The following is a 57,671-nucleotide window of genomic DNA, read 5'->3' on the forward strand; positions in this document are numbered from 1 at the left end:
TCAATTTAAAAGTTTGATGCTCAATGAATTAAACTTCGTAATGAATTACGTGTTCACTCGTTGAGACTTGGTATTCATTTAGTGTCCGAGGACATTAAGAATCCATGTCACTTTGAGTGCCCACACAGATTGTCTGATAAATTGTTAAAGAGCAGTTGCGACGCGCTTCAGCGCTCTGTCGCGAGGTGGCGTATATTACGCTTTCCTCTTTCAGAGTCAACCCGTTATTTCAGGATTTTTTCTCTTCAACCGACCGGGTAGTCTGTGAAGTGATTCACATCCGCCGTGTCGATGGAGGCGCATTATAGGGAGCCGCCGAGGAATGACAAGCGGAAAAATGCATTTTTATTTCAACCGCTCACCTTTTCACCAAAACGTCTATTTTTGGTGCTTTTTAATCTCTTTTGGCAGATCTGCCAGACTAGTTATCACCCAGTCAGCTGCATTTTCTGCTTCTGGGGTGACTGGTTTACCGGTCCGCACTAATACTTTGGTTCCCACACCTGCCGCCGCCGCTGCCTGCATATCCTCCAGTTTATCGCCCACCATAAAAGACGCGGCCATATCAATGTGCAGGAATTCCTGTGCAGAGATAAACATGCCCGGGTGTGGCTTACGGCAATCACATGTCTGACGATACGCTTCTACTGTTCCCTGTGGATGATGCGGACAATAATAGATGCCATCAAGATCGACGCCACGATCGGCCAGAGACCAGTCCATCCATTCCGTCAGCGTCTCGAACTGCGCTTCGGTGAATTTACCCCGGGCGATACCGGACTGATTAGTTACCACCACCAGCGCATAGCCCATCTCTTTCAGCTGGCGCATGGCATCTATTACGCCCTCGATAAATTCGAACTCATCAATCTCATGGACGTAACCGTGATCCACATTAATTGTGCCGTCACGATCGAGAAAAATTGCGGGTACAGATTTTGCCACCGGTTTGCTCCTGAAAAAGGCTTGTTCAGCTAGTATCTCATGAATCGCAGCGCAATAAAGTGCTCATCGCACAGAGGTGGATTGATTTAGACGTCTGGATGCCTTAACATCCATTTTGTTTACGGTCATTCCCCGTATCTGGCAGAAGAAAATGCCACGGCTAACTTACATACGATAAAAATAATCTAATGATTAAACTTTCCAATATCACCAAAGTGTTCCAGCAGGGGAACCGAACCATTCAGGCGCTGAACAACGTCAGCCTGCATGTGCCTGCTGGTCAGATTTATGGCGTCATTGGCGCATCGGGTGCGGGTAAAAGTACGCTGATCCGGTGTGTTAACCTGCTTGAGCGCCCGACCCAGGGCAGCGTAGAAGTTGGCGGCCAGGAGCTTACCGCTCTCTCAGAAAAAGAACTCACCAAAGCGCGTCGCCAGATTGGCATGATTTTCCAGCACTTTAACCTGCTGGCCTCACGCACGGTTTTTGGAAACGTGGCGTTGCCGCTGGAGCTGGATAACACACCAAAAGAAGAGGTTACCCGACGCGTCACCGAACTGCTGGATCTGGTTGGGCTGGGTGATAAGCATGACAGCTACCCGGCCAACCTCTCAGGCGGGCAAAAGCAGCGTGTAGCAATCGCTCGCGCGCTGGCAAGCAACCCAAAAGTGCTGCTGTGTGATGAAGCCACCAGCGCGTTAGATCCGGCCACCACGCGTTCTATCCTGGAACTGCTGAAAGACATTAACCGTCGTCTGGGCCTGACTATCCTCCTTATTACGCACGAAATGGACGTGGTGAAGCGTATCTGTGACTGCGTCGCCGTCATCAGCAACGGTGAGCTGATTGAGCAGGACACGGTCAGCGAAGTCTTCTCGCACCCGAAAACGCCTCTGGCTCAGCAGTTCATTCAGTCCACACTGCATCTGGATATTCCGGAAGATTATCTGGAACGTTTAAAAACAGACGCAACGCCTGACAGCGTCCCGATGCTGCGCATGGAGTTCACGGGCCAGTCCGTTGACGCACCGCTGCTGTCCGAAACCGCGCGTCGCTTTAACGTGAATAACAACATTATTAGCGCGCAGATGGACTACGCCGGTGGCGTGAAGTTCGGCATTATGCTGACGGAAATGCACGGCACACAGGAAGAAACCCAGGCGGCAATTGCCTGGCTGCAAGAACATCACGTAAAAGTAGAGGTGCTGGGTTATGTCTGAGCCGATGATGTGGCTACTGGTTCGCGGCGTTTGGGAAACGCTGGCAATGACCTTCGTATCGGGCTTTTTTGGTTTTGTGATTGGGCTGCCGGTCGGCGTACTGCTGTACGTCACGCGCCCGGGTCAAATTATTGAAAACGCGAAGCTGTATCGCACGCTCTCTGCGCTGGTGAACATTTTCCGTTCTATACCGTTTATTATCCTGCTGGTGTGGATGATTCCGTTTACACGCGTTATTGTCGGGACGTCGATTGGTTTGCAGGCGGCAATTGTCCCGCTAACCGTAGGCGCCGCGCCGTTTATCGCCCGTATGGTGGAAAACGCCCTGCTGGAAATCCCAACAGGCCTGATTGAAGCTTCCCGCGCTATGGGTGCGACGCCAATGCAGATCGTTCGCAAAGTTCTGCTGCCTGAGGCGCTGCCTGGGCTGGTGAATGCAGCAACCATCACGCTTATCACCCTGGTCGGTTATTCCGCGATGGGTGGCGCCGTGGGTGCTGGCGGTTTAGGGCAGATTGGATATCAGTACGGCTATATTGGCTATAACGCTACCGTAATGAATACCGTTCTGGTATTGCTGGTTGTGCTGGTTTACTTAATCCAATTCTCTGGCGATCGTATCGTCCGGGCTGTTACGCATAAATAACGTTACAAACAACACAAACTCGACGAGTTAAGGATATAACATGGCGTTTAAATTTAAGACCTTTGCAGCAGTAGGCGCACTGATTGGTTCGCTGGCAGTGGTGGGTTGCGGTCAGGACGAAAAAGATCCGAACCACATCAAAGTAGGCGTTATCGTCGGTGCAGAGCAGCAGGTTGCTGAGGCCGCGCAGAAAATCGCGAAAGAAAAATATGGCCTGGACGTTGAGCTGGTGACCTTCAACGATTACGTTCTGCCGAACGAAGCGCTGAGCAAAGGCGACATTGACGCTAACGCCTTCCAGCATAAACCGTACCTGGATCAACAGATCAAAGATCGCGGCTACAAGCTGGTTGCTGTCGGTAACACCTTCGTTTACCCGATTGCCGGTTATTCCAAGAAAATTAAATCTCTGGATGAACTCCAGCCGGGTTCACAGGTTGCCGTCCCTAACGACCCAACCAACCTTGGCCGTTCGCTGCTTCTGCTCCAGAAAGTGGGCCTGATTAAACTGAAAGAAGGTGTTGGCCTGTTGCCGACCGTTCTGGACGTGACCGAAAACCCGAAAAATCTGAAAATTGTTGAGCTGGAAGCCCCTCAGCTGCCACGTTCTCTGGACGATGCACAGATCGCGCTGGCCGTTATCAACACCACTTACGCCAGCCAGATCGGTTTGACCCCTGCGAAAGATGGCATCTTTGTTGAAGACAAAGATTCCCCGTACGTCAACCTGATCGTGACTCGCGAAGACAACAAGGACGCGGAAAACGTGAAGAAATTCCTGCAGGCATATCAGTCTGAAGAAGTTTACCAGGAAGCCAATAAGGTGTTTAACGGCGGCGCGGTTAAAGGCTGGTAATCTCACCTCAGTGTAATATCATCAAGACGGGCATTTGCCCGTCTTGTCATTTGTGCGGTCAACTGCTTCAATATCTGACGTTTTGATTATCCACTGAGGAACTATTATGCGTGCTTTACCGATCTGTCTTTTAGCACTGATGCTGAGCGGCTGTTCTATGCTAAGCAGATCTCCTGTTGAACCCGTTCAAAGCACTGCAACCCCGCCAAAAGCGGAGCCAGCAAAACCGAAAGCGCCTCGCGCTGCGCCGGTACGTATTATTACTAAAGCCGACGAGCTGGTCGGTAAGCCATTCCGTGAACTGGGCGAAGTGAGCGGCGAATCCTGCCAGGCAACGAATCAGGACTCCCCTCCAAATATCCCAACAGCCCGCAAGCGTATGCAAATCAACGCGTCGAAAATGAAAGCCAACGCGGTGCTGCTGCACAGTTGCGAGGTCACCAGTGGTACGCCGGGCTGCTACCGTCAGGCGGTATGTATCGGTTCTGCGCTTAACATCACGGCGAAATGAGTTCATTTCAGTTCGAGCCGATAGGCGTTATCCGCTCCCCTTATAAAGAAAAGTTCGCCGTGCCGCGTCAGCCGGGACTGGTCCTTAACGGCGGCGGCGAGCTGCATCTTGTCGCGCCGTATAATCAGGCCGATGCAGTGCGCGGGCTTGAGGCATTCAGCCATTTATGGGTGGTGTTTGTGTTTCACCAGACCATGGAAGGCGGCTGGCGTCCTACCGTGCGTCCTCCTCGTCTGGGCGGAAATGCCAGAATGGGAGTTTTTGCCACCCGCTCAACGTTCCGACCGAATCCAGTCGGGATGTCGCTGGTCGAACTGAAAGGGATACGCTGTCAGAAAGATCGGGTGATCCTGGAGTTAGGTAGCCTTGACCTGGTTGATGGCACGCCGGTCATCGATATTAAACCTTACCTGCCCTTCGCCGAAGCGCTGCCGGATGCCCGTGCAAGCTATGCTCAGGACGCCCCACAGGCAGAGATGCCGGTTTACTTCACATCTGAAATAACGACGCAAATCAGCCAGCTGGAAAAGCGCTATCCTCGTCTGCGTGACTTTATCGTCGAAGTCCTGGCGCAGGACCCTCGTCCCGCCTACCGCAAAGAGGAAGACGCAGGAAAAACGTACGCCGTCTGGCTGCTGGACTTTAACGTGCGCTGGCGCGTAACTGATGCAGGTTTTGAAGTGTTTGCCCTGGAACCCAGGTAATTTTGTTCTCCTCTCTTTTGGCATCTTTGCCACACTGGTAAACTAAACCACTTTTTTTGTGTCAGGCTGGTGTTTCAGCCTGTTCCAATCGTCGAAATGGAACCGTAACAACATGCGTACTAGCCAATATCTGCTCTCCACTCTGAAGGAGACACCTGCCGACGCCGAGGTGATCAGCCACCAGCTGATGCTGCGCGCCGGGATGATCCGCAAGCTGGCCTCCGGGTTATACACCTGGCTGCCGACCGGCGTGCGCGTCCTGAAAAAAGTCGAAAACATCGTGCGTGAAGAGATGAACAACGCCGGTGCTATCGAGGTGTTAATGCCGGTCGTTCAGCCCTCTGAACTGTGGCAGGAGAGCGGTCGCTGGGAGCAGTACGGTCCTGAACTGCTGCGTATTGCCGATCGTGGCGATCGTCCATTCGTCCTCGGCCCAACGCATGAAGAAGTGATCACCGATCTGATCCGTAACGAGCTGAGCTCTTACAAACAGCTGCCGCTGAACTTCTTCCAGATCCAGACCAAGTTCCGTGACGAAGTGCGCCCACGCTTTGGCGTGATGCGCTCTCGCGAATTCCTGATGAAAGATGCCTACTCTTTCCATACTTCTCAGGAATCACTGCAAGAGACCTACGACAAAATGTACGTGGCCTACAGCAAAATCTTCTCCCGCATGGGGCTGGATTTCCGTGCTGTACAGGCTGATACCGGTTCAATCGGCGGTAGCGCCTCTCATGAATTCCAGGTTCTGGCGCAGAGCGGCGAAGACGATGTAATTTTCTCTGACTCCTCTGATTACGCCGCCAACATTGAGTTCGCAGAAGCGCTGGCACCAATAGAACCACGCGGCGCGGCAACGCAAGAGATGACGCTGGTTGATACGCCAAACGCGAAAACCATCGCCGAGCTGGTTGAACAGTTTAATCTGCCGATCGAAAAAACGGTCAAAACCCTGCTGGTGAAATCGGCTGAAGGCAGCGCTTACCCGCTGGTAGCCCTGCTGGTCCGTGGCGATCACGAGCTGAACGAAGTGAAAGCCGAGAAGCTGCCGCAGGTTGCCAGCCCGCTGACCTTCGCGACGGAAGCCGAAATCCGCGCCGTGGTGAACGCAGGCCCAGGTTCTCTGGGTCCGGTGAATATGCCTGTTCCTGTAGTGATTGACCGCACCGTTGCGGCGATGAGCGACTTCGCTGCAGGGGCAAACATCGACGGTAAACACTACTTCGGCATCAACTGGGATCGTGACGTGGCGACGCCGGAAGTGGCTGACATCCGTAACGTGGTCGCAGGCGATCCAAGCCCGGACGGCAAGGGTACCCTGATGATTAAACGCGGTATCGAAGTAGGCCACATCTTCCAGCTGGGCGATAAGTACTCGCGCGCAATGAACGCTGCCGTTCAGGGCGAAGATGGTCGTAACCAGGTTCTGACCATGGGCTGCTACGGCATTGGGGTAACGCGCGTTGTTGCGGCCGCTATCGAGCAGAACTATGACGAACGCGGAATCGTCTGGCCGGATAACATCGCGCCGTTCCAGGTGGCGATCCTGCCAATGAACATGCACAAGTCTTACCGCGTGCAGGAGCTGGCAGAGAAACTCTACGCTGAGCTGAGCGCGAAAGGTATCGACGTGCTGATGGATGACCGTAAAGAGCGTCCTGGCGTGATGTTTGCTGATATGGAACTGATCGGTATTCCACACACCGTCGTCATCGGCGACCGTAACCTCGACAGCGACGAGATTGAATACAAGTACCGTCGCAACGGCGAAAAACAGATGCTCAAGACGGGCGACATTCTTGATTACCTGGTGAAAGCCATCAAAGGCTAAGAAACAAAAAAACCCCGCCAGTGCGGGGTTTTTTAATGGCTATAACTTATTTGCTTTCGCAGTCTTTACCCGCAGCAAACTTCGCGTCTTTATCTGCCACCAGCGTTTTCACCAGCTCACCGCTATCGGGGTTTGGCTCCAGCGTAAAATGCCCTTCAACCGTCAGCAACACTGGTTTGCTGTCGTTACCGCGCGCGACGGCATAGTCACGCTCCAGCTGGGCATTGTTCGCCACGCTGACTTTCTTCCCGGTTGCACAGTCAGTGAAGATTGCCGCATCCGCCATGTAGAAATACATCCCTCGCATCGCCATTGGGGTTGCAGGCAGGGTCGCTTTTACCGGGGCCAGCGTATAGTTGAACTGGGATTCAATCGGATTGCCTTCGCGATCGAGCATCTCCATCCCCTCGCCTTTGGCGCGGAAATACGTTTTATCGCCCGTGGTATCAGTCAATACCAGCTTTTCAGCCGTACGCGCCCATGTTCCGTATGTTGCAAAAGAAGACGGCTCTTTCGCCCCCTGATAGCGCTGGTTCATCACCCAGGTGCCATCTTTTTGCAGGAACAGAGAGGTTTCGATGCCTTCACAATCTGCACATGGCAATACGCCGCGCCAGCTCTGCTGCATCGGCTTCAATTCTTCGTTTTGCGTTGGCTGTAGTACCTGTGTTTCTGAACGGTTGTTACAGCCAAAAAGCGCGAACAGGCTTGTCACGGCCAGCGCTGATAATAATGCTTTTTTCACAATACATTCCTTATGAAAAAGTGTGTCCCTTTCGTCACATTACGGGTGACGGACTTTGCCACGCAGTGACTTTACGGTGGATTTCTGCGCCTTCGATGACAACCGACGTTCTTTCGATGCCCGCGTTGGACGTGTTGCCCGGCGACTTTTTTGTACAGCCGTCAGCTCTTTTATGACCGCCGCCAGTCTGGAAAGTGCCGCTTCCCGGTTCATTTCCTGGCTGCGATATTCCTGCGCTTTAATCACAATCACACCTTCACTGGTGATCAGATGATGGCTGGCGGCGAGCAGGCTTTCTTTATAATACTCTGGCAGGCTGGAGGCCCGGATGTCAAAGCGCAAATGGATAGCCGTTGAGGCCTTGTTAACGTGCTGCCCCCCTGCGCCCTGAGCACGGATGGCGGTGATCTCCAGCTCGTGATCAGGGATGCTGACGTTTCGGGACAACTCAATCATGATACGGGCTGCCAGGCCGTGAGATGAATTTCCAGATTATTCTGAGAATCGGAAAGCCAGATGGCGCCGTCCTGAATCGTTGCCTGAAGCGCCATTGTCCGGCTGGCGAACGCGCTCAGCTGTGCCAGTTGTTCATCATCCAGATACCAGACGGTAAGATTTTTGAACTGCGCACATTTATTTTTGTTTTGCTGCCACCAAATCTCCGCCGCGCGCTGGTTATAGGCAAACAACGCCACTTCAGCTGACTGGGTGCACGCCTTTTTGATCCGGCGTTCATCCGGCAGGCCAAGCTCAATCCATAAATCGATACCCAGATGATCGTTGCGCAGCCAGGCTTCCGGTTCATCTTCCGCGCTTAAACCACGGGTAAATTGCAGACGCTCGTCGGCATACTTAATCCACGCCAGCAGGCGCAGCATCATGCGCTCCTGGGTTTCAGAAGGGTGACGCGCCAGCGTCAATGACGCATCCAGAAACTGGTTACGGTCAAGATCCGCCACATTGACCACAGCTTTATAAATTGTCGCTTTCAGCGCCATGAGAGAACTCCTTTCGAATCAGGCGTACATTGTAGCGAAAACCGCAGCAAAAGGCTGTTACGAGGTGGTGGCACCCCGTTATCAAGGCGCTGATATTGCTTAAATGAGTATGGTATAGTCACCTTGCTAAACCGAGTTTAACTTCGTAGGCTTAATGATATCTCACAGTAAGTCAGTACGCTGGCAGGAGGTGATGTGAATAATTATTGTGAGTTGATTCGCAGACGGTATGCGGAAATTGCCAGCGGAGATCTGGGGTACATCCCGGATGCGTTGGGCTGTGTATTGAACGTGCTGAATGAAGTGGCCTCTGATGAGAGCCTTTCTGAATCGGTCAGGGAAAAAGCAGCGTATGCTGCGGCGAATTTACTGGTGAGCGATTATGTCGATGAATGATATCTATCAACCCATCAATTGTGATGACTATGACAACCTCGAACTCGCCTGCCAGCATCATTTAATACTGACGCTGGAGCTAAAAGATGGCGAAGTGCTAAAGGCAAAGGCCAGCGATCTGGTTTCCCGTAAAAATGTGGAATACCTGGTTGTGGAAGATGCAGGTGCAACGCGTGAGTTACGCCTCGACAAAATTGCCAGTTTCAGCCATCCGGAAATCGGCACCGTCGTGGTGAGCGAATCCTGATAACCAACGGGCAGCCAGGCTGCCCGTTACGCTTTCCATTGAAAATTGACACCCGCTTCAGCCCACCCTTCCTGGGTAATAAACACACCTGCCGCCGCGATGAGCGTGTCGCCGTAAAACAGAAGCGGCGTGGTATCACGTCGCCAGGGCGGAACGTTCTGTTCCTGCCAGATTTTCTTCAGTTTACGCCCGCCGTTACGCCCAACGATATGCAGCATGCCGCTGGCCCTGAAGCGTATGGTGACGTTCTCGTCCGGCTCAGGTAGACGCACATTGCCCGAATGGCTTAACGCAACGACACCGGCATTCAACGGTAGCGTTAATGCTTTTTCCGGCGACGGCCAGTCAAGCACAACGTCAGCCAGCGACGGCACAGATTTCACCCACCAGAGTTGCTCTTTATAGCGCCTGACGTCATAACCATTCAGGTGTATACACGGTGCGGCATCTTCCCGCGCCTGTGCAACTTCTTCCCAGATACGGTTGAGCATCGCCCGGGACGGCATAACCGCACGGTGGGAAGCCAGCCAGCGACGAATCAGAGCAGCCCGACGCACGGGGTTCATCACTTTCAACGGCGCAATGTTCAGGGCACCGTCAGCGGTAGTCAGCGTATTCAGCTCCCCGCTCAGCAACTCATCCAGCAAGCTTTCCTGTTCAGCACAAAGCATGGCACTTCTGGCCAGCGCTTCGGAAAAATGGGCCCAGCGCTCACTCAGCAGCGGTAAGACGCGCAGGCGCAGGAAGTTACGGTCGTAACTGTCGTCCTGATTGCTTTCGTCTTCAATCCAGCGCAGATGATGTTGCTGCGCCCAGGCTTCCAGTGATGCACGCGTCTCACCCAGTAGCGGGCGGATGAGCTCTGTTTCAGCAAAATCAGCACGCTCAGGCATGGCGGATAAACCCGCAGGCCCGCTGCCCCGCTTGAGCGCCAGTAAAAACGTCTCGCACTGGTCGTCCAGATGCTGCGCGGTGACCAACGTTTCTCCAGGCTGTAACGCGCCGGAAAACGCGGCGTAGCGGGCTTTGCGCGCCTGCGCCTCAATACCCAGCCCTTCATCCTCAAGCGTGACGCGTTCAACGATTAGCGGGATCCCCCACCCTGAGCACACCGCTTCGCAGTGCGCCACCCAGTCGTCGGCATGGGGGCTTAAGCCGTGATGGATATGCATCGCCCGCAGCTGGACGTCAGGCTCACGGTCGCGCCAGAGCTTAAGACGGTGCAGCAAAACGGTGGAATCCAGGCCACCGCTGAACCCCACCAGCAGCTGGCGGTAGGGTGAAACGGCGTGCGCGATAGCGGGTAAGGTCATAGGAAATTACACATAAAAAATGCCCGAACTGAACGGGCATTATCACACATGACGGCGATTACTGCTGATAAAGCTCCAGCGGCAGACCGTCCGGATCGTTGAAAAAAGTGAAACGTTTATCGGTGAAGGGATCGATGCGAATTGCTTCACAGGCCACGCCGTGGGCTTCCAGATGCTTTACCGCGCTGTCCAGGTTATCGACGCTGAAGGCCAGGTGGCGCAGGCCGCAGGCTTCCGGGCGCGAAGGACGCGCTGGCGGGAAAGGAAAAGAGAACAGTTCAATCACATATTGTCCGTTTAACGCCAGATCGCCTTTCCAGGAATCGCGCTCCTCGCGGTAGGCCTCGCTCAACAGCGTAAAGCCGAGAATGTCGCAGTAAAAGGCCTTACTTTTCGCGTAATCGGTGGCAATGATCGCAATATGATGAACAGCTTTTAAACCCAGCATAGTTTCTCCTTTTTATGATGTCCTGAACGTTACAACCGACAACCCGCCCCTGGCAAGCGGCCCCTTTTATTTTAGGACTTTCACCCAGTACACACCGTTATCATCGCGTTTCGCACCGTGAATATCCGTCTCAAAGCCCGGATAGTGGCGCCCTATCGAACAGAGCATCAGCAGAAAATCGAGCACCGCCCGGCTCTCCTCGGTGATCATCTCGCCCGGCATCAGCAGCGGTACGCCCGGCGGATAAGGCAGGATCATGTTGGCTGATACCCGCCCGACCAGGTTCTCCAGTTCAATGGTTTCAACCTCCCCTTTCACCTGGCGTTGCCACGCCCTGTGCGGCGTGAGCTTCATTTCAGGCAGAACATCAAATGCCTGCAGCATCAGGCGCGGCAGATCGTGCTGGCGGATCAGCCTGTGGATCCCCTGGGCCAAATCCTGAATACGCATATTGCGGTAGAAGTCAGGATCTTCCGCGTAGAGATCCGGCAGCATGTTCTTCACCCGCAGGTTAAGATCGTACGCGCGCTTAAACTCCATAAGCCCGCGCAGCAGGCCCATCGCGCGGGTTTTATCGATCCCGATACTGAACAGGAACAGCAAATTATAGGGGCCGGTTTTCTCCACCACCACGCCGCGCTCATCAAGGAACTTCGCCACCAGCGCAGCCGGGATCCCTTCCTCACCCATCACACCCTGCTCATCCATGCCCGGCGTCAGGATCGTCACCTTAACCGGATCAAGGAACATGTGGTCTGCATCAGCATCCCGAAAACCGTGCCAGCTCTCCCCCGGCGCGACGGGCCAGCATTCTGCTTCATCAATCTCTTCCGGCTGCCAGATATCAAAGAACCAGCCGTCCGCTTCATCTTTAAGTCGCTGAACCTCTTTTCGGAAATGCAGCGCCCGCTCCACCGAACGATTAATAAGGCGTTTCCCGGGATTGCCGCGCAACATCGCCGCCGCCGTTTCGATGGACGCCACCAGCGGGTAGCTCGGCGACGTGGTCGTGTGCATCATAAAGGCTTCGTTGAAGGTGTCCTCGTCGTATTCGCCCTTGATGTGAATGAGAGACGCCTGGGAAAACGCGGCCAGCATTTTGTGCGTCGACTGCGTCTCGAAGAACACCTTGCCCGGCACCCGCTCGCCGCTCATCCCACTTTTACCCGAGTAAATCGGGTGGAAATTGGTGTAAGGCACCCACGCGGAGTCAAAGTGAATCGACGGCACGTCCAGCGTCTGCTTGATCCAGTTCGTGTTGTAAAGCAGCCCGTCATAGGTGGAGTTGGTGATCACCGCATGCACAGGCCAGCTTGCCTCGGGGATCTCCGCGATCTTATTTTCAATGGCTTCATGCGCGAACTCACGGCGAGGAATGCCGCCGAGGATCCCCAGCGCATTACGCGTGGGAGACAGCCAGAGCGGCACGACGTCACTCATCATCAGCAAATGCGCCAGTGATTTATGGCAGTTCCGGTCAATCAGCAGGGTGCTACCGGCAGGCGCGGCATACATGCCGACGATCTTGTTCGATGTCGAGGTTCCGTTGGTCACCATGTAGCTCTGCTCGGCACCAAAGGTCCGGGCGATGTACTCTTCGGCTTCCAGATGCGGGCCGGTATGATCCAGCAGCGAGCCCAGCTCGGTCACTGAAATCGACACGTCCGCCTTCAGCGTATTGCCGCCAAAGAAATCGTAGAACAGGCACCCTACCGGGCTTTTTTGATAGGCCGTTCCCGCCATGTGGCCTGGCGTACAGAAGGTGTACTTCCCTTCATTCACATAGGTGAACAGCGCACGCGTAAACGGCGGGGTGATGTTATCAAGGTATTCGCCGGTGTACTGCTGAATGCGGGTCGCAATGTCCTCGGCAACGCCGAGTGAGTATTCGAAGAACCACAGCGCCATACGCATATCGTGGGCGCTGACGTCCATGGTCGAGTGAGTGTTGATAAAGGCGTACAGCGGAAGATATTCGTTGAGCTTATTGATCTCGCTGCACAACTCCATGTCGTATTCGTCCCAGTCGAATATCACGCCACAGATGCGCGGATTGTGTTCGATGAATTTCAGCAGGTCGGCGCTGTTTTGCGGCCAGATTAGCTGATATCCGCGTGCTTTAAGGGCTTGCTCCAGCTCCTTGATGGGTTCGTCTTTATAAAAGACGCCGTGTGGCCCCATGATGGCAATGATGTTCATGGTTTACCTCCTTGAAAAACATCAGATAAGCATAGTTAAGGTAAACGGCAGGTATAAAAAAAGCCGCAACAATGTGCGGCTTTTAGGATAATTGTGAGGCTTACGCGTAACCGTAGGTCATCAGACGCTGATAACGACGGTTGAGCAGATCTTCTGTGCTCAGCACGTCCAGATCAGCCAGGTCTGCCAGCAGCTGCGCTTTCAGGGAAGCAGCCATCACTTCCGGCTTACGGTGCGCGCCACCCAGCGGTTCAGGGATAACGGTGTCGATCAGCTTCAGCTCTTTCAGACGTGGGGCAATGATGCCCATCGCTTCCGCAGCCAGCGGCGCTTTATCGGCACTTTTCCACAGAATGGAGGCACAGCCTTCCGGAGAGATAACGGAATAAGTGCTGTACTGCAGCATATTCACTTTATCGCCCACGCCAATTGCCAGCGCACCGCCGGAACCACCTTCACCGATAACGGTACAGATGACCGGCACTTTCAGGCGAGACATCTCACGCAGGTTGCGTGCGATGGCTTCAGACTGACCGCGCTCTTCTGCGCCAACACCCGGGTAAGCACCCGGTGTGTCGATGAAGGTGATGATTGGCATATTGAAACGCTCAGCCATCTCCATCAGACGCAGGGCCTTACGGTAGCCTTCTGGTGCTGGCATACCGAAGTTACGACGGATCTTCTCTTTGGTTTCACGGCCTTTCTGGTGACCAATGATCATCACCGGACGTCCATCCAGACGCGCGATACCGCCGACGATAGCTTTATCGTCAGCGTATGCGCGGTCGCCTGCCAGTTCGTCAAATTCGTCAAACGCCAGGCGGACATAATCCAGGGTGTACGGACGCTGTGGATGACGCGCCAGCTGGGCGATCTGCCATGCGCCGAGATCGGCAAAGATTTTGCGCGTCAGTTCTACGCTTTTTTCACGCAGACGATGCACTTCTTCGTCGATGTTAATATCCAGTTTTTCATCCTGACGGCTTACGGCTGTCAGAGAATCGATTTTCGCTTCCAGCTCTGCAATCGGCTGTTCGAAATCAAGGAAATTCAGACTCATAGTATTCCTGTATTAGTCAAACTCCAGTTCCACCTGCTCCGAACCAATGAGGCCACGGAGATCGTTCAGTAAACGATCGCTCGGAGAGACACGCCACGTTGCACCAAAGCGCAACCGCGCACGTGCATCCGCCCTCTGATAGTAGAGATGTACTGGAATGGTCCCCGAGCGGTGGGGTTCCAGAGACTGACGGAGTCGGTTTAAAAGCTGGTCATCAATTTGCCTGTCCGTCAGCGAGATAGCAAGCCCGCGAGCATATTTTTCCCGGGCTTCGTCAATGTCCATCACTTCGCGGGCGGTCATTTTAAGCCCCCCGCTGAAGTCATCAAAGCTGACCTGTCCGCTGACGATAAGTATGCGGTCTTTTTCCAGCAATTGCTGGTATTTATCCAGCGCGTCGGTGAACAACATCACCTCCAGACGCCCGGAACGGTCATCCAGGGTACAGATGCCGATACGATTGCCGCGCTTGGTGACCATTACCCTTGCAGCAATCACGAGCCCCGCAGCCGTGGTGATTTTACCACGTTCTGTCGGATGCATGTCTTTAAGCCTGTGGCCGCCGACATATCGCTCAATTTCTTTCAGATACTGGTTGATCGGGTGTCCCGTCAGGTACAGGCCTAACGTCTCACGCTCCCCATCCAGCACCACCTGTTCTGGCCACGGCTGGCAGTTGGAATAGGACTGCTCGATCTGCTCTGGCTCTTCCGCCAGCACACCGAACATATCCGCCTGACCAATGGCTTCCGCTTTAGCATGCTGTTCGGCCGCTTTCAGCGCATCGCCGAGCGAGTTCATCAGCGCGGCGCGGTGTGGCCCCAGCCGGTCAAACGCACCGGACATGATCAGTTTTTCCAGCACGCGCCGGTTCAGTTTTTTGGTATCGGTGCGGGCGCACAGGTCGAACAGCTCACGGAAATAGCCGCCGTTGTTACGCGCTTCGATGATCGCCTCGATCGGCCCCTCACCCACGCCCTTGATCGCGCCGATCCCATAGACGATTTCCCCGTCATCGTTGACGTGGAAATGGTACAGGCCAGAGTTAATATCCGGCGGCAGGATCTTCAGCCCCATGCGCCAGCACTCGTCCACCAGGCCAACCACCTTTTCGGTGTTGTCCATATCGGCGGTCATTACCGCCGCCATAAACTCAGCGGGATAGTGGGCCTTGAGCCACAGCGTTTGATACGACACCAAAGCATAAGCGGCGGAGTGGGATTTGTTAAATCCGTACCCGGCGAATTTCTCCACCAGGTCGAAGATTTTCATCGCCAGTTCGCCATCGACGCCGTTTTTCTTCGCCCCATCTTCAAAGATAGAACGCTGCTTGGCCATCTCTTCCGGCTTTTTCTTACCCATCGCACGACGCAACATATCTGCGCCGCCAAGGGTGTAACCAGAAAGCACCTGGGCGATCTGCATGACCTGTTCCTGATACAGGATGATGCCGTAGGTTGGCTCCAGTACCGGCTTCAGGCTTTCATGCTGCCACTGCACATCCGGATAGGAAATCTCTTCGCGCCCGTGCTTACGGTCGATAAAGTTATCTACCATCCCCGACTGCAACGGGCCCGGACGGAACAGGGCCACCAGCGCGATCATATCTTCGAAGCAGTCTGGTTGCAGACGCTTAATCAAATCTTTCATGCCGCGGGATTCAAGCTGGAAGACGGCTGTCGTCTCGGAGCGTTGCAGCATGTCGAAACTTTTCTTGTCATCAAGCGGGATAGCCGCGATATCCAGCGGCGGCTCGCCGTTCTTCTCACGGCGGGCGTTGATCATCTCCAGCGCCCAGTTGATGATGGTCAGCGTACGCAAACCAAGGAAGTCGAACTTCACCAGCCCGGCGTATTCAACGTCGTTCTTGTCGAACTGGGTGACCGGATGCTGGCCCGCTTCATCGCAGTACAGCGGCGCGAAGTCGGTGATTTTGGTCGGGGCGATAACCACGCCCCCCGCATGCTTACCGGCGTTACGCGTGACGCCCTCCAGCTTGCGCGCCATGTCGATCAGCGCTTTCACCTCTTCGTCGGCTTCGTAGATTTCCGGCAGCTGAGGTTCAGCTTCAAAGGCTTTCGCCAGGGTCATGCCCGGATCGGGCGGCACCAGCTTAGAGATTCGATCGACAAAACCGTAGGGGTGGCCCAGAACGCGGCCCACGTCGCGGATAACCGCTTTCGCCGCCATCGTACCGAAGGTAATGATTTGTGAAACCGCATCACGACCGTACATATCGGCCACGTGCTCAATCACCTGGTCGCGTTTTTCCATGCAGAAGTCGACGTCGAAGTCGGGCATGGAGACACGTTCCGGGTTGAGGAAACGTTCGAACAGCAGGTCGAATTCCAGCGGATCGAGGTCGGTGATTTTCAATGCGTACGCCACCAGCGAGCCGGCTCCTGAACCACGGCCCGGGCCAACCGGTACGCCGTTATCCTTCGACCACTGGATGAACTCCATTACGATCAGGAAGTAGCCAGGGAACCCCATCTGGTTGATCACCTGGAGTTCAATATCCAGACGCTCGTCATATTCAGGACGCTTCTCTTTACGGACCGCTTCATCCGGGAAGAGGAATTCCAGACGCTCTTCAAGGCCCTCTTTCGATTTCATGACCAGGAAATCTTCCGTGGTCATGTCGCCCGTCGGGAACTGCGGCAGGAAATATTCGCCGAGACGCACGGTGACGTTGCAGCGCTTGGCAATCTCTACGCTATTTTCCAGCGCTTCCGGGATGTCGGAGAAGAGCTCACACATTTCCTCTTCGCTGCGCATGTACTGCTGCGATGAGTAATTGCGAGGACGTTTCGGATCGTCGAGGGTGAAGCCGTCGTGGATAGCGACGCGAATTTCATGTGCGTCAAAATCGCCCGGCTCAAGGAAGCGCACATCGTTGGTGGCTACCACAGGCAGGCCACGCGCTTCCGCCAGGGCGACGGCCGCATGCAGATAGCTTTCTTCATCCGCACGCCCGGTACGGATTAGCTCCAGGTAATAGCGATCCGGGAAATACTCTTCGTAGAACGAGACGCACTGATCCACCAGCACGTTGTTCCCGCGCAGCAGACATTTGCCGACATCACCCATACGGCCACCGGAGATCAGCAGCAGACCTTCGTTCAGCTCCGCCAGCCAGTCGCGGTCAATCCATGGACCCAGCGCGCCGTAGCCGCGCTGGTAGGCTTTTGAGATCAGCAGAGTGAGGTTCTGATAGCCCGTGTTATTCATGGCTAACACGGAAATTTGCGTCATCTCATCGCCGAGCAGGTCGCTCTGCACGTGGAAATCCGCGCCGACGATGGGCTTTAATCCTGCGCCATGCGCCGTTCCGTAGAACTTCACGAGGCCACACAGGTTGGTAAAATCGGTGATCGCCAGCGCAGGCATGCCAAGCGAGGCCGCCTTCTTTACCAGCGGCCCGGTCTTTGCCAGCCCATCGATCATGGAGTAGTCGCTATGCACCCGCAGGTGTACGAAACGTGGTTCAGCCATCTTCAGATCCCGCGTTACTTAATTGCTTGCGTCTTGATTCAGGACACCAGTCCCAGCGCGCGTTTCACCGGGCCAAAGCTGCGCCGATGATGTTCAGTTGCGCCATGTTCAGCCAGCTTTTCCAGATGGAAAGCCGTTGGATATCCCTTGTGCTGGGCGAAACCATACGCGGGATAAGTGAGGTCCAGCGCGGCCATTTCGGCATCGCGCGTCACTTTGGCAATGATTGACGCCGCACTGATTTCTGCGACGCGGCTATCGCCTTTAACAACAGCCATTGAAGGCATCGGCAGCGCCGGGCAACGGTTACCGTCGATCAGCACATACTCAGGCACAATCTTCAGGCCAGCAACGGCACGCTGCATCGCCAGCATGGTGGCGTGCAGAATGTTCAGATCGTCGATCTCATCCGGCTCTGCGCGCCCGAGACTCCAGGCCAGCGCCTTCTCTTTAATTTCATCGAACAGCGCCAGGCGGCGCTTTTCGCTCAGTTTTTTCGAGTCGTTCAGGCCAGGGATCGGGCGGGCTGGATCGAGGATCACCGCCGCGGTCACAACGGCACCCACTAACGGACCACGACCGACTTCATCCACACCGGCAACGAGGTGGGTATGGGGATAAATAAATTCCATCATTGTGCTAACTCCAGCACCGCATCGGCCGCCTGCTCATCAGCATTACAGCGGATCAGTTGATGCAGTTCACGGAAAGTATCATGCATCTGGTGGCTGGTTTTACCGTTGGCCAGCAGCGGCAGTAATGCATCAGCCAGTGCCTGCGGCTGGCATTCATCCTGCAAGAGTTCTTTCACCAGCTCGTGACCTGCAAGCAGGTTTGGAAGGGATACGTAGTCTGTTTTTACCAGACGTTTTGCCAGCCAGAAGGTAAACGGTTTCATGCGATAACCGACCACCATTGGGCATTTTGCCAGCATACACTCCAGCGCAGCCGTGCCGGAAGCCAGCAGTGCGGCATCGCTCGCAAACATAGCTTGCCGCCCTTTCCCGTCCAGCAGGCGGACGTGAAGATCCGGGGCAACCTCGGCTTTGATACGCTCAAACTGCTCGCGGCGTTTGGCATTCACCAGCGGCACGACCACTTCAAGGTCTGGGTACGTCTTGCGGAGAATTTGCGCCGTTTTCAGGAAATCGGCACTGAGCATTTCAACTTCCGCACCCCGGCTCCCTGGCAGCAGCGCCAGACAGTGCACATCATGCGGGATGCCCAGTTCGTCACGCGCCGCATTTTTATCAGGGTCCAGCGGCATGGCATCCGCCATGGTATGACCGATAAAACGGCACGGAACATTAAACCTGTCGTAAAACGCTTTTTCGAAAGGCAGAAAAGCCAGCACCAGATTGGTGGACCGTCCGATTTTGAAAACGCGTTTCTGTCGCCACGCCCACACGGACGGGCTGACGTAATGGATAGTTTTGATCCCCTGCTTTTTCAGGTTCCCTTCAAGGGTAATATTGAAATCAGGTGCATCAATGCCGACAAAGACATCGGGCTTGAGGTCGGTAAAGCGGCGGGTAAGATCGGCGCGAATATGCAGCAGGCGACGCAGGCGGCCCAGCACCTCGACGATGCCCATCACAGCCAGCTCTTCCATTTCATACCAGGCTTCACAGCCTTCGGCCTGCATCAGCGGCCCAGCCACGCCCACAAAGCGGGCATTGGGTACACGGGCTTTAAGCGCGCGGATAAGACCTGCACCAAGAATATCGCCGGAGGTTTCTCCGGCGACCAGGGCGATAGTAAGCGGACGACTGTCGACCATTAACGAATCAGACCACGGGTTGAACGTTCAAAGAATTCCATGAACGTTTTCACTTCAGGGTGCTTATTCGCCAGCTCGGCAATTTCCGGCTTCGCCTCTTCCAGCGTTTTACCGCTACGGTACAGCAATTTGTACGCGTTGCGGATCGCGGTAATCGCTTCGCGGCTAAAGCCACGACGCTTAAGGCCTTCAATGTTCACGCCAAACGGCGTGGCATGGTTGCCCTGCGCAATCACAAACGGTGGGACGTCCTGCGCCACACCGGAGCACCCGCCGACCATCACGTGTGCACCGATGATGCAGAACTGATGGACTGCGGTCATGCCGCCAATAATTGCGAAATCATCGACCGATACGTGCCCCGCCAGCGTTGCGTTGTTGGCGAGAATACAGCGGCTACCCACGGTACAGTCGTGCGCAATATGAGCATTAACCATAAACAGGTTGTCGCTGCCCACCTTCGTCAATCCACCGCCTTGCGTTGTACCACGATGAATGGTGACGCTTTCGCGAATGCGGTTACGATCGCCGATTTCCACGCGGGTCGGTTCGCCAGCATACTTAAGATCCTGGTTAACTTCGCCGATGGAGGCGAACTGATAGATCTCATTGTTGCAGCCAATGGTGGTATGACCATTCACGACAACGTGAGATTTCAGTACTGTACCCTCACCAATTTCGACATGGGGTCCAACAATACAAAACGGGCCAATGTGGACGTTTGCGCCAATGATGGCACCCGTTTCCACAATGGCGGTAGGATGAATAAAGGCGGATTTATCAATCACGTATCAGGCCTCCCGGCTACGCGCACACATCATTGTCGCTTCGCAAACAACTTTGCCGTCAACCATAGCTACGCCTTTGAAGCGAGTCAGGCCGCGACGCGTTTTTTCAAAAGTGACTTCCATGATCATTTGATCACCAGGCACGACCGGACGCTTGAAGCGCGCCTCATCGATACCCGCGAAGTAATAGAGTTCACCCGGCTCCAGTTTACCTACGCTTTTAAACGCCAGAATACCGGTAGCCTGTGCCATCGCTTCCAGGATCAACACACCCGGGAAGATAGGTTTACCAGGGAAGTGCCCCTGGAAGAATGGCTCGTTAACGGAGACATTTTTCACTGCGCGCAGAAAACGACCTTCTTCAAAATCCAGCACACGGTCTACCAGTAAAAACGGGTAGCGGTGCGGCAGAAGTTCTAAAATCTCTTCAATATGCAGAGTATGAGTGTCAGTAGTCAAAATACTCTTCCTGTCAAATGTACTAAGTAGCAATAATAACACGGCCTGCCGGTTTATAAACAAAGCCGACAGGCCGGGAAATTTAGCGTTAAACGGATGAACGCTTAGTCTTGTTGATCGATTTTGCGCTCAATCGCTTTGAGTCGCTTGCTCATATCATCAATATTCATCACCAGTGCAGCTGTTTTACGCCATACCTTGTTCGGTTGCAGCGGGATACCGGAGGAATAAACGCCGGGCTCAGTGATGGGACGCATCACCATACCCATCCCCGTCACCGTGACTTTGTCGCATATTTCCATATGGCCATTGATCACGCTGGCACCGCCTATCATGCAGTAACGGCCTATTTTCAGGCTGCCTGCCATGATAACACCACCCGCAACTGCGGTATTGTCGCCAATCACAACGTTATGTGCAATCTGGCACTGGTTGTCTATGATAACACCGTTACCAATAATGGTGTCGTCAAGTGCACCACGGTCAATGGTTGTGCAAGCGCCGATCTCAACGCGATCGCCGATAATCACGCGACCCAGCTGCGGGATCTTAACCCAGTTACCCCGATCGTTGGCGTAACCGAATCCGTCAGAACCAATCACCGTGCTGGACTGTACGAGGCAATTCTCGCCAATCTCAACCTCATGGTAGACAGAAACATTGGCCCACAGACGAGTCCCTGCGCCAATTTTCGTATTTTTTCCAACAAAGCAGCCTGGCCCAATCACCACGTTATCACCCAGCACAACGCCGGATTCGATAACGGCGTTTGCGCCGACTGCCACGTTGTTACCCAGCTGAGCCGTTGGATCAATCGCAGCGCTGGCTGCAATGTTCTGCGCCGGCTGCGGCGTGGTATCAAGAATTTGGGCCATGCGTGCATAGGTCAGGTAGGGATTTTTCACTACCAGTGCAGCGTTAGTGGCAAACGGAAGATCGTCCTGCGTCAGAACAACGGCAGACGCCTGGCACTGAGCCAGGTGTTCACGGTACTTAGGGCTTACCATGAAGGTAATAGTGCCTGCTTTAGCAGATTGCATGGACGCAACAGCGGTGATGACGATATCGCCATCACCGTGTAATTCTGCATCCAACTGCTGAGCTAAATCAGCCAGTCGAATTGAAGGCATTACTTATTTAACCTGTTTCAGAACATCAGCGGTGATGTCTTTAACATCGCTGCTGTTGTATGCAACGGCGTTCGCATCAACAACCAGATCGATGCTCTGATCGGCTGCTACTGCTTTAACGGCAGACTGAATACGCGTCACCAGCTTGCCACGCTCTTCGTTAGAACGACGCTGACGATCCTGCTCGAAAGCCTGCGCTTTCTGAGAGAAGGTCTGGCGCTGAGACATGACGTCTTTTTCCAGTTTGCTGCGCTCGCTCGCTTTCATGGTAGAACCATCACGCTGTAAACGCTGCATCTTGGACTGAAGATCACCTTCCATACGTTGCAGTTCGCTCGCACGGCCTTTGAATTCGTTTTCCAGCGTTGCAGAAACGCCCGTTTTCTGTGCAACCTGCTGGAACAAATTACCCATGTTGACGATTGCAATTTTGTCCGCTGCCTGAGCAGAAGTTGCCATCGCTAAACCGAGACCTGCAGCTAATAACCACTTTTTCACAATTAACTCCTTACCATCCCATTGGCACCCGAGGGGTGCCGTTCTTTGCGTGGCAAGGCGACCGTTTTACCGATCGCCGGTTGTCAGCGCTACACTGCCAACGCATTCCATTGCAGCGGATTATTACCAGGTTTTACCAATGTTAAACTGGAACTGCTCCGCTTTGTCTCCATCGTATTTCTTGAACGGCTGGGCGTAGGAGAAGACCAACGGCCCCAGCGGTGACATCCATTGTAATGCGATACCTGCGGACATGCGAATGTTGCCCGGATCGCTGTAGTCCGGCACACCAGCCAGGCGCGTTTCAGTCGTGTTCTGCCAGTTGGTGTCCCACACCGTACCTGCATCCATAAAGAAGGAGGTGCGGACAGAGTTTGCGTACTTGTCGCTGATAAACGGCGTCGGCGTGATGAACTCGAGGCTCGCCACGGCCATAGCGTTACCACCTACAGCATCATCGGAACTACAGACGTTCTTATTGCCTGCTCCGTCCGTAGCCGGTTTGTTGCAGTTATCTTCGTCATTACCGCCGTAGTAAACCGCTTTCGGACCAATGTTATTGGACTGGAAGCCACGAACGGTGCTTGAACCACCGGCGTAGAAGTTCTCATAGAACGGCAGCTCTTTGCTTCCGATACCGTCACCATAGCCCCAGCGGGTACGACCCAGTACGACCCACTTGTGGTCGTCATCAATTGGGAAGTAGGACGCCGTATCCAGCGTGACCTTGTAGAACTCGTTATCCGATCCCGGGATCGTCACCTTACCGTTCAGGTTAACGCGTGAACCTTCCGTCGGGAAGTAGCCACGGTCAAGACGGTTGTAGGTCCAACCGTAGTTGAAGGTGAAGTCATCCGCGGCGAAACCGTTGTCATCGCTGGACGTACTTGCAGACTGACCGATGGAGTCCAGGTAACGCCACATCGCCACCTGCGGTTGCATGTTAGACAGGTCGTTATGCACGTACCCTAAACCTGCACGCAGGGTGTTGTATTCGTTAACCGGGAAGCCGAGCGTACCATCCAGACCGTAACTCTTGTTGGTATACGAGGAGAGGTCCGCGTCGTCCGCTTTAAAGTCGTTATAGAAGATACGACCACCCAGGCTTACACCGTCCACGGTGAAGTATGGGTTGGTAACGGAGAACTCAGAGTAGGTCTGGTAGTCGTTTTTCGTCCCGTTGATACCGACAGAGTAACCCGTACCCAGCCAGTTATCCTGCTGAACGCCGACCTGGAAGCTCACGCCACTTTCAGTACCGTAACCAATACCGAAGTTGAAACTACCGGTATTACGTTCTTTAACTTTATAAACAACATCCACCTGATCCGGACGACCTGGTACACGCTGAGTATCGGTATCGACCGTTTCGAAGTAGCCCAGACGGTTCAGACGCTCTTTACCCTGGTCGACCAGATCGCTTCCCAGCCATGCCCCTTCCATCTGGCGCATTTCACGGCGCAGAACGGAGTCTTTAGAGGTATCGTTACCTTCGAAGCGGATTTTACGCACGTAGAAACGGTTGCCCGCATCAACGTTAACGTGAAGCTTAACAGTCTTATCCGCGTCGTTAATTTCCGGCTGCGTTTGCACACGCGGATACGCATAACCATAGCGGCCGAGCAGCTTCTTAATGCTGTCTTCCATTTTGGTGACTTTAGATCCGCTATAAAGATCGCCCGGCTGAATTTTGGTCAGAGATTCAATTTCAGCAGAATGTCCTGCCAGGTTGCCGCTGACTTCAACACCTGAAAGCGTGTATTTATCGCCTTCTGTGATGTTAACGGTAATGTAGATACCTTTCTTGTCCGGAGTCAGACTCACCTGAGTTGAATCGATGTTGAAACGGGCGTAACCGCGATCCAGATAGTAGCTGCGCAGGGTTTCAAGGTCACCCGCCAGTTTCTGTTTCTGGTATTTACGATCGCCTACCACGTTCCACCACGGCACTTCGTCACGCAGCTGGAAGTTGGAGATCAATTCGTCGGTGCTGAACGCGTGGTTACCCACGATGTTGATCTGCTGGATCTTCGCAGAAACACCTTCCTGGAAGACCAGTTTCAGGTCAACACGGTTACGTGGCAGCGGTGTAACAACCGCTTTAACGCTCGCGCTGTATTTACCGACGCTGTAATAGAAATCTTCCAGACCTTTTTCAATGTCTGCAAGGGTTGTGCGGTCCAGAGATTCCCCCACACGAACACCCGATGCCTCAAGGTTCTGCTTGAGCATGTCATCTTTCACCGACTTGTTGCCGGAGAAAGTGATGCTGGCAATCGTTGGACGTTCTTTTACCTGAACCACCAGCGTATCACCATCGCGCAGGACGCGGACGTCCTCAAAGTTGCCAGTGGCAAACAGAGCACGGATGGTGTTACTGATATCTTCATCATTAACCGTATCGCCGGGGCGCACAGGCATACTGAGGAGGGCCGCACCAACGGCGACACGCTGAAGGCCTTCGAAATGAATATCTTTCACTACGAACCCGTCAGCACCGTATACGGTCGCGCTGCTAAACAGCAGCGACGCTATGAGCAACTTTTTCATCGCCATCGTTATTATGCGTTCTTCCTAACTAACTCTCTTACAACCGAGAGAAATCATTGAAAAGTGCAAGCCCCATTAACAGCACCAGCAAAATCGAGCCAATGCGATAACTAAAGTCTTGAACTCGCTCGGATACCGGTCCGCCTTTTAGCTTTTCAATCGCTAAAAACAGCAGATGGCCCCCATCTAATACGGGAAGCGGGAACAGGTTGATTATCCCCAGGTTCACGCTAATCAGCGCAAGGAACATGAGATAGTAAATCACCCCGAACTCCGCTGACATCCCAGCCCCCTGAGCAATCGAAATTGGCCCACTGAGGTTGTTCAGTTTCACATCACCGGTTATCAATTTCCCCAACATGTTGACCGTAAGCTTCATCAGCTGCCATGTTTTATCCGTGGCCTCAACGATGGCGCTAAACGGCCCATACTGGCGTATTGTCTTGTACTCATCTGGCAGTGGGATGACTTTCGGCACAACGCCGGCAAACCCTTCCGCCTTACCGCCGCCCGATTTAGTATCCGGGGTGAGGGTCAGTGAGAGCGAACTCCCCTGCCTTTCCACTTCCAGCGCGAGCGGCTTGCCTGGATTATCGCGCACCAGAGTAACAAAGGTCATCCATTGTGTTAATGGCTGACCATCGACTTTAACGATCCTGTCACCCGCTTGTAAACCTGCTTTACTCGCTGCCGAATTAGACTGTACTTCGGCTAACACCGGCTCGATCTGCGCGCTGCGCGGGCGAATCCCCAATGTAGCGACTGGATCCTCTTTGTCTGGCTCAAAGCGCCAGTGGCGTAAATCCAGCACTTTTTCCTGCCGCTGGTCGGAACCGAAAGGCGATACGCTGACGGTTGTCTGCTCATCACCGATTTTCGCAACCAGTTGTAACCTCACGGCATCCCAATCAGGGGTTTCGATACCATCAATCGCTTTAAGTTCCATTCCCGGTGTAATTTGCGCCGTTGCCGCAATGGAACCCGTGGTGATTTCACCCACAACCGGGCGTACGCCAGGCACGCCGATAATAAACACCAGCCAGTAGGCGAAGATAGCGAAGATGAAATTGGCTACCGGTCCGGCAGCGATGATGGCAGCACGTTGGCCAACAGTTTTATTGTTGAACGCGCTATGTCGAAGTTCCGGGGCGACAGGCTCAACGCGTTCGTCGAGCATTTTGACATAGCCGCCCAGGGGGATCAGAGCAATGACAAACTCGGTGCCATGCTTATCGGTGCGCTTCCAGAGCGATTTGCCAAAGCCAATCGAGAATCGCTCTACCCGCACACCACAGCGCCGGGCAACCCAGAAATGGCCAAATTCATGCACGGTAATCAGTACACCCAATGCAACAATGAACGCCGCCAGATTCCAGAGAATGCTCAGCATAAAACCTTCCGTTATATCGTCCCAAACACCAGTAAAAGCAGGCAAGCAAATACGGGAACAGCCGCGGTAAGGCTGTCAATGCGATCCAGTATTCCGCCATGTCCTGGAATCAGGTGACCACTGTCCTTAATCCCTGCTTCACGCTTAAACATGCTCTCGGTTAAATCACCCAGTACCGATGCCAGCGCCGCGAAAATCGAACATACCAGCAGCGTGGAGGGGGCAACCTCAAGATTCGCCCAGACGCCATAGCCCCAGGAGATAATCGCTGCCGTAAACAGGCCGCCGATGAAGCCTTGCCAGGTTTTGCCCGGAGAAACCTTTGGCGCCAGTTTATGTTTGCCAAACAGTTTACCAAACATATAGGCTCCGGAGTCAGCCCCCCAGACGAGAATCATCACATAAAGCAGCCATATTGCGCCGCTGTAGTGGTTTTCGTCATAGTGCCAGGCGCGCAGCACAACCATACCCCAGAAGAACGGAACAATCGTGAGCAGACCAAAAATAAGGCGCAACACTTTAGAGTTACGCCAGATCGCCGCAGAGCCCGGGTAGAAAAGCACTAAAACAAGCGCAGCAATCCACCAGGCCAGCGATATCCATAAGGATCCGGCAACCAGCGGCTGGTGAACATCGTGATGATATTCAGGCAAGGTATACAGCATCAGGGCCAGTAAAAAACCACAGAGTACCGCCAGCCATACCCGCTGAGTGCGCGAGGTAAAGCCGCTAAGCTGCCCCCATTCCCACGCGGCGAGCATACACACCACCAGCGTAACAATAGCGAATCCCACCGGAGGCAGTAAAAACAGCGCTGCGATAACGACGGGTATTAATACAAAAGCGGAAATCAGGCGATACTTCAGCAAAAGCTACCCCCATCAGGCGTTATCGCCACCAGGCTCGGTGCCGCCGAAACGACGCTCTCGATTGGCAAAGGCATGCAGCGCACCTTCAAAGTCTTGTTCATCAAAATCTGGCCAAAGAACATCCGTAAAGTAAAGTTCAGCGTAGGCAATTTGCCACAGCAAAAAGTTACTTATGCGATGCTCCCCCCCTGTCCTTATAACCAAATCCACGGGAGCCAGTTCATTCATGCAGATTTGCTGACTCAGCGCCTCTTCATCAATCTGGTCGGGTCTTAACAGCCCTTCCTGAACCTGCTCAGCCAAATGCCGAACCCCCTGGATAATATCCCAGCGTCCACCGTAATTCGCCGCGATATTGAGCGTCAGGCCGGTATTATTTTCCGTCAGCGCTTCAGCTTTGCGAATCCGTTCCTGCAAACGTGAGTTAAAACGACTGGTTTCGCCAATAATACGCAAGCGGACGTTGTGGCGGTGCAGGCTTTTTACTTCACTATCGAGCGCCCACACGAACAGTTCCATCAACGCAGTCACTTCTTGCGCAGGTCGATTCCAGTTTTCACTGCTAAAAGCATAGAGCGTTAACGCATCAATGCCGTTATTGGCGGCAAAAGAAACGGCGCGGCGAACAGATTTCGCCCCGGCTTTATGCCCAAAGGCTCGTATCTTCCCTTGTCTTTTCGCCCAGCGGCCATTGCCATCCATGATGATTGCAACATGGCGACAGCCATGTGCTGGCAAGTTTTCGCTTATTGGTTGATTCGCAGACAACATAACGCGTTTTTAGTCCCTGAAAGGATTTAACGGTACACAGGAATACTGAAGCCTATACATAAAAAAGCCGTGTCATACCACGGCTTACCTGACCACTTAAAGCCAAATACCTGCGATCAGGTGGCGCAGACTATATCACTGAAGCCCAACGCTAACAAATAGCACGACGACTAGTGCTTGCTTTATCACCAGCTTGCGAGACGTGTCACCTGTTTACGCGCAACAATACGTGCCTGTTCATCCACGGCCAGCACCTCTTCCACACTCTGCGGCTCACGCAAATCCATCATCTCCAGCACGGATAAATTCAACGCGGCGATATCAATAAAGCGGATCTGCTGATTCAGGAATGCTTCAACGGTCACTTCATTGGCTGCATTAAGCGCCGTTGTCGCCGCCTGCCCCTGATCGAAGGCCGTCATCGCCAGTTTCAGGCAGGGATAACGGTCGTAATCAGGCTCGCTAAACGTCAGTGAACTCAGCTTGCAAAAATCGAGAGGCTTAACGCCCGATTTTACGCGGTTTGGCCACGCCATCGTATGAGCAATAGGCGTACGCATATCCGGCTCGCCCAACTGGGCCAGCACGCTGCCGTCCTGATAGCGCACCATCGAGTGAATCACCGACTGCGGGTGGATCAGCACTTCCATCTGTTTCGCCGACGCATTGAACAGCCAGCGAGCTTCAATGTATTCCAGACCTTTGTTCATCATGGTGGCCGAATCGACGGAGATCTTACGCCCCATTGACCAATTCGGATGACGACACGCCTGATCCGGCGTCATTGCGCTCAATTCAGACAGTGGCGTTTCACGGAACGGGCCACCAGACCCGGTAAGCAGAATCGACACAACGCCATTCTGCTCCAGGTCAGCGTACCCCAGGTTTTGTTGAAAAGGTTGGGGTAAACTCTGAAAAATCGCGTTGTGCTCGCTATCGACCGGCAAAAGACGCGCCCCACGCTGTTTTACCGCCTCCATAAAAAGGCGTCCGCAGGTGACCAGCGACTCTTTATTTGCAAGCAGAACATCTTTTCCCGCATCAATAGCGGCAAGCGTCGGCAGAAGACCCGCCGCCCCGACGATTGCCGCCATTACCTGATCAACTTCATCAAGCGAGGCCATATCGCAAGCCGCCTGTTGCCCGCTGAGCACTTCGGTACGACAGCCCTTCTCCTGCAACAGCGCTTTCACCTGGCGGGCGCTCTCTTCATCATCCATCACCGCAAAACGAGGGGTAAACTCCATGCACTGTTCGACCATTCGCTGCACGTTTTTTCCGGCCACAAGTGCGGTCACGGTGTAGCTGTCGGGATTATGACGTACGACGTCGAGAGTGCTGCAACCGATAGAGCCGGTCGAGCCGAGGAGAGTGAGATGCTTCATGAGATGCCCAAAAGTTAGACCAGATAAAAGCAAAACGCCGCCAGCAAGACTCAATGTCCTTCTGAACGGCGTTTATCAGTGTATAGCGAAAATCAGAACTGCATCAGTTCCGCTTCTTTTTCTGCCAGCGCCGCATCAATTTTCTTGATCGCCGCGTCGGTCATTTTCTGAATGTCGTCCTGAGAACGACGATCGTCATCTTCGCTGATCTCTTTTTCTTTCAGCAGGGCTTTCACTTTATCGTTCGCATCGCGACGCACGTTACGCACGGAAACGCGACCCTGCTCTGCTTCACCGCGAACGACTTTGATCAGGTCTTTACGACGCTCTTCCGTCAGCGGAGGCAGTGGAACGCGAATATCCGCGCCCGCTGAGCTTGGGTTCAGACCCAGGTCAGATGCCATGATCGCTTTTTCAACGGCCGGGCTCATTGAGCGATCGAACACGTTGATTTTCAGGGTACGGGTATCTTCTACCGTCACGCTCGCCAGCTGACGCAGTGGCGTAGGCGTACCGTAGTATTCTACGATGATGCCATCCAGCAGGCTTGGGGAAGCACGGCCAGTACGGATTTTGCTGATTTGGTTTTTGAACGCTTCTACGCATTTGTCCATGCGTACTTCAGCATCTTTTCTGATGTCGTTAATCACGATACGAATCCTTGAAAACTTGTCTCAGGCAGACTATCCGCCAGCACAGCGCTACAGGTGTGCTAAGTATAGTCGCGTTTAATTCATGACAGCGCCAAAGGCGCGTCCAGGTAAGATACCACTACAAAGTAAAGCGGAATCTTACCTGTATTTATCGCCGACGGAAATTATTCCGTGATCAAAGTGCCTTCTTTTTCGCCCATCACGACGCGACGCAGCGCGCCAGGCTTGTTCATGTTGAAAACACGGATCGGCAGTTTATGGTCGCGAGCCAGCGTGAAGGCGGCAAGATCCATCACTTTCAGCTCTTTATCCAGCACTTCGCTGTAGCTCAGCTGATCGTACATGGTCGCGGAAGGATCTTTTGCCGGGTCGGCAGTAAACACGCCATCTACTTTGGTCGCTTTCAGCACCACATCGGCTTCGATTTCGATACCGCGCAGGCAGGCTGCGGAATCGGTGGTAAAGAACGGGTTACCCGTACCGGCGGAGAGGATCACCACGCGGTTGTTGCGCAGCAGGCTGATAGCCTCTGCCCAGCTGTAGTTATCGCATACGCCATTCAAAGGAATAGCGGACATCAGGCGAGCGTTCACATAGGCGCGATGAAGCGCATCACGCATCGCCAGGCCATTCATCACGGTTGCCAGCATCCCCATGTGGTCGCCCACTACGCGGTTCATCCCCGCTTTCGCCAGACCAGCACCACGGAAAAGGTTGCCACCGCCAATGACCACGCCAACCTGAATACCCAGTTCGACCAGTTCTTTGATTTCCTGTGCCATGCGATCAAGGATGCTTGCGTCAATACCGAAGCCTTCCGATCCTTGCAGCGCTTCGCCACTCAGCTTAAGCAGAATGCGTTTGTACACGGGTTTTGCATTGGTAGCCATGTTTCTTTCCTGAGACTGTCAACGATTAAGATGGGGTTAATTCTGGCGACATGATATGTCGCAAATCAGCACAGCGATACTGGAGCCTGTCTGATTTCGTGAGACGGGTGACAAAAAGAAGCCGCCCTCAGGCGGCTCCTTTTCAATCATTAAGACTGCTTGGACATGGCAGCAACTTCTGCTGCGAAGTCAGTCTCAACTTTCTCGATGCCTTCGCCCACTTCGAAGCGGATGAAGCCAGTCACGTCAGCGTTGTGCTCTTTCAGCAGCTGAGCAACAGACTTGCTTGGATCCATTACGAAAGGCTGGCCAGTCAGAGAAACTTCGCCGGTGAATTTCTTCATGCGGCCTTCAACCATTTTCTCTGCGATTTCTTTTGGCTTACCAGACTGCATCGCGATGTCCAGCTGAACCTGGTACTCTTTCTCTACCACTTCAGCAGACACGTCTTCTGGCTTAACGAATTCTGGTTTGCTTGCAGCGATGTGCATTGCCAGCTGTTTAACCAGCTCTTCGTCAGCGCCTTTAGCCGCAACCAGAACACCGATACGCGCGCCGTGCTGGTAAGAGCCCAGAACATCGCCTTCCAGGGAAGAAACGCGACGGATGTTGATGTTCTCACCGATTTTAGCAACCAGCGCAACACGCTCTTCTTCGAACTGTGCTTTCAGCACTTCAACGTCAGTGATTTTGCCTGCAACCGCTGCGTCCAGAACTTTGTTAGCAAATGCCTGGAAACCAGCATCTTTAGCAACGAAGTCAGTCTGGCAGTTAACTTCCAGAATGATGCCGTAGTTGCCGTCGATTTTGGTGATGATCACGCCGTCAGCAGCAACGTTGCCTGCTTTCTTAGCTGCTTTGATCGCACCGGATTTACGCATGTTTTCGATTGCCAGCTCGATGTCGCCGTTCGCTTCGGTCAGCGCTTTTTTGCAATCCATCATGCCTGCGCCAGTACGCTCACGCAGCTCTTTTACCAGGGATGCGGTAATTTCAGCCATTCTTAAATCCTCGGGAGATGTGAACTGCCCGGCCGGGAGCCAAACAGTATAAATTGAAAAAAGGGGCCGATAATGGGCCCCTATTCATACACGGTACTAATAAGGGGTAAAACCTTATTATTCAGCTTCTACGAAGCTTTCTTCCGCCTGAGAAGCCAGATCCTGGGAACGGCCTTCACGAACGGTAGCAGCTACAGCGCTCAGGTACAGGCTAACAGCACGGATTGCGTCGTCGTTACCCGGGATAACGAAGTCAACACCGTCCGGATCGGAGTTGGTATCAACGATAGCGAATACCGGGATACCCAGGTTGTTAGCTTCTTTGATTGCGATGTGCTCGTGGTCTGCATCGATTACGAACAGCGCGTCTGGCAGGCCGCCCATATCTTTGATACCGCCCAGGCTGTTTTCCAGCTTGTCCAGTTCACGAGTGCGCATCAGCGCTTCTTTCTTAGTCAGCTTATCGAAAGTACCGTCCTGAGACTGGGTTTCCAGATCTTTCAGGCGCTTGATGGACTGACGAACAGTTTTCCAGTTGGTCAGCATGCCGCCCAACCAGCGATGGTTCACGAAGAACTGGTCGCAGCTGTTAGCAGCATCTTTCACAGCTTCGCTTGCAGCGCGCTTAGTACCAACGAAAAGAATCTTACCTTTACGGGAAGAGATCTTGCTCAGCTCAGCCAGGGCTTCGTTGAACATTGGTACAGTCTTCTCAAGGTTGATGATGTGAACTTTGTTACGTGCGCCGAAGATGAAAGGCTTCATTTTCGGGTTCCAGTAACGGGTCTGGTGACCGAAGTGAACACCAGCCTTGAGCATGTCGCGCATGGAAACAGTTGCCATGTTTAAAACCTCTATATTGAAAGTTGGGGTTATGCCTCCACGTATCCCATATTACCGACCCCGAAGGGCACCCCGGAATATGTGCCGATACGTGTGTGTTGTTACACAAAGTGAGATTTGTCGCTCCCGTCCAGCCTGTGTATCTGAGATGGATCGGAAGTCCGGCGCGCTTTATATCACAAAACACGGCCAGAAACCAATAATTGTTGGCGGAGTGTGCTGTTAATGATTCTCAATTTGGCACGGGGTGCGCCTGACTGATACCATTGACAACACTTACACTAGTATTGTCGAAAAAATCGACACCGATGGACAGATTACATGGCTATCTCTATTAAGACACCTGAAGAAATTGAAAAGATGCGCGTCGCCGGTCGTCTGGCCGCTGACGTGCTGGAAATGATCGAACCGTTTGTGAAACCGGGCGTCAGCACCGGCGAACTGGATCGCATCTGTAACGACTATATCGTCAACGAGCAGCACGCGGTCTCCGCCTGCCTTGGCTATCACGGTTTTCCAAAATCCGTCTGCATCTCTATTAATGAAGTGGTTTGCCACGGCATTCCGGATGACGAGAAGCTGCTGAAAGATGGCGATATCGTCAACATCGACGTGACCGTCATTAAAGACGACTACCACGGTGACACCTCTAAGATGTTCATCGTTGGCAAGCCAACGATTCTGGGCGAGCGCCTGTGTAAAGTCACCCAGGACAGCCTCTACCTGGCGCTGAAAATGGTGAAGCCAGGCATCCGCCTGCGCACCATCGGCGCCGCAATCCAGAAGTTTGTGGAAGCGGAAGGTTTCTCCGTGGTGCGTGAATATTGCGGTCACGGTATTGGTCGTGTGTTCCATGAAGAACCGCAAGTTCTGCACTATGATGCAGACGACGGTGGCGTAGTGCTGCAAAAAGGCATGACCTTCACTATTGAGCCAATGGTCAACGCGGGCGATTACCGCATCCGTACCATGAAAGATGGCTGGACGGTAAAAACCAAAGACAGAAGCTTGTCTGCCCAGTACGAGCATACTATTGTGGTTACAGACAACGGCTGCGAAATTATGACGTTGCGCAAGGATGACACCATCCCGGCGATACTGACGAACATTGAGTGATAAGAAGCCGGCGAATGCCGGCTTTTTTAATGGCGATAGCTTTTTCTTATGGGTGGCGCACGATGAGTAATCTCTTACCCGAACAGTATGCTAATACAGCACTTCCCACCCTCCCCGACCAGCCTGATAACCCGGGCGTCTGGCCACCGCATGAGCTGACCTGCGCACATATCAAATCCCATATGGCGGTTTTCCATCGCTGGCTGGGTAGCGCATTTGATGCAGGCGTCTCAGCCGAACAGCTCATTGAAGCGCGCACCGAATTTATCGACCAGCTCCTGCAACGTCTGTGGATCGACTACGGTTTCGGGCAGGTGAGCGACGTCGCGCTGGTTGCTGTCGGCGGATATGGCCGGGGTGAACTGCATCCGCTCTCTGATATCGACCTGCTAATCTTAAGCCGTAAAAAACTGCCGGACGATCGGGCGCAGAAAATCGGTGAGCTGTTGACCCTGCTCTGGGACGTGAAGCTGGAAGTGGGTCACAGCGTGCGCACGCTGGAAGAGTGTCTGCTGGAAGGGTTATCTGACCTGACCGTCGCCACCAATTTAATTGAAACCCGCCTGCTGATTGGCGACGTGGCGCTGTTCCTCGAACTGCAAAAGCACATCTTTAGCGACGGCTTCTGGCCTTCAGAAAAATTCTTCGCCGCGAAAGTCGAAGAACAAAACCAGCGCCACCAGCGCTATCACGGCACCAGCTATAATCTCGAACCGGATATTAAAAGCAGCCCCGGTGGCCTGCGCGATATCCACACGCTGCAATGGGTCGCCCGTCGCCATTTTGGGGCCACCTCGCTGGACGAAATGGTCGGTTTTGGTTTTCTGACCGAAGCCGAACGTAACGAACTCAACGAGTGCCTGCATCTGCTCTGGCGCATCCGTTTTGCGCTGCACCTGGAGGTCACCCGCTACGATAACCGCCTGCTGTTTGACCGGCAGCTTAGCGTGGCGCAGCGCCTGAATTACCAGGGCGAGGGCAACGAGCCGGTCGAGCAAATGATGAAGGATTTCTTCCGCGTCACTCGCCGCGTCTCTGAGCTGAACCAGATGCTGCTACAGCTGTTCGATGAGGCGATCCTCGCGCTGACGGCAGACGAAAAACCGCGTCCGATTGATGACGAATTTCAGCTGCGCGGCACGCTGATCGATCTTCGCGACGAAACGCTGTTCATCCGCGAACCGGAAGCGATCCTGCGAATGTTCTATACCATGGTGCGCAACAGCACGATCACCGGGATCTACTCCACTACCCTTCGCCATTTACGCCATGCGCGGCGTCATCTGAAGCAGCCGCTGTGTTACATCCCGGAGGCGCGCTCGCTATTCCTGAGCATGCTTCGTCATCCGGGCGCCGTCAGCCGCGGTCTGCTGCCGATGCACCGACACAGTGTATTGTGGGCCTATATGCCACAGTGGTCGCATATTGTCGGGCAGATGCAGTTCGACCTGTTTCACGCCTATACGGTGGATGAGCACACGATCCGCGTCATGCTGAAGCTGGAAAGTTTTGCCAGAGAAGAGACGCGATCCCGCCATCCGCTGTGCGTTGATTTGTGGCCGCGCCTCTCTCACCCGGAACTGATCCTGATCGCCGCCCTGTTCCATGATATCGCCAAAGGTCGCGGCGGCGACCACTCCGTACTCGGTGCCCAGGACGTGCTGAAATTTGCCGAGCTGCACGGCCTGAACTCACGTGAGACGCAGCTTATTGCCTGGCTGGTTCGCCATCATCTGCTGATGTCGGTTACCGCTCAGCGTCGTGATATTCAGGATCCGGAAGTGATCAAGCAGTTCGCCGAGGAAGTGCAAACGGAGAACCGCCTGCGCTACCTGGTCTGCCTGACGGTAGCCGATATCTGCGCTACCAACGAAACCCTGTGGAACAGCTGGAAGCAGAGCCTGCTGCGCGAACTGTACTTCGCCACCGAAAAACAGCTGCGTCGCGGGATGCAGAACACCCCGGATATGCGCGAGCGCGTGCGCCACCACCAGTTGCAGGCGCTTGCCCTGTTGCGCATGGATAACATTAACGAAGAGGCACTACATCAGATTTGGGCGCGCTGTCGCGCCAACTACTTTGTGCGCCACAGCCCAAACCAGCTTGCCTGGCACGCCCGGCATCTGCTGAAGCACGACCTGACGAAACCAATGATTCTGCTCAGCCCGCAGGCCACGCGTGGCGGGACGGAGATCTTTATCTGGAGCCCGGACCGGCCTTATTTGTTTGCGGCGGTCTGCGCCGAACTGGACAGGCGTAACCTGAGCGTTCACGACGCGCAGATTTTTACCACCCGCGACGGCATGGCGATGGACACCTTTATTGTACTGGAGCCGGACGGCAGCCCGCTGTCGTCGGACAGGCATGAGGGGATACGCTTTGGCCTCGAGCAGGCGATTACGCAGCGCAGCTGGCAACCTCCGCAGCCGCGACGTCAGCCAGCAAAACTGCGCCACTTTACCGTCGATACCGAGGTCAATTTCCTGCCGACCCATACCGACCGTAAATCGTTCCTTGAGCTGATTGCGCTCGACCAGCCAGGGCTGCTCGCCCGCGTCGGCCAGGTTTTTGCCGATCTGGGAATTTCGCTTCACGGCGCCCGAATTACAACCATTGGCGAACGAGTAGAAGATTTATTTATAATCGCGACGGCCGACCGGCGTGCCCTTAATAATGACCTGCAACTTGAAGTGCAACAACGGTTGACAGCAGCCCTCAATCCAAACGATAAAGGGTGACGTGTTTTTTAGTGAAATGGAAAGAGTAAACAATGCAGCAGTTACAGAACGTTATTGAGTCCGCTTTTGAGCGTCGCGCCGACATCACTCCGGCAAATGTGGATACCGTGACCCGTGAAGCGGTAAACCAGGTTATTTCCCTGCTGGATTCCGGCGCGCTGCGCGTGGCAGAAAAAATCGACGGTCAGTGGGTTACTCATCAATGGCTGAAGAAAGCTGTGCTGCTCTCTTTCCGTATCAACGATAACCAGGTTATCGACGGAGCAGAAAGCCGCTACTTCGATAAAGTGCCAATGAAGTTCGCTGACTACGACGAAGCGCGCTTCCAGAAAGAGGGCTTCCGCGTAGTACCACCGGCAGCCGTTCGTCAGGGTGCATACATCGCACGCAACACCGTGCTGATGCCATCCTACGTGAACATCGGCGCCTACGTTGACGAAGGCACCATGGTGGACACCTGGGCTACCGTCGGCTCCTGCGCGCAGATCGGTAAAAATGTTCACCTGTCCGGCGGCGTCGGCATTGGTGGCGTTCTGGAGCCACTTCAGGCAAACCCAACCATCATCGAAGACAACTGCTTCATCGGCGCACGTTCCGAAGTGGTTGAAGGCGTGATCGTCGAAGAAGGTTCTGTGATCTCCATGGGCGTGTACATTGGCCAGAGCACCCGTATTTACGATCGCGAAACCGGTGAAATTCACTACGGCCGCGTTCCAGCCGGTTCCGTTGTGGTTTCCGGCAACCTGCCGTCTAAAGATGGCAAATACAGCCTGTACTGCGCGGTCATCGTGAAAAAAGTGGATGCGAAAACGCGCGGTAAAGTGGGCATCAATGAACTGCTGCGCACCATCGATTAATCGGGTATAACAAAAAGCGGGGGCAACCCCGCTTTTTTTATATCCGAAGGTGGCGAAAATAGATTTTTTCGTTAATTATTCATAGGTTATGTTGAGATCAAGGGTACCGCTATGTACGATAATCTGAAAAGTCTGGGCATTACCAATCCTGATGAAATTGATCGTTATAGTCTCCGCCAGGAAGCCAATAACGATATTTTGAAAATCTATTTTCACAAGGACAAAGGAGAGTTCTTCGCCAAAAGCGTGAAATTTAAATACCCACGCCAGCGTAAGACCGTTGTCGCTGACGGTATCGGTCAGGGATATAAAGAAGTACAGGAAATCAGCCCTAACCTGCGCTACGTTATCGACGAACTCGATCAAATCTGCCAGCGCGATCGCAGCGAAGTCGATCTGAAACGTAAGATCCTTGACGACCTGCGTCACCTGGAAAGTGTTGTTACCCATAAGATCAGCGAAATTGAAGCTGATCTTGAGAAATTGACGCGTAACAAATGAGCCGTTTTATTGCCCGGTGGCGCTTCGCTTACCGGGCCTACGAACGCATGTAGGCCGGGTAAGGCGAAGCCGCCACCCGGCAAACAGCATCATCTTTGTTCATCCAGCTGCAACGCCACATACAGCAGTAGCCGGTCGTCAAAATTCCCTAAATCCAGCCCCGTCAGTTCCGAGATCCGGTTTAACCTATACTCCAGCGTATTACGGTGAATAAACAGCGCTTTTGACGTTGCCAGCGGCTGCACGTTATGCCGGAACCACGCCTGCAACGTGCGGCGCAGCAGCCCGTTGTTGTCCATCGCTTTCAGACGCACCAGCGGGCGCGCCAGCTCGTTGGCCTGCCAGCCACCGCGCAGGCTGTCGAGCAGGACCGGCAGCATCAGATCCTGATAGAAATAACTGCGGCTCTCCGGCATGCGCTGTTTACCCACCATCATGGTAGTGCGCGCCGTTCGCCATGAACGGGCGATACTTCCCGGCCCGGTAAAGTAATTTCCCAGCGCGACGCGAAAACGGAGCTGTCCGTTCTCCTTCATGCGCTCGATGAGCAGCTCAACGCGGCGACGATGATCTTCCGCGTCCCAGCGGCCAAACTGATTAAGCGCAGGCTTGAGCACCACCATTTCCGTCAAAGAGACGATTGCCACCAGGTTGTTACGCTCCGGCGTCGCCAGCATATTTTGCAGCTGCTGTAGCTCCACCATGGCGCTGTCCACGCCAAGCTGGCCGCTATCCACCTCAATAACGGCGACCACGCGCGGCTGATTCAGGTCGATACCCAGACGCTGCGCCCACTCGCTCAGGGCAGGCGTGTGCTCCTCCGCCTGGATCAAATTCATCACCAGCTCTTCACGCAGGCGGCTGTCCTGGGCGAGCAGGTGCATCAGACGCGACTGCTCCAGCATCATCTCCGCCGTCATGCAGACCAGCTCGCCGTATTTACGCAGCGATTCAGGATCGCCGGTCAGACCGATAACGCCAACAATCTCTCCTTCCAGACGCAGCGGCAGGTTGATCCCCTGACGGACCCCGTGCAGATGTTTCGCCACGGCGTCATCAATGTCGACCACGCGCCCCTGAGAGAGCACCAGCAACGCCCCTTCGTGCAATTCACCAATACGCTCACGATCGCCGCTGCCGATAATGCGCCCTCGGGCGTCCATTACGTTGATATTGGTATCGATGATTCGCATGGTGCGCGCCACGATATCCTGCGCCATTTTGGTATCAAGATGCCAGCCAGCCATATAACCCTCCCGTGAGCAGAGCTCAAGCATAGGGAAGTTCAGCTAAGGCTGCATTGTGCAGATGCCCAAAGGCAGAGAGAGATGTATGGAGTTGTGGGAAAGGTCACAGAAAAGAGAAAGCCCCTGCGAACAGGGGCTTAAGAAGATTACTGCATCAGGAGATAAATAGAGGTATCACCACGCTGAATATTCAGTGCCAGCACGGACGGCTTGCTGTCGAGAATTTTGCGCAGTTCAGCGATGTTTTTCACCGGCTGCTGGTTAGCGCCCATGATCACATCACCTTTTTTCAGGCCGATACGGGCAGCAGGTGAGTTCGCTTTCACGTTGTTCACCACCACGCCTTTATCTGCCCCTTTGTTGCTCATCTCAGCACCTTCAATACCGCTGAAGATGGTGCTGGAATCCACCTGATTCTGACTGCTCTGTTGCAGTTCCAGGCTCACGTTAACTGGCTTACCTTCACGCAGCAGGCCGAGGGTCACTTTACTGCCGATTGGCATAGAACCCACTTCCGCACGCAGGGCGGCAAAGCTGCTGATCGGTTTACCGTTCAGAGAGGTGATCACGTCACCCGCTTTAATGCCGGCTTTCGCCGCTGAAGAGTTCGGCATGACCTGGCTCACGAATGCGCCGCGCTGAGCGTCCACTTTCATTGCTTTCGCCAGCTCGGAGTTCAGCTCGGTCCCCATGATACCCAGCTCACCACGTTTCACCTGTCCATATTGCACCATCTGCGCAGTCAGGTTTTTCACCATGTTGCTCGGGATAGCAAAGCCGATACCGATGTTGCCACCGTCCGGTGCCAGGATAGCGGTGTTGATACCGATCAGTTCACCGTTCAGGTTAACCAGCGCACCGCCGGAGTTACCGCGGTTAATGGCCGCATCCGTCTGGATGAAGTTTTCATAGTTTTCCGCATTCAGGCCGCTACGTCCCAGCGCGGAGACGATACCCGAGGTCACGGTTTCGCCCAGACCAAACGGGTTACCGATGGCGACAGTGTAGTCACCCACGCGCAGCGCGTCAGAGTCGGCAAGCTTAATCGCCGTCAGGTTCTTCGGATCCTGAATTTGAATCAGTGCGATATCGGAGCGCGGGTCTTTACCGACCACTTTGGCATCGAATTTACGGCCATCGCTCATCTGAACCTTAATGGTGTTAGCATTATCTACCACGTGGTTATTGGTCACCACGTAGCCTTTCGCTGCATCAATAATAACGCCCGAGCCGAGTGCCATGAATTTCTGCTGCTGGCCGCCGCCCTGACCGTCATCCCCTGCGCCGCCCTGACAGAACGGGGAGCTCTGGAATGGCGAACCGTCCTGGCAGAATGGCGAATTGTCACCGAAGAACTGCTGGAAATTACGCGGCATACGCGGCGTATTGACGGTTGTGCTGCCCTCAACGTTAATACTCACCACCGATGGCATCACTTTTTCGAGCATCGGGGCCAGGCTTGGCATCTGCTGCGCAGTCGCTGCCGAGGAAGCTGTCTCGGCCGCCGTCGCCAGAGGGGACAACGCTAAACCTAAACTCAGAGCCAGTGCACTCATTGCTAATGTGGTTTTTTTCATGTTTCTCAATCTCGATTTACCAGATAACGCAAAATTGCTGTGTAACTCAGATTCGTTTTATACCGCTTAGTTCCGGGATTAAGTTTATGGAAAAAGTAAAAATTTATTGGTCGTCTTTACAAAACTCATGGCTTATTCAACGGCCATAAGCTTGCGGTATTCATCCCAGGCATACAAATCTGTCATCCCGCTGATATAGTCCTGGATAAGACGACAGCGATAATAATATTCCATGACTGGCCATTGGGAAGAATGACGATCTATTTTACTGACGGCCTCAATGTATGCCAGCCGGTGACGGGTTGAAAGCTTCTGATAGAGACGAGATTCAATCGGCAGGCGGCGAACACGTTCATTTTCGACCAGCTCGCAAAACTCATCGACCGTCAGCTGGAGCAGCGGGCCATAAATTTCCAGCAACCCGCTGATAACCCGGTATCCTTGCAGCTCCAGCTGTTCGACATCCGGGTGGCTGAAAACATGGCGAACAGCCACGTTTTTATATAATTCAAGCAGCTGACTAAAACTGCTCTCATCTTCCAGCAGGGCGTGATTAAATTCCCCGCTAAATATCATCGGCAAATTATCAATGAAACGGGCGGCCGCATACGGCACCAGTTTATTCAGCGTATTGACCCGCAAATACATAAAGAACTGATCTTCGGTACTGCGGCTCAGCGAATTTGAACGCGATTTATCCCAGGCATTCTCGACGACCTGTGCAAACAGAGAACCTTTTTCATGCTCTCCCCAGGCATCGTGAAGATGCTGATACAGCTCCTCGACGCTGAATATTCTTTTTTCCACTGCGTCTTCCAGATCGGCCACGCAATAAGAAATGTCATCAGCCGCTTCCATAATCCACGTCAATGGAAAACGGCCATTCGGCGTTAGCGAAAGTTCTTTACGCAACCGTTCAATGTACGCTTCTTCCGACAGGTAATAGCCCGGTTTTTTCATCAGGTAGCTATGGGTGGCAGGCGTTTCCCCCATCCACCACGCGGGACGCGTGTATTTGAGAATACAGCCCACCTGCGCCCAGGTCAGATTCATGCGCATCAGGGAGTGCACCAGACGGATCCCCTGCGCGTTACCTTCGAAATGACACAGATCCTGACGCACCTTGCGACGCAGATCGTTCAGGCTATCTTCGCCCTCACGCAGGCGTAAATCGCGTACCACACAGCGGTCATCGCTGAGCGGCTGGCTTATGGCGTCAGAGGGAAAAAGCCGCTGTTTAAACCAGTCATTGATGGCGGCCTCGCCGAAATGACCAAAGGGAGGATTGCCGATATCGTGCATCAGGCAGGCCATCTCAACGATGCTTTCGAACGGCCCGGTCAGTTCATCCAGCCCGTAGGTTTCCAGCAGACGTTGCTCTTTAAGACGGCTGAGGATCTCTTTTGCAATGTAGCGCCCCACCTGCTGCACTTCCATGGAGTGCGTTAACCGCGTACGCACCGCGGCGTTACGCTCCAGCGGGAACACCTGGGTTTTTTGCTGTAACCGGCGGATGGCGGGCGAATTGATGATGCGTCCGCGATCGCTTTCAAAAATGCGCAGGATCTCATGTTCGCTCTTATCGCCCTGCGGCGAACGGAAACGTCGGTGCCAGTTAATTTTGGTGCGAAAATCGATTGGTGCCATGTGCTCCCCCGCGTGAGAATGCGTTTCCCCTTAACCGCATGATAGACTATGCATCTTAACAAGGCACATCGCGAGTAAATCTATGAAAATCGGCATTATTGGTGCAATGGAAGAAGAAGTTACGCTGCTGCGTGACAAAATTGAGAACCGTCAGACCCTCTCCCTTGGTGGCTGTGAGATCTACACCGGCCAGCTGAACGGCGTTGACGTGGCTCTGCTGAAATCAGGCATCGGTAAAGTTGCAGCGGCACTGGGCGCGACCCTGCTGCTTGAGCGCTGCAAGCCTGACGTTATCATTAATACAGGTTCGGCGGGCGGTCTGGCGCCGACGCTGAAAGTGGGCGATATCGTGGTTTCCGACGAAGCGCGTTACCACGACGCAGATGTCACCGCATTCGGCTACGAATATGGTCAGCTTCCGGGCTGCCCGGCCGGGTTTAAAGCGGATGATAAGCTGATTGCCGCCGCTGAAAGCTGCATTAACGAGCTGAACCTCAATGCGGTGCGTGGCCTGATCGTCAGCGGCGATGCCTTTATCAACGGCTCTGTTGGTCTGGCGAAAATCCGTCATAACTTCCCGCAGGCTGTGGCCGTTGAAATGGAAGCCACGGCCATTGCGCACGTGTGCCATAACTTCAGCGTGCCGTTCGTGGTTGTTCGCGCGATCTCTGACGTGGCGGACCAGCAGTCCCACATCAGCTTCGACGAGTTCCTGGCCGTTGCGGCCAAACAGTCCACCGTGATGGTGGAAACCCTGGTGCAGAAACTGGCGCGTGGGTAAGGTGTCATTCAGGGCGCTGGTCGCCCTGCTTCTGCTCGCCCCGGCCTGGCTCATCGCCGCGCCGCGGGTGATCACACTCTCCCCTGCCAATACGGAACTGGCGTTTGCCGCCGGGATTACGCCCGTTGCGGTGAGCAGCTTTTCCGATTATCCACCGCAGGCCGCCCATCTCGAACAGGTTGCCACCTGGCAGGGAATGAACCTGGAACGCATCGTGGCGCTGAAGCCCGATCTAGTTCTTGCCTGGCGCGGTGGTAATGCCGAACGACAGGTGGACCAGCTCTCTTCGCTGGGAATAACGGTAAAATGGGTAGATGCGGTGAGCATCGAACAGGTGGCGCAAACCCTCCGTGACCTCGCGCCCTTCAGCCCTACCCCCCAACGCGCCGAGCACGCTGCACAGCAGATGCTCAACGACTATGCTGCGCTAAAAACCCGATACGGCACGCAACCGAAACAACGCGTTTTTCTGCAATTTGGCAGCCAGCCGCTGTTCACTACCGGGAAAGGCTCGATCCAGAACCAGGTGCTTGAGATCTGTGGAGGTGAAAATATCTTTGCCGAAAGCCGGGTCCCCTGGCCGCAGGTCAGTCGTGAGCAGGTTCTGGCGCGACAACCGCAGGCCATTGTGGTGGTCGGAAATGCGAGCGAGATTCCTAAAATAGAACAATTCTGGCATCGGCAGCTTAAAATTCCGGTCATCGCACTCAACAGCGACTGGTTTGAACGCGCCAGCCCGCGTATTATCCTCGCCGCAAAACAACTCTGCGCCGAACTGGCAGAGAGTCACTCAAACAGATAAATACCCTATTCGAGGATTTAACGATGCTCGTGTATTGGCTGGATATTCTTGGCACAGCCGTTTTTGCTATCTCCGGCGTTTTGCTTGCCGGAAAACTACGCATGGATCCTTTTGGCGTACTGGTGCTCGGCGTCGTTACGGCGGTAGGCGGCGGAACGATTCGCGATATGGCGCTGGCAAACGGCCCGGTATTCTGGGTAAAAGATCCAACGGATCTGGTGGTGGCGATGGTCACCTGCCTGTTAACCATCGTGCTGGTTCGTCAGCCTCGCAGACTACCAAAATGGATATTGCCAGTGCTGGATGCCGTCGGTCTGGCGGTCTTTGTGGGAATAGGCGTGAATAAAGCCTTTATTGCCGGGACTGGCCCGCTGGTGGCGATCTGTATGGGCGTGTTGACCGGCGTGGGCGGAGGGATTATTCGCGACATTCTGGCGCGAGAAGTCCCGATGATCCTGCGAACGGAAATCTACGCGACGGCCTGTATCATCGGGGGGATTGTTCACGCCACGGCGTATTACACCTTTGCTGTCCCGCTGGAAAACGCGGCGATGCTGGGGATGGTGGTAACGCTGGTGATCCGTTTAGCGGCGATACGCTGGCACCTGAAGCTGCCGACGTTTGCACTGGATGAAAATTCAAGATAGGTATCGTTTATAAGCCCGGTGGCGCTTCGCTTACCGGGCCTACAATTTGCATTCAGGTTAAATACTGAATGAAGAACCACACCCGCAGGTGCTGGTCGCATTCGGGTTAGTCACCACAAAGCGCGAACCTTCCAGACCTTCAGTGTAGTCCACTGAACCGCCCACCAGATATTGCAGGCTCATCGGATCAACCACCAGCGCGACGCCCTGTTTCTCGATAGTCATATCACCATCGTTAACCTGGTCGTCAAAGGTAAAACCATACTGGAAGCCACTACAGCCGCCGCCGGTAATATAAACACGCAGTTTCAGATCCGGATTGTCCTCGTCGGCAATCAGGGTTTTCACTTTTTTCGCTGCTGCTTCGGTAAATTCCAGCGGCAACGCTACGTCATCACTCATCTTATGCTCCCATGAATACTGCGACTGCTATTGGGTAAAAATCACCCAATTCTTTTTGTCATTATCTAATACCCTGGTAATTCATTCAAGTATTCTGCTTCAGGGCCTGTTCAGCTTCCTGTTTCGCCAGGGTACGGGCAAGAATGGTGGAGTATAGCGGTTTTCCACCCAGGAATTGGGCTAATAGTGTCGCGCCGAGGCAGGTAATGATCATTGGCAAAATGAGCTGGTAATTGTCGGTCATTTCCAGCACCAGCACGATCCCGGTCAGCGGCGCACGCAGGGAGGCCGCCAGCAGCGCCCCCATTCCCGCAACCGCAAACGTCCCCGCATCCAGATGGTAGGCCGGGAAGCCTGCCGCCGCCGCCATCCCGAACGCCGTACCCAGCAGCGTCCCCAGCGCCAGCATCGGGGCGAAAATGCCGCCCGGGGCACCAGAGGAGAAGCACAATACCGTGGTGATGACGCGTGAAATAAACATAAACAGCAGCAGGCCTACGCTGAAATTCCCCGCCGCGGCAATGGGAATCAGACCGAAACCGCCGCCCGCCGCATTCGGTTCGATAAAACCGAGGATCCCGCACACGCCACCAAGCAGGCCCCCCACCAGCACCCATTTCGTGGTATTTCCGCCATGGATGCGCTGAAACATATCCTGCGCCCGTAAAATCAGGGTGTTAAAAAGCGGGCCAACGACGCCAAAAATCATCCCAAGAATCAGATACAGCCACAAAGTATTGACCGGCGCATTAGTTAGCTTGCCAACTTCAATCACCGCCCCTTCGCCGTTAAAGACGCGAAAGACAATGCTCGACATAATCACGCCGGTAAACACCGCTTTAATGGAGATCAGGTTGTAGCGGAACTGGGCGCGCATCTCTTCAATGATAAACAGGATACCTGCCAGCGGCGCGTTAAACGCGGCAGACAGCCCGGCCGCCGCCCCCGTCGCCAGCAGCGTATGGCGCGCTTCGGCGCTGCGCATACGGAACAGATCGCCGACCATGCGCCCGACGTTACCGCCCAGCTGTACCGTTGGTCCTTCCCGACCGAGCACCATGCCCGCTCCGAGCGTTCCCATCCCGCCGATAAATTTCACAGGAAGCACGCGCCACCAGCGAACCGGGCGTAGCTCTTCCAGCGCCCCCTCAATTTCAGGGATCCCCGAGCCGCCTGCTTCAGGTGCGAATTTACGCACCAGAAAATAGCCCACCATGGCAAACAGGGCCGAAAGGCCAAAGGCCCACACCCAGACCAGCCATTCACGATCCGCGAAGCTGGCGACGGTACCTATGCGCCAGTTGAGCACCGCATTGACGGCTTTCTCAAACGCGACGCCTACCAGCCCGGCCAGCGTGCCCACAACGGCGGCTGCCACCAGAATGGCTAACGGGGTTTTGTCACGGTTGAGCAGCCGCCGGATACTGACCCGGTGCTTCGCGCGCGTAAACTGTTGTTGTTCAAAAGAAGGCGTGTTCTCGTTCATTACCTGTTCTGTTTCGTCATACAAAAGGCCGCAGGGATTCTACCAGAGACAATCCCCTCGTCCCCTGAAAAATACTTAACAATTGTTAAGCCTTCTATGGGGCAAAAATTTTATAACCTCTTCCGAATCACTTAGAATAGTTGCCTTAACTCATTTCTACGAACCAGGAACGACGCCATGAGCAAGTCTGAAAACCTCTACAGCGCAGCCCGCGAGCTAATCCCAGGCGGCGTGAACTCACCCGTGCGCGCCTTTACCGGCGTGGGTGGCACCCCGCTGTTTATCGAACGTGCGGATGGCGCATATCTGTATGATGTGGATGGTAAAGCCTATGTCGATTACGTCGGCTCCTGGGGCCCGATGGTACTGGGGCATAACCACCCGGCGATCCGCAACGCGGTGATTGAAGCCGCTCAGCGCGGCCTGAGCTTCGGTGCGCCAACCGAGATGGAAGTCAAAATGGCGGAGCTGGTCACCGAACTGGTGCCAACGATGGACATGGTGCGTATGGTGAACTCCGGTACCGAAGCGACCATGAGCGCTATCCGTCTGGCGCGCGGTTTTACCGGCCGTGACAAGATCATCAAGTTCGAAGGTTGTTATCACGGCCATGCCGACTGTCTGCTGGTGAAAGCCGGTTCCGGCGCGCTGACCCTCGGCCAGCCGAACTCCCCGGGGGTGCCGGCTGATTTCGCGAAACACACGTTGACCTGCACCTATAACGATCTGAACACCGTTCGCGCCGCGTTCGAGCAGTATCCGCAGGAGATCGCCTGCATCATCGTTGAGCCAGTTGCGGGCAACATGAACTGTATCCCACCGCAGCCTGACTTCCTGCCGGGCCTGCGCGCCCTGTGCGATGAGTTCGGCGCGCTGCTGATCATCGACGAAGTGATGACCGGCTTCCGCGTGGCGCTGGCGGGTGCCCAGTCTTATTATGGCGTGGAGCCGGATCTGACCTGCCTCGGCAAAATCATTGGCGGCGGCATGCCTGTCGGCGCGTTCGGTGGACGTAAGGACGTCATGGACGTGCTGGCGCCAACCGGTCCGGTTTACCAGGCGGGTACGCTCTCCGGTAACCCGATTGCGATGGCGGCGGGCTTTGCCTGTCTGACCGAAGTGGCGCAGCCGGGTATCCACGAAACCTTGACGGACCGGACGACGCAACTGGCAAACGGTTTGCTGGAAGCCGCAGAAGATGCGGGTATTCCACTGGTGGTGAACCACGTGGGCGGGATGTTCGGGATTTTCTTCACCGATGCGAAAACCGTGACCTGCTATCAGGACGTGGTGAAATGCGACGTGGAACGCTTCAAACGCTTCTTCCACCTGATGCTGGAAGAAGGCGTGTATCTTGCCCCGTCAGCGTTTGAAGCAGGCTTTATGTCCGTGGCGCACAGCGAAGAAGATATCAATAACACCATCGACGCAGCGCGTAAGGTATTTGCGAAGCTGTAAAATGTGCGGCTTGATGCCCTCACCCCAACCCTCTCCCACAGGGAGAGGGAGCAAACACTAAAACGGCAATCTAAGGATTGCCGTTTACTTTTATTACCGACTCTGCTTTCTCAACAGATAAATAAAGTAAGGCGCGCCGATAAAGGTCGACAGGAGGCCCGCCGGGATCTGATACGGGAACAGCACCATCCTTCCGCACCAGTCAGCAAAGACCAGGATCGCCCCGCCCGTCAGCGCAGAGATCACGATATGCGGCAAAGTCCTGCGGAAACCCATCATACGGGCGATATGCGGCGCCATTAATCCGACAAAACTGAGCGGGCCGATAGTCATGGTGGCCGTCGCCGTCAGGCACGCGGCCAGCAGCAACAGCGCAATGCGCGTTGGCGTCAGCGCCACCCCGACCGCGCGGGCGGTATCCCCACCCAGCGGCAGAATGGTCATCCAGCGGCGGCACAGCGGCACAATCGCCAGCAGCACGATCATCACAATCCCGGTATGCACCACCTGACTGCCGGTGGCGTTGTATGTTGAACCGGAAATCCATGTCAGGATCTGCGCCATGCGCGGATCGCCGCTCGCCTGCAACATCATCAGCAGCATAGTAAACGCGGTGCTGAGCGCCATCCCGGCCAGCAGCATGCGGTGAGGTGAGAAACCACCTCGCCCGGAGGCGATCAGGATAATCATCAGCGTGACTGCCGCACCGATACTCCCGGCAGGCATCAGCCAGCCGAACGCATTTCCCGGTACGAGGAACAACATCAACACTACGCCAAACGCGGCCCCGGAGCTGATCCCTAATACTTCCGGGCTTGCCATCGGGTTGCCGGTGAGACGCTGGATAATACAGCCCGCCACCGCCAGCATGACGCCCGCAATCAGCGCGGAGAAAATCCGCGGCCAGCGCCACTGCATGAGTTCATGCAGCAAATCCCCCGTTGCCCAGTGCCAGCCCGTGGCGTCGCGTCCCAGCGAGAGTGCGGCAAACGAGGCGATAACCAGCACTGCCAGCCCGGCAAGGCTGAACCACACCACCGACTGACGCTCGGCATGCACTTTATCGCCGGCATCCATCGCCGGAGCGCTAATGCTGCGCAGGTGCGGCAGCAGCCACAGCAGCAGCGGCGCGCCGATCAGGGCCGTCACCGAGCCCGTGGAAACTTCCATCCAGACGCGCGCCAGCCAGAGAATGAGCTGATCGGAAAGCCAGAGGATCAGCGCACCAATCAGCGGCGCCAGCATCAGACGCGCCAGCAGACGGCGCGCGCCGAGCATTTTTGCCAGCAATGGCGCAAACAGGCCGATAAAACCGATGATGCCGACGGCGTTAACCAGTAACGCGCTCAGCACAATCGCCAGGGTCAGGGCCGCCAGACGGGCCAGCGACAGCGCCAGCCCGAGATTGCGCGCCACGCCGTCATCAAGGCCCATCAGCGTGAGCGGACGCAGCAGCAGCAGCGTCAGCACCACGCCGCCAAACAGCTGCGGCCACAGGCGCTGGACGATACTCCAGTCGGTCTGGGTGAGCGTGCCGGTACTCCACATAAACATGCTTTGCAGCTGGTCGTGGTGAAACAGCACCAGCAGCTGGTTGATCGCCCCACAGTAGAGGCTGACGACCAGCCCCGCGAGGATCAGCGTGACCGGTGAGAGACGTTTTCCCCAGGCTACGCCAAAGACCAGCGCACCGACCACGCATGCGCCTGCCAGCGCGGCAAACTGCGAGGTTAACGCTCCCGGCAGGGTCCAGAGCGTGGTGATGGTGATCCCCAGCTGAGCCCCCGTCGCCACGCCCAGCGTGGTTGGCTCCGCCAGCGGGTTACGTAGCACCTGCTGAAACAGTACACCCACCAGTCCCAGTCCCGCCCCGACCAGCAGGGAGATAGCCAGACGCGGCAGCAGGCTGTAGTGGAACAGCATTTGCTGAATATTGTCGATATCCGGTGCGGCAAACGCGGCTGCCCACTGATCGCGCGGTAACGCCGTGGTCAGGTTAAAGCCGGTTAATGCCAGGGCAGCCAGAAAAATGAGCGCTAACAGTAACATCGGGAAACGGGCCATACGCGTGCTCATGCCTTGCCTCCCAGTGCATTGTCCAGCACGCGGGCAAAATGCATGGCCGACAGCGTCGCGCCGTAGAACCATACCGCTGGCGCGCGCAGGAAGCGCTGCTCGCGGACGAACGACATTGCCTGCCAGAGCGGAGTCGCCATCAGGGTTTGCATTTCGCGCTCATTGCCGTGGTCAAAGCACAGCACGTCCACATCACGAAACGCCGCCAGACGGTCAATCCCCACGGCGGTACTGCCCCAGAACGTCATCTCGCCTTCCCAGGCATTGCGAATGCCAAAGCTGTCGAGTACTTCCTGGAACAGACAGTTATTTCCAAAGACCAGCATATGGCGGGCATCCAGCAGGGTCACCATCAGCAAAGGCCGATCGCCACGCTGGGCAAAGCGCGGCTTAAGGGAATCAATCAGCGCATCAAATTCATTGAGATGTTTTTTCGCCTCAGCCTCACGGTTGAGGAACTGCGCCATCTCGTGGATGGAATTTTTTGCCATGGTCAGCGGCTTTTTACCGTCGCTAAAGGAAAAGCCCCGTCCGGGCGCAATCTTCGCCATGGTCTCTTCCGACGGGCCATACCCCGCAGACCAGAATAAATAAGACGGTTTCATCTGGGTGAGAAGCTCGAGGTTCGGCTCCGTACGCAGACCGATGTCGATGACGGAGTCCGGCAGTTTTGGCTCATTCACCCACAGGGTGTAGTTAGGAATATCGGCCACGCCGTAAGGCGTCACGCCCAGCGCCATCATCAGTTCGACGGGCAACCACTCCAGCGCCACGATGCGGTGCGGATCGACTGCGGCAGCGCGGGCCGGGCCCATCTTTAACAGCAGCGGTGAGAGTGCCATGGCCGTCAGCAGGCGACGGCGGCTAATTAATGTTGGATCCAGCATCAGTAGACAAAGCTCACGGGTGCAGCCCCGGCCGGGTGAGGCAGAATGCCCATAGGAATACCGTAGATATGTTCCAGCGTTTCGCTGCGCATCAGTTCGGCAGGCGTACCCTGAGCGATCATTTCACCGCCGCGCAGCGCTACCAGATAGTCGCAGTAGCGTGCCGCCATGTTGATATCATGCAGAACGGCAATCACCGTCAGGCCGCGCTGCTGGCTTAAGCGATGCACCAGCGCCAGGACGTCAACCTGATGAGCAATATCCAGCGCTGAAGTGGGTTCGTCGAGCAGCAGGCAGCGGCTGTCCTGCGCTACCAGCATCGCGATCCATGCGCGCTGACGCTCGCCACCGGACAGGCTATCCACCAGACGGTGCGCCAGCGGTTTTAACCCAACCAGCGCGATCGCCTCTTCCACTTTCTCTCTGTCAGCAACGCCAAAACGCCCGAGCGCACCGTGCCACGGATAACGTCCAATCGCCACCAGCTCGCGCACCGTCATCCCCTCCGCCTGCGGCAACTGCTGCGGCAGATAGGCCACCTTGCGGGCAAAGGCCTTACTGCTCCAGCTCGCCAGCGGCTGGTCATCCAGCAGAATGTCGCCCTCGGACGGCGGCTGATGACGGCCCAGCATCTTCAGCAGCGTCGATTTACCGGAACCATTGTGCCCGATTAAACCGGTCACTTTACCTGCGGGAAACGTCAAAGAGAGCGGATGCAGCAAGGTGCGCCCGGGTACGCGAAAGGAGAGATTGTTGAGCGTGAAGGTGGAGTCGGATTGCGTTTTAGTATCCTGCATGTCAGCCAACTTAAATAAAAAGGGCACGGCGAACCGTGCCCATAAAGAGGTTAGAAGCGGAAGGTCGCCGTGGCAACAACCTGGCGTCCTGCTCCCCAGTAGCATGCATACTCGCTGTAGCAGCTGGAGACGTATTCACGATCAAAGATGTTGTTCACGTTGACGCCGACGGAAGAGCCCGGCAGACCGAAGCGCGCCAGATCGTATTTCACGGTCGCATCCGCCAGGGCATAACCCGCGACGTTGAAGGACTCATAGGCTTTAGGCGACGCTGAGGAGTAGTACGTCACCGTGTTACCGATGTAGCGAGCACCCGCACCAACGGTCAGGCCACTTAGCGCCGTCTCGTGGAAGGTGTAATCCGCCCACAGTGATGCCATGTTGCGCGGTACTTCTGCCGGACGACGACCTTCATACCAGGTGTCGTGGGTGTATTGTGCATCAGTGTAGCTGTAGGCCGCCGTCACGTTCACGTTAGCCGACACCGCCGCTTTCGCTTCCAGCTCAAAGCCTCGGGAGCGAATTTCACCGCCCTGCACGCTAAAGCCGCTGGTCGGGTTCGCCGGATCGGCGGTCAGGTTATTGTTCTTGGTCAGCTGGTATACCGCTGCCGTCACTACAACAGGCAGATCTTTTGGAACATACTTCACGCCCGCTTCATACTGCTTGCCGCGCGCCGGATCGAACGGTTTGCCGCCCTGGGTGGTGCCAGAGAGCGGTTCAAAGGATTCACTGTAGCTGAAGTATGGTGTAATCCCGTTGTCGAACAGGTAGTTAATCCCCCCGCGCCAGGTAAATGCCTGATCGTTAATTTCCGCGGTGGTTCCGTTATTACGGTTAAAGGCAGACGTTTTCGCAAAGTCATAGCGGCCACCCAAGGTGAGTACCCACTTATCCCATTCAGCCTGATCCTGCGCATAGAGCCCGGTCTGCTCCTGACGATTGAGCATGGCATACGGGAAGTTCACATTGACGTTCGCATTGCCGTGCTGAGGATTGTTCATGCTGATCGGATCGGCGGTGCCGTAGTCAGCATCAATGTCATTTCGCATACGAAGGTAATCCACACCCGTCAGCAGGGTATGGTCAACGGCGCCGGTCGCGAATTTCGACTGGAGCTGTGTATCAACCGTGAACGAGTTGAGATCTTCATCTGAGCGCACGTAGGCACGGCTGATCTGGGCCGGGGCGATATAGCCGTTACCGTAAACTGAACGGTACAGCGTGTTGATTTTGGTATAACGCAGGTTCTGACGCACGGTGAAGGTGTCGTTGAATTCATGCGCGAAGCTGTAACCCACCATTTTCTGACGACGGGAGATCTTATTGTCTTCATCACCTTCGTTGAAGTCGGTCGGCAGTTTGTGCGCTTTTCCGTTAGCATCATAGTAAGGCACAACGGTACCTTCACGTGGCAGCCAGCCGTAGTAACCCGCATCCGGATCGCTCTGGAAGTTGCTCAGGAAGGTGAAATCGGTTTTATCATCAGGACGCCAGCTGAAAGACGGCGCAATCGCGTAACGAGTAGACTTCACCATTTCCTGCTGCGCGTTCTCACTACGTCCCAGACCGGTCAGACGGTAGGACCACACGCCGTCATCGTCAATCGCGTCGCTGAAATCAAACCCCGTCTGCCAGAGGTTATCCGTCCCCATTTTGAACTGAATTTCTTTCAACGGTTCCGTGGTTGGACGCTTGCTGACCATACTCACTACGCCGCCCGGATGGCTTTTGCCATACAGTACAGACGTCGGGCCACGCAGCAGCTCTACGCGCTCAAGGAAGTACGGGTCCATGGACGCTTCAGAGTAGTTGTCTCCCTGCAACTTCATCCCATCCAGATACTGGTTGGTATTCACGGTGCTGGAGGTCGTGAAACCACGAATCGAAACCACATCGTAAGTTGTTGAGGCGCCGCGCGTTGCGAAAACGCTTGGGGTGTAGGCCAGGGCCTGTTTAACCGTCCCCGGCTGTTTCATGTCCATCTCTTCACGAGTCACAACAGAAATAGACTGCGGGGTTTTCTCAATGGGTGTATCGGTTTTCGTCGCCGTTGCAGTGCGTTTTGCCGCAATCGTCGGTGCAGGACCCCAGGCACTTTCCTGTGCAGCCGGTGCGGCAGTCACGGTGATGGTTTCTTCTTTCTTGGGGGTTTCAGCGGCCTGTGCATAAGCAGACATGCCGGCAACCGCTGTGGCTACGACGGCTGCGATTTTACGCAGCGACGTGTTAATTGGCTGAGCAGTATTGGAAAGCGCCATGATGGATCTCTGATGAAAAAGGTGAATGATAACGTAAACGAGAATTATTATTATGACCGCAGAATAATATGCGAAACGCTGACGGCATAGCAAGCGATATGCGGCCCTACAAGAATTGAGGGTTTAAGAAATAATCAACGGAAAACGGGTCGTTAATAAGGATTGAAAACAGGGTTAAGGAAATGAGTTGCTGAGGTGAAAAAACACCCCCTTCCAGGGAAGGGGGTGTCATAAGGGCTAGTTGCCGCCGAACATATCCTTGATCCAACCGGCGACGCCGTCGCTGTCTTTCTTCTCTTCCTGCTGCTGCGGCTGCTGCTGCTGCGGCTGCTGAGGTTGAGAAGACTGATCGAACGGGTTACCTGTCGGTTCTTCTGGCTGGCTTTGCTGGCACAGCGCATCCGGGTTGGTCGTCCAGACCGGCAGCGAACGCACGCCGCCGCCACAGATGAAGTTACCCGAGCTGTCCACGCCCATATCGACGATATCTTCCGGGGCAACGAGGTTCAGCGGCACCGGAGACTGATTGGCCAGATAACGCTGGTAAATCGACATCGCGCCGCTCGCACCATACAGTTTGGTCGGCTGGTTGTTATCGCGGCCCACCCAGGTGATCACCACTTCACGGCCATCAATACCGGCGAACCAGGTATCGACGTTGTTGTTGGTAGTCCCGGTTTTACCCGCCAGATGCAGACCAGGATACTTCGCCCCCAGCTGACGCCCGGTACCGCGCTGGACCACCTGCTGCATGGTCCACAGCGTCATATAGGCCGCCTGCGCCGGAACAGCGCGCTCCGCCTGCGGGAAGCTCTGATACAGCACGGAGCCATCTTCGGCAATCACCGAACGCAGGGCGGAAAGCGGCGCTCGGTTACCGCCGCTGGCGATGGTCTGGAACGCCTGGGCCACTTCGATTGGCGTCAGGTTAAGCGCCCCCAGGATCATCGCTGGCACAGGGTGCAGCTGATCTTTCGGTACGCCCAGCTTCTGCCAGGTGTCGGTGATGGCGGGGAGGCCCAGCGCCATGCCGAGGTTAACAGTCGGCACGTTCATCGAGCGGGTTAACGCATCCACCAGCATCACCTGGCCGCTGAACTGCTTATCATCGTTCTGCGGAGACCACACCTGGCCGTTAGGCTGGCGCAGGGAGATTGGCGCATCGGCAATCCAGGTGTTCAGTCGATAGAGATTCGGCTGGCTCAGCGCGGTCAGGTAGGTTGCCGGTTTTGCCAGAGAACCAATCGAACGACGCGCCTGCATCGCGCGGTTATAGCCCGCATACTGCGGCTCGGCGCCGCCCACCATGGCGCGAACTTCGCCGGTGTTGCGATCAACTACCACCATCGCGGTTTCCAGATCGCTCAGCTTACGCTGCTTCTTCAGAACCGGAATACCTTCAACCGCCGCTTTTTCTGCCGCATCCTGCGCCACGGAGTCAAAGGTGGTGAAGATCTTCACCCCGGAGAGATCTTTCACTTTATCTCCGAGCTTAGACTGCAACTCCTGACGTACCATCTGCATAAAGGCAGGCTGCGGAGAGATCACCCCACCGCGCGGCTGAACGCCCAGCGGACGCGCGCTCAGCATGTCGTACAGCTCCTGGTCAATCACCTGCTGTTGTTGCAGCAGACGCAGCACCAGGTTACGACGCTCCAGCGCCAGTTTCGGGTTACGCCACGGGTTGTAGATCGACGCGCCTTTTACCATGCCCACCAGCAGCGCCTGCTGGTCAAGGCTCAGCTCTTCTACCGGACGGCCAAAGTAGTACAGGCTCGCCAGCGGGAAGCCGCGGATCTCGTTATCGCCGCTCTGACCGAGGTACACCTCGTTCATGTACAGCTCAAGAATACGATCCTTGCTGTAGCGCGCATCCATCAGCACGGCCATGTACGCTTCGTTGGCTTTACGCCAGTAAGAGCGCTCGCTGGAGAGGAACAGGTTTTTCACCAGCTGCTGGGTCAGGGTACTCGCCCCCTGCACCGTACGCCCCGCGGTCAGGTTAGCCAGTACCGCACGACCAATGGAGTAGAGGCTAATCCCGTCGTGCTCGTAGAAGTGGCGGTCTTCGGTTGCCAGCAGGGTATCCACCAGCAGATCCGGGAAGCCGTTACGCGCCACGAACAGGCGCTGTTCGCCGTTTGCGGACGACAGCATGGTGATGAGACGCGGATCGAGACGGAAGAAACCGAACTGGCGATCGTTATCCATGTTCTCAATGGTTTCCAGGCGATCGCCGTCAAAGGTCAGACGCGCGCGCACCTGCCCCTCTTTACTGTCCGGGAAGTCGAACGGACGGCGGATCATCTCAATGCTTTTCGCCTGGACGGTAAATTCACCCGGACGGGTCATTTTCGTGACCTGACGATACTGCGTGGCTTGCAGCAGCTTCACCATCTCATTCTTGCTGATGGACATGTCCGGCTCAAGGTTCACCATGCGGCCGTACACTGCCGCAGGCAATTGCCAGACTTTCCCGTCGATACGGCTGCGGATCTTCTGATCCAGATAAACGCCGTAAATCGCGATCAGGACAACAAAAACAATAAACAGCTTCAGCAGCAGCCAGAACCAGCCGCGCTTACCACGAGGCTTACGCCCTTTGCCTTTCCCTTTACGCGGCATCGGTTCTTCATCCTCATAATCGTCTTCATAGTCATCGTCATACTCCTCATCTCTGAGGCGACGACGGCTTACCTTTTCTTTCGCCGGACGCGTCGGCTTTCCCTTACGTCCTATTGGCTCGCGGTCATTCCCCGCCATGCTTTTTCTCCGCAACATTCAGGCGCAAAGGCCAGATTTTCTTATCTTGCACAGGTCAGTGAAAGAAGAAATCTCTCAAAATAAACAGCAAGACTTTCCTGACAGGAAAGTCTTTAGTGTTTTCTCCCTCTCCCTGTGGGAGAGGGCCGGGGTGAGGGCATCAGGCCGCACTTTACCTTTCAGGCCGCACTCCCCCATTACGAATATTTCTTCGTGCGCCGTGTCGGCGCGGTATTCGCCGGATCGTCCGGCCAGACGTGTTTGGGATATCGCCCCTTCATCTCTTTCTGCACTTCACGATAGCTCCCCGCCCAGAACGCACCCAGATCGCGGGTGATCTGCAAGGGACGATGCGCAGGCGAAAGCAGCTCAAGCACTAACGGCACGCGCCCTTCAGCGATGGACGGCGTGGTGGCCTCACCAAACATCTCCTGCATCCGAACCGCCAGCGCTGGCGGATTATCCTCATGATAACGAATGGCAATCCGACTCCCGGTTGGCACAGTGTAATGCCCAGGCAGTTCACTATCCAGACGTTGACGTAACGACCAGTCCAGTAAATTCTGTAACGCTGCCTTAACATCAAGCGCCTTAAGGGCGCGCAGGGAGTGTACGCCGCTCATCTGCGGCAACAACCACTGTTCAAGCGTCGCGAGCAGCGTCTCATCATCCACCGCTGGCCACCCCTGTTCCGGCAGCCACTTCGCGGCGCAGTGCAGACGTATACGATATTGTTCAGCCTCAGGCGTCCAGTTCAATACGCTCAGCCCTTTTTCCCGAATGCCGTTCAGCATCGCCTGGTGTAACTCTTCCTCCGACGGCTTAGCCAGCGGTTTTGTCCCGAGCGTCAGTTTGCCAATCTGGCTACGACGGAACGCCTTCAGCGTGCCCTGGGCATCATCCCATTCGACGATGTCAGATTGCTGAAGCAGCTGCGGGCAGGCACGCGTCAGGGCGTCAATATCTACGGCAACCGCCTGCAAGATGCGCGCATCCGGGGAGTGACT

General features: G+C 54.9%; 51 protein-coding genes (1 of these 51 running past the window's edge). 16 read left to right on the plus strand and 35 right to left on the minus strand.

What is annotated here, in order from left to right; genetic code table 11:
- Window positions 1-378: 378 nt before the first annotated feature.
- Window positions 379-945, minus strand: coding sequence for a D-glycero-beta-D-manno-heptose 1,7-bisphosphate 7-phosphatase (gene gmhB / locus CKK19_RS15545; RefSeq protein WP_022647122.1), 567 nt, complete (start codon window positions 943-945; stop codon window positions 379-381).
- A gap of 188 nt (window positions 946-1,133) precedes the next feature.
- Here gmhB and metN point away from each other — a divergent pair, with 188 nt between their 5' ends.
- The 6 genes from metN to proS all read left to right on the plus strand — a co-directional run bounded on the left by metN (window position 1,134) and on the right by proS (window position 6,713).
- Window positions 1,134-2,165: a methionine ABC transporter ATP-binding protein MetN gene (metN, locus tag CKK19_RS15550; RefSeq protein WP_006810022.1), complete on the plus strand. Its 1,032-nt coding sequence runs from the start codon at window positions 1,134-1,136 to the stop codon at window positions 2,163-2,165.
- Window positions 2,158-2,811 carry a methionine ABC transporter permease MetI gene (locus CKK19_RS15555; RefSeq protein WP_003856130.1) on the plus strand — a complete coding sequence of 218 codons (654 nt, stop codon included), beginning with the start codon at window positions 2,158-2,160 and terminating at the stop codon, window positions 2,809-2,811. Before metN ends, CKK19_RS15555 begins: the two co-directional genes overlap by 8 nt.
- A gap of 40 nt (window positions 2,812-2,851) precedes the next feature.
- The gene (gene metQ / locus CKK19_RS15560) at window positions 2,852-3,667 is read left to right on the plus strand and encodes a methionine ABC transporter substrate-binding lipoprotein MetQ (protein ID WP_063853367.1); all 816 of its coding nucleotides are present in this window, start codon (window positions 2,852-2,854) and stop codon (window positions 3,665-3,667) included.
- A 106-nt stretch (window positions 3,668-3,773) separates the two neighbouring features.
- Entirely contained in the window at window positions 3,774-4,178 is a 405-nt protein-coding gene (rcsF, locus tag CKK19_RS15565; protein WP_003856133.1) for an Rcs stress response system protein RcsF, read from the plus strand.
- Window positions 4,175-4,882, plus strand: a complete 708-nt coding sequence (gene tsaA / locus CKK19_RS15570; protein WP_023299375.1) for a tRNA (N6-threonylcarbamoyladenosine(37)-N6)-methyltransferase TrmO — start codon at window positions 4,175-4,177, stop codon at window positions 4,880-4,882. Before rcsF ends, tsaA begins: the two co-directional genes overlap by 4 nt.
- A gap of 112 nt (window positions 4,883-4,994) precedes the next feature.
- A complete protein-coding gene (gene proS, locus CKK19_RS15575; RefSeq protein WP_063853366.1) occupies window positions 4,995-6,713 on the plus strand; it encodes a proline--tRNA ligase in 1,719 nt (572 codons plus the stop codon).
- Between the two features lie 46 nt (window positions 6,714-6,759).
- Here the strand turns inward: proS and nlpE are convergent, their stop codons facing one another.
- From nlpE to CKK19_RS15590, 3 genes are read right to left on the minus strand one after another with little or no spacing between them, the layout of a single operon-like run.
- Window positions 6,760-7,458 carry an envelope stress response activation lipoprotein NlpE gene (gene nlpE, locus CKK19_RS15580; RefSeq protein WP_006810026.1) on the minus strand — a complete coding sequence of 233 codons (699 nt, stop codon included), beginning with the start codon at window positions 7,456-7,458 and terminating at the stop codon, window positions 6,760-6,762.
- 39 nt (window positions 7,459-7,497) lie between these two features.
- Entirely contained in the window at window positions 7,498-7,914 is a 417-nt protein-coding gene (gene arfB / locus CKK19_RS15585) for an alternative ribosome rescue aminoacyl-tRNA hydrolase ArfB (protein WP_022647119.1), read from the minus strand.
- Entirely contained in the window at window positions 7,911-8,456 is a 546-nt protein-coding gene (locus CKK19_RS15590; protein WP_022647118.1) for a YaeQ family protein, read from the minus strand. The genes arfB and CKK19_RS15590 overlap by 4 nt, the downstream gene beginning before the upstream one ends.
- A 195-nt stretch (window positions 8,457-8,651) precedes the next feature.
- Here CKK19_RS15590 and CKK19_RS15595 point away from each other — a divergent pair, with 195 nt between their 5' ends.
- Window positions 8,652-8,852: a YaeP family protein gene (locus CKK19_RS15595; RefSeq protein WP_003856146.1), complete on the plus strand. Its 201-nt coding sequence runs from the start codon at window positions 8,652-8,654 to the stop codon at window positions 8,850-8,852.
- Window positions 8,839-9,099, plus strand: coding sequence for a Rho-binding antiterminator (gene rof, locus CKK19_RS15600; RefSeq protein ID WP_023305471.1), 261 nt, complete (start codon window positions 8,839-8,841; stop codon window positions 9,097-9,099). The genes CKK19_RS15595 and rof overlap by 14 nt, the downstream gene beginning before the upstream one ends.
- Before the next feature lie 26 nt (window positions 9,100-9,125).
- Here rof and tilS read toward each other — a convergent pair whose 3' ends face one another.
- The 20 genes from tilS to rpsB all read right to left on the minus strand — a co-directional run bounded on the left by tilS (window position 9,126) and on the right by rpsB (window position 32,621).
- Window positions 9,126-10,412, minus strand: a complete 1,287-nt coding sequence (tilS, locus tag CKK19_RS15605) for a tRNA lysidine(34) synthetase TilS (protein ID WP_063853365.1) — start codon at window positions 10,410-10,412, stop codon at window positions 9,126-9,128.
- A 58-nt stretch (window positions 10,413-10,470) separates the two neighbouring features.
- The gene (locus tag CKK19_RS15610) at window positions 10,471-10,860 is read right to left on the minus strand and encodes a VOC family protein (RefSeq protein ID WP_022647115.1); all 390 of its coding nucleotides are present in this window, start codon (window positions 10,858-10,860) and stop codon (window positions 10,471-10,473) included.
- Window positions 10,861-10,926: 66 nt separating this feature from the next.
- Window positions 10,927-13,059, minus strand: a complete 2,133-nt coding sequence (locus CKK19_RS15615) for a lysine decarboxylase LdcC (protein WP_063853364.1) — start codon at window positions 13,057-13,059, stop codon at window positions 10,927-10,929.
- A 100-nt stretch (window positions 13,060-13,159) separates the two neighbouring features.
- On the minus strand, window positions 13,160-14,119 hold the full coding sequence (gene accA / locus CKK19_RS15620) for an acetyl-CoA carboxylase carboxyl transferase subunit alpha (RefSeq protein ID WP_003856154.1): 960 nt from the start codon (window positions 14,117-14,119) through the stop codon (window positions 13,160-13,162).
- Window positions 14,120-14,131: 12 nt separating this feature from the next.
- Entirely contained in the window at window positions 14,132-17,614 is a 3,483-nt protein-coding gene (dnaE, locus tag CKK19_RS15625) for a DNA polymerase III subunit alpha (protein WP_063853363.1), read from the minus strand.
- Window positions 17,615-17,652: 38 nt separating this feature from the next.
- A complete protein-coding gene (gene rnhB, locus CKK19_RS15630) occupies window positions 17,653-18,249 on the minus strand; it encodes a ribonuclease HII (RefSeq protein WP_022647112.1) in 597 nt (198 codons plus the stop codon).
- Window positions 18,246-19,394: a lipid-A-disaccharide synthase gene (lpxB, locus tag CKK19_RS15635; RefSeq protein ID WP_225455183.1), complete on the minus strand. Its 1,149-nt coding sequence runs from the start codon at window positions 19,392-19,394 to the stop codon at window positions 18,246-18,248. Before lpxB ends, rnhB begins: the two co-directional genes overlap by 4 nt.
- Window positions 19,394-20,182 carry an acyl-ACP--UDP-N-acetylglucosamine O-acyltransferase gene (gene lpxA / locus CKK19_RS15640; protein WP_003856164.1) on the minus strand — a complete coding sequence of 263 codons (789 nt, stop codon included), beginning with the start codon at window positions 20,180-20,182 and terminating at the stop codon, window positions 19,394-19,396. Before lpxA ends, lpxB begins: the two co-directional genes overlap by 1 nt.
- Window positions 20,183-20,185: 3 nt before the next feature.
- On the minus strand, window positions 20,186-20,641 hold the full coding sequence (gene fabZ, locus CKK19_RS15645) for a 3-hydroxyacyl-ACP dehydratase FabZ (RefSeq protein ID WP_003856165.1): 456 nt from the start codon (window positions 20,639-20,641) through the stop codon (window positions 20,186-20,188).
- A gap of 104 nt (window positions 20,642-20,745) precedes the next feature.
- Window positions 20,746-21,771: a UDP-3-O-(3-hydroxymyristoyl)glucosamine N-acyltransferase gene (lpxD, locus tag CKK19_RS15650; RefSeq protein WP_022647110.1), complete on the minus strand. Its 1,026-nt coding sequence runs from the start codon at window positions 21,769-21,771 to the stop codon at window positions 20,746-20,748.
- Between the two features lie 3 nt (window positions 21,772-21,774).
- Window positions 21,775-22,269, minus strand: a complete 495-nt coding sequence (skp, locus tag CKK19_RS15655) for a molecular chaperone Skp (protein WP_063853362.1) — start codon at window positions 22,267-22,269, stop codon at window positions 21,775-21,777.
- A gap of 123 nt (window positions 22,270-22,392) precedes the next feature.
- On the minus strand, window positions 22,393-24,825 hold the full coding sequence (bamA, locus tag CKK19_RS15660) for an outer membrane protein assembly factor BamA (RefSeq protein WP_063853361.1): 2,433 nt from the start codon (window positions 24,823-24,825) through the stop codon (window positions 22,393-22,395).
- A 31-nt stretch (window positions 24,826-24,856) separates the two neighbouring features.
- Complete coding sequence (rseP, locus tag CKK19_RS15665; RefSeq protein ID WP_022647108.1) at window positions 24,857-26,209, minus strand: sigma E protease regulator RseP; 1,353 nt, start codon at window positions 26,207-26,209, stop codon at window positions 24,857-24,859.
- Between the two features lie 11 nt (window positions 26,210-26,220).
- Complete coding sequence (gene cdsA, locus CKK19_RS15670; protein WP_063152256.1) at window positions 26,221-27,078, minus strand: phosphatidate cytidylyltransferase; 858 nt, start codon at window positions 27,076-27,078, stop codon at window positions 26,221-26,223.
- 12 nt (window positions 27,079-27,090) lie between these two features.
- Complete coding sequence (ispU, locus tag CKK19_RS15675) at window positions 27,091-27,849, minus strand: (2E,6E)-farnesyl-diphosphate-specific ditrans,polycis-undecaprenyl-diphosphate synthase (RefSeq protein WP_003856176.1); 759 nt, start codon at window positions 27,847-27,849, stop codon at window positions 27,091-27,093.
- A 185-nt stretch (window positions 27,850-28,034) separates the two neighbouring features.
- Complete coding sequence (gene ispC / locus CKK19_RS15680) at window positions 28,035-29,234, minus strand: 1-deoxy-D-xylulose-5-phosphate reductoisomerase (RefSeq protein ID WP_063853359.1); 1,200 nt, start codon at window positions 29,232-29,234, stop codon at window positions 28,035-28,037.
- 92 nt (window positions 29,235-29,326) lie between these two features.
- Window positions 29,327-29,884 (minus strand): ribosome recycling factor, encoded by a 558-nt coding sequence (gene frr, locus CKK19_RS15685; protein ID WP_003856180.1) that lies wholly within the window; start codon window positions 29,882-29,884, stop codon window positions 29,327-29,329.
- 167 nt (window positions 29,885-30,051) lie between these two features.
- The gene (gene pyrH / locus CKK19_RS15690; protein WP_008501910.1) at window positions 30,052-30,777 is read right to left on the minus strand and encodes a UMP kinase; all 726 of its coding nucleotides are present in this window, start codon (window positions 30,775-30,777) and stop codon (window positions 30,052-30,054) included.
- A gap of 149 nt (window positions 30,778-30,926) precedes the next feature.
- Window positions 30,927-31,778: a translation elongation factor Ts gene (gene tsf, locus CKK19_RS15695; protein WP_015572722.1), complete on the minus strand. Its 852-nt coding sequence runs from the start codon at window positions 31,776-31,778 to the stop codon at window positions 30,927-30,929.
- 117 nt (window positions 31,779-31,895) lie between these two features.
- On the minus strand, window positions 31,896-32,621 hold the full coding sequence (gene rpsB, locus CKK19_RS15700; protein WP_022647105.1) for a 30S ribosomal protein S2: 726 nt from the start codon (window positions 32,619-32,621) through the stop codon (window positions 31,896-31,898).
- A gap of 321 nt (window positions 32,622-32,942) precedes the next feature.
- Between rpsB and map the strand changes: the two genes are divergently transcribed.
- From map to CKK19_RS15720, 4 genes are all read left to right on the plus strand, one after another.
- Window positions 32,943-33,737, plus strand: coding sequence for a type I methionyl aminopeptidase (gene map, locus CKK19_RS15705; protein ID WP_022647104.1), 795 nt, complete (start codon window positions 32,943-32,945; stop codon window positions 33,735-33,737).
- Window positions 33,738-33,799: 62 nt separating this feature from the next.
- The gene (gene glnD, locus CKK19_RS15710) at window positions 33,800-36,475 is read left to right on the plus strand and encodes a bifunctional uridylyltransferase/uridylyl-removing protein GlnD (RefSeq protein ID WP_032676702.1); all 2,676 of its coding nucleotides are present in this window, start codon (window positions 33,800-33,802) and stop codon (window positions 36,473-36,475) included.
- A 32-nt stretch (window positions 36,476-36,507) separates the two neighbouring features.
- Window positions 36,508-37,332 (plus strand): 2,3,4,5-tetrahydropyridine-2,6-dicarboxylate N-succinyltransferase, encoded by an 825-nt coding sequence (gene dapD / locus CKK19_RS15715; RefSeq protein ID WP_023299365.1) that lies wholly within the window; start codon window positions 36,508-36,510, stop codon window positions 37,330-37,332.
- 111 nt (window positions 37,333-37,443) lie between these two features.
- Window positions 37,444-37,833: a DUF3461 family protein gene (locus CKK19_RS15720; RefSeq protein WP_022647102.1), complete on the plus strand. Its 390-nt coding sequence runs from the start codon at window positions 37,444-37,446 to the stop codon at window positions 37,831-37,833.
- Between the two features lie 89 nt (window positions 37,834-37,922).
- On the opposite strand, the gene CKK19_RS15725 is transcribed toward CKK19_RS15720, so the two are convergent.
- The 3 genes from CKK19_RS15725 to dgt form a co-directional block, all read right to left on the minus strand.
- Window positions 37,923-39,080: a CdaR family transcriptional regulator gene (locus CKK19_RS15725; protein ID WP_003856217.1), complete on the minus strand. Its 1,158-nt coding sequence runs from the start codon at window positions 39,078-39,080 to the stop codon at window positions 37,923-37,925.
- 146 nt (window positions 39,081-39,226) lie between these two features.
- A complete protein-coding gene (degP, locus tag CKK19_RS15730) occupies window positions 39,227-40,657 on the minus strand; it encodes a serine endoprotease DegP (protein WP_023299364.1) in 1,431 nt (476 codons plus the stop codon).
- 132 nt (window positions 40,658-40,789) lie between these two features.
- Entirely contained in the window at window positions 40,790-42,304 is a 1,515-nt protein-coding gene (gene dgt, locus CKK19_RS15735; RefSeq protein ID WP_023299363.1) for a dGTPase, read from the minus strand.
- A gap of 82 nt (window positions 42,305-42,386) precedes the next feature.
- Between dgt and mtnN the strand changes: the two genes are divergently transcribed.
- The 3 genes from mtnN to CKK19_RS15750 are packed head-to-tail and all read left to right on the plus strand — an operon-like array spanning window position 42,387 to window position 44,534.
- Window positions 42,387-43,085, plus strand: a complete 699-nt coding sequence (gene mtnN, locus CKK19_RS15740) for a 5'-methylthioadenosine/S-adenosylhomocysteine nucleosidase (protein WP_003856223.1) — start codon at window positions 42,387-42,389, stop codon at window positions 43,083-43,085.
- Window positions 43,078-43,887, plus strand: coding sequence for a vitamin B12 ABC transporter substrate-binding protein BtuF (gene btuF / locus CKK19_RS15745; RefSeq protein ID WP_023305464.1), 810 nt, complete (start codon window positions 43,078-43,080; stop codon window positions 43,885-43,887). The genes mtnN and btuF overlap by 8 nt, the downstream gene beginning before the upstream one ends.
- A gap of 23 nt (window positions 43,888-43,910) precedes the next feature.
- A complete protein-coding gene (locus tag CKK19_RS15750) occupies window positions 43,911-44,534 on the plus strand; it encodes a TRIC cation channel family protein (RefSeq protein ID WP_003856227.1) in 624 nt (207 codons plus the stop codon).
- Between the two features lie 57 nt (window positions 44,535-44,591).
- Here CKK19_RS15750 and erpA read toward each other — a convergent pair whose 3' ends face one another.
- A complete protein-coding gene (erpA, locus tag CKK19_RS15755) occupies window positions 44,592-44,936 on the minus strand; it encodes an iron-sulfur cluster insertion protein ErpA (protein WP_003856230.1) in 345 nt (114 codons plus the stop codon).
- Window positions 44,937-45,021: 85 nt separating this feature from the next.
- Window positions 45,022-46,422, minus strand: coding sequence for a H(+)/Cl(-) exchange transporter ClcA (gene clcA, locus CKK19_RS15760; RefSeq protein WP_022647097.1), 1,401 nt, complete (start codon window positions 46,420-46,422; stop codon window positions 45,022-45,024).
- A 177-nt stretch (window positions 46,423-46,599) separates the two neighbouring features.
- On the opposite strand from clcA, the gene hemL reads away from it, so the two are divergent.
- Window positions 46,600-47,880 carry a glutamate-1-semialdehyde 2,1-aminomutase gene (gene hemL, locus CKK19_RS15765; RefSeq protein ID WP_048965719.1) on the plus strand — a complete coding sequence of 427 codons (1,281 nt, stop codon included), beginning with the start codon at window positions 46,600-46,602 and terminating at the stop codon, window positions 47,878-47,880.
- A gap of 93 nt (window positions 47,881-47,973) precedes the next feature.
- On the opposite strand, the gene fhuB is transcribed toward hemL, so the two are convergent.
- The 6 genes from fhuB to hrpB form a co-directional block, all read right to left on the minus strand.
- Window positions 47,974-49,956, minus strand: coding sequence for a Fe(3+)-hydroxamate ABC transporter permease FhuB (gene fhuB / locus CKK19_RS15770; protein ID WP_225455184.1), 1,983 nt, complete (start codon window positions 49,954-49,956; stop codon window positions 47,974-47,976).
- The gene (fhuD, locus tag CKK19_RS15775) at window positions 49,953-50,843 is read right to left on the minus strand and encodes a Fe(3+)-hydroxamate ABC transporter substrate-binding protein FhuD (RefSeq protein WP_063853356.1); all 891 of its coding nucleotides are present in this window, start codon (window positions 50,841-50,843) and stop codon (window positions 49,953-49,955) included. The genes fhuB and fhuD overlap by 4 nt, the downstream gene beginning before the upstream one ends.
- Entirely contained in the window at window positions 50,843-51,640 is a 798-nt protein-coding gene (gene fhuC / locus CKK19_RS15780; RefSeq protein WP_022647093.1) for a Fe3+-hydroxamate ABC transporter ATP-binding protein FhuC, read from the minus strand. The genes fhuD and fhuC overlap by 1 nt, the downstream gene beginning before the upstream one ends.
- A gap of 50 nt (window positions 51,641-51,690) precedes the next feature.
- Window positions 51,691-53,901 (minus strand): ferrichrome porin FhuA, encoded by a 2,211-nt coding sequence (gene fhuA, locus CKK19_RS15785; protein WP_045623153.1) that lies wholly within the window; start codon window positions 53,899-53,901, stop codon window positions 51,691-51,693.
- 237 nt (window positions 53,902-54,138) lie between these two features.
- Entirely contained in the window at window positions 54,139-56,664 is a 2,526-nt protein-coding gene (gene mrcB, locus CKK19_RS15790) for a bifunctional glycosyl transferase/transpeptidase (RefSeq protein WP_023305460.1), read from the minus strand.
- A 197-nt stretch (window positions 56,665-56,861) separates the two neighbouring features.
- Window positions 56,862-57,671: the final stretch of an ATP-dependent helicase HrpB gene (gene hrpB / locus CKK19_RS15795; protein ID WP_063853355.1), read on the minus strand. 1,620 nt of this gene lie beyond the right edge of the window; the window shows 810 of its 2,430 coding nt (coding positions 1,621-2,430); its start codon lies beyond the right edge, outside the window — the gene reads right to left on this strand; it ends in the stop codon at window positions 56,862-56,864.

The sequence above is a fragment of the Enterobacter sp. CCUG 70166 genome (assembly GCF_020224095.1).
In the GTDB taxonomy this organism is placed as follows: Bacteria; Pseudomonadota; Gammaproteobacteria; order Enterobacterales; family Enterobacteriaceae; genus Enterobacter; species Enterobacter intestinihominis.

Bases quoted from the DNA above. Each gene is read 5' to 3' on its own strand.
- metN (WP_006810022.1), top strand. From the start codon at position 1,134: ATGATTAAACTTTCCAATATCACCAAAGTGTTCCAGCAGGGGAACCGA.
- CKK19_RS15555 (WP_003856130.1), top strand. From the start codon at position 2,158: ATGTCTGAGCCGATGATGTGGCTACTGGTTCGCGGCGTTTGGGAAACG.
- metQ (WP_063853367.1), top strand. From the start codon at position 2,852: ATGGCGTTTAAATTTAAGACCTTTGCAGCAGTAGGCGCACTGATTGGT.
- rcsF (WP_003856133.1), top strand. From the start codon at position 3,774: ATGCGTGCTTTACCGATCTGTCTTTTAGCACTGATGCTGAGCGGCTGT.
- tsaA (WP_023299375.1), top strand. From the start codon at position 4,175: ATGAGTTCATTTCAGTTCGAGCCGATAGGCGTTATCCGCTCCCCTTAT.
- proS (WP_063853366.1), top strand. From the start codon at position 4,995: ATGCGTACTAGCCAATATCTGCTCTCCACTCTGAAGGAGACACCTGCC.
- arfB (WP_022647119.1), bottom strand. From the start codon at position 7,914: ATGATTGAGTTGTCCCGAAACGTCAGCATCCCTGATCACGAGCTGGAG.
- CKK19_RS15590 (WP_022647118.1), bottom strand. From the start codon at position 8,456: ATGGCGCTGAAAGCGACAATTTATAAAGCTGTGGTCAATGTGGCGGAT.
- rof (WP_023305471.1), top strand. From the start codon at position 8,839: ATGTCGATGAATGATATCTATCAACCCATCAATTGTGATGACTATGAC.
- tilS (WP_063853365.1), bottom strand. From the start codon at position 10,412: ATGACCTTACCCGCTATCGCGCACGCCGTTTCACCCTACCGCCAGCTG.
- CKK19_RS15610 (WP_022647115.1), bottom strand. From the start codon at position 10,860: ATGCTGGGTTTAAAAGCTGTTCATCATATTGCGATCATTGCCACCGAT.
- CKK19_RS15615 (WP_063853364.1), bottom strand. From the start codon at position 13,059: ATGAACATCATTGCCATCATGGGGCCACACGGCGTCTTTTATAAAGAC.
- accA (WP_003856154.1), bottom strand. From the start codon at position 14,119: ATGAGTCTGAATTTCCTTGATTTCGAACAGCCGATTGCAGAGCTGGAA.
- dnaE (WP_063853363.1), bottom strand. From the start codon at position 17,614: ATGGCTGAACCACGTTTCGTACACCTGCGGGTGCATAGCGACTACTCC.
- rnhB (WP_022647112.1), bottom strand. From the start codon at position 18,249: ATGATGGAATTTATTTATCCCCATACCCACCTCGTTGCCGGTGTGGAT.
- lpxB (WP_225455183.1), bottom strand. From the start codon at position 19,394: ATGGTCGACAGTCGTCCGCTTACTATCGCCCTGGTCGCCGGAGAAACC.
- lpxD (WP_022647110.1), bottom strand. From the start codon at position 21,771: ATGCCTTCAATTCGACTGGCTGATTTAGCTCAGCAGTTGGATGCAGAA.
- bamA (WP_063853361.1), bottom strand. From the start codon at position 24,825: ATGGCGATGAAAAAGTTGCTCATAGCGTCGCTGCTGTTTAGCAGCGCG.
- rseP (WP_022647108.1), bottom strand. From the start codon at position 26,209: ATGCTGAGCATTCTCTGGAATCTGGCGGCGTTCATTGTTGCATTGGGT.
- ispU (WP_003856176.1), bottom strand. From the start codon at position 27,849: ATGTTGTCTGCGAATCAACCAATAAGCGAAAACTTGCCAGCACATGGC.
- ispC (WP_063853359.1), bottom strand. From the start codon at position 29,234: ATGAAGCATCTCACTCTCCTCGGCTCGACCGGCTCTATCGGTTGCAGC.
- pyrH (WP_008501910.1), bottom strand. From the start codon at position 30,777: ATGGCTACCAATGCAAAACCCGTGTACAAACGCATTCTGCTTAAGCTG.
- tsf (WP_015572722.1), bottom strand. From the start codon at position 31,778: ATGGCTGAAATTACCGCATCCCTGGTAAAAGAGCTGCGTGAGCGTACT.
- rpsB (WP_022647105.1), bottom strand. From the start codon at position 32,621: ATGGCAACTGTTTCCATGCGCGACATGCTCAAGGCTGGTGTTCACTTC.
- map (WP_022647104.1), top strand. From the start codon at position 32,943: ATGGCTATCTCTATTAAGACACCTGAAGAAATTGAAAAGATGCGCGTC.
- glnD (WP_032676702.1), top strand. From the start codon at position 33,800: ATGAGTAATCTCTTACCCGAACAGTATGCTAATACAGCACTTCCCACC.
- dapD (WP_023299365.1), top strand. From the start codon at position 36,508: ATGCAGCAGTTACAGAACGTTATTGAGTCCGCTTTTGAGCGTCGCGCC.
- CKK19_RS15720 (WP_022647102.1), top strand. From the start codon at position 37,444: ATGTACGATAATCTGAAAAGTCTGGGCATTACCAATCCTGATGAAATT.
- CKK19_RS15725 (WP_003856217.1), bottom strand. From the start codon at position 39,080: ATGGCTGGCTGGCATCTTGATACCAAAATGGCGCAGGATATCGTGGCG.
- degP (WP_023299364.1), bottom strand. From the start codon at position 40,657: ATGAAAAAAACCACATTAGCAATGAGTGCACTGGCTCTGAGTTTAGGT.
- dgt (WP_023299363.1), bottom strand. From the start codon at position 42,304: ATGGCACCAATCGATTTTCGCACCAAAATTAACTGGCACCGACGTTTC.
- mtnN (WP_003856223.1), top strand. From the start codon at position 42,387: ATGAAAATCGGCATTATTGGTGCAATGGAAGAAGAAGTTACGCTGCTG.
- CKK19_RS15750 (WP_003856227.1), top strand. From the start codon at position 43,911: ATGCTCGTGTATTGGCTGGATATTCTTGGCACAGCCGTTTTTGCTATC.
- erpA (WP_003856230.1), bottom strand. From the start codon at position 44,936: ATGAGTGATGACGTAGCGTTGCCGCTGGAATTTACCGAAGCAGCAGCG.
- clcA (WP_022647097.1), bottom strand. From the start codon at position 46,422: ATGAACGAGAACACGCCTTCTTTTGAACAACAACAGTTTACGCGCGCG.
- hemL (WP_048965719.1), top strand. From the start codon at position 46,600: ATGAGCAAGTCTGAAAACCTCTACAGCGCAGCCCGCGAGCTAATCCCA.
- fhuB (WP_225455184.1), bottom strand. From the start codon at position 49,956: ATGAGCACGCGTATGGCCCGTTTCCCGATGTTACTGTTAGCGCTCATT.
- fhuD (WP_063853356.1), bottom strand. From the start codon at position 50,843: ATGCTGGATCCAACATTAATTAGCCGCCGTCGCCTGCTGACGGCCATG.
- fhuC (WP_022647093.1), bottom strand. From the start codon at position 51,640: ATGCAGGATACTAAAACGCAATCCGACTCCACCTTCACGCTCAACAAT.
- fhuA (WP_045623153.1), bottom strand. From the start codon at position 53,901: ATGGCGCTTTCCAATACTGCTCAGCCAATTAACACGTCGCTGCGTAAA.
- mrcB (WP_023305460.1), bottom strand. From the start codon at position 56,664: ATGGCGGGGAATGACCGCGAGCCAATAGGACGTAAGGGAAAGCCGACG.